This is a genomic window from Pantoea sp. (assembly GCF_032114055.1).
Taxonomy (GTDB): Bacteria; Pseudomonadota; Gammaproteobacteria; order Enterobacterales; family Enterobacteriaceae; genus Pantoea.
The window spans coordinates 1-57427 of record NZ_DAMCTB010000011.1 but is presented as its reverse complement, the minus strand read 5'-3'; the positions used below and the strand labels follow the sequence as shown (position 1 = coordinate 57427).

Here is a 57427-nt window from a genome sequence, read left to right as displayed (position 1 = left end):
CCTGTTTCGACGCCAACGGCGGTCTGTTTGAAACGCTGCTGGATGCGCAGGATGCCGTGATCTCTGATGCGCTGAATCATGCCTCTATCATCGACGGTGTCCGGTTGTGCAAAGCGCAGCGTTACCGCTACGCCAATAACGATATGACCGGGCTGCGCACGGCGCTGCAGACGGCGCGTGACAATGGCGCGCGCCATATTCTGATTGCTACCGATGGCGTCTTCTCCATGGATGGCGTGATCGCTAATCTGCCCGCAATCTGCGATCTGGCTGATGAGTTCTCTGCGCTGGTCATGGTCGATGACTCTCATGCGGTGGGCTTTGTCGGGAATGGCGGACGCGGCACCCATGAATATTGCGACGTAATGGGCCGGGTCGACATCATCACCGGCACGCTGGGTAAGGCGCTGGGCGGCGCATCCGGCGGCTATACGGCCGGGAAAGCCGACGTGGTGGAGTGGCTGCGCCAGCGCTCCCGTCCCTATCTGTTCTCCAATTCGCTGGCACCCGCCATTGTTGCCGCCTCGCTGCGGGTGCTGGATCTGCTCAGCGACGGCGACGGGCTGCGTCAGCGCCTGTGGGACAACGCGCGCTTCTTTCGCGAGCAGATGACGGCAGCAGGCTTTACCCTGGCCGGGGCCGATCACGCGATTATCCCGGTGATGCTGGGAGAGGCCCGTGTCGCCCAGGAGTTTGCCCGCCTGCTGCAACAGGAGGGTATCTACGTGACCGGGTTCTTCTATCCGGTGGTGCCGAAGGGTCAGGCACGCATTCGCACCCAAATCTCTGCGGCGCACACTCAGCAGCAGCTGGAGCGTGCGGTAGCGGCCTTTACCCGCATCGGCAAACAACTGGGCGTCATCGCCTGAGGAGTCGGTTATGAAAGCACTCGCCAAACTGAAGAAGGAAGCGGGCATCTGGATGGTGAACGATGCGCCGGTGCCTGAGCCAGGGCACAACGATCTGCTGATTAAGATCCGTAAGACCGCCATCTGCGGAACCGATGTACATATCTACAACTGGGATGACTGGTCGCGTAAAACCATTCCGGTGCCGATGATCGTCGGTCATGAATATGTGGGTGAGGTGGTCGCTATCGGGCAGGAGGTAAAGGGCTTCACTGTTGGCGATCGGGTGTCGGGCGAGGGGCACATCACCTGCGGACATTGCCGCAACTGCCGTGCCGGACGCACGCATCTCTGCCGGAACAGCGTCGGAGTCGGCGTAAATCGCCAGGGCTGCTTTGCGGAATATCTGGTTATCCCGGCGTTTAACGCATTTAAAATTCCTGACAACATTTCCGACGAGCTGGCGGCCATTTTCGATCCGTTCGGCAACGCGGTACATACGGCGCTCTCCTTCGACCTGGTCGGTGAGGATGTGCTGATATCCGGTGCGGGCCCGATTGGGATCATGGCTGCCGCCATCTGTCGCCACGTTGGCGCACGCAACGTGGTGATCACGGATATCAACGAATACCGTCTGGAGCTGGCGCGAAAGATGGGGGTCACCCGCGCGGTCAATGTGGCGCATGAAGATCTGCGTGATGTGATGCACGCGCTGGGCATGACCGAAGGCTTTGATGTCGGGCTGGAGATGTCTGGCGCGCCGCCTGCTTTCCGTGCACTGCTGGCGGTGATGAATCACGGTGGACGGATTGCCCTGCTCGGCATCCCACCGGGTGAAATGGCGATCGACTGGAATCAGGTGATCTTCAAGGGGCTCTTTATCAAAGGGATTTATGGCCGGGAAATGTTTGAAACCTGGTACAAAATGGCGGCGCTAATCCAGTCCGGTCTCGATTTAACGCCAGTCATTACCCATCGTTACGGAATTGACGATTTCCAGCAGGGCTTTGATGAGATGCGTTCAGGGCGCTCAGGAAAAGTGATACTGAACTGGGACTAACGCAGCGGCCACCGGGGCGGCCGCCTGCTCAGCGCTGCTTCTTCTCTTCGTCGGTCAGGTAACGCACTTTGCGCGTGTAATCCTGACCTTTGAAGTGCAGCGGCTGTTGCGGATCAGCAAGGTATTTCTGCCACTCTGACAGCGGGAAGCCGCCATGCGCGCCCACCACGTCGGGCGGGATGACCGCCGACTGGCCGCCAATTTTTTTCGAAACCGGCCAGTTAGCCCACTCGCCCAGGTTGACGGTTTTGATATCCAGCATGTCCAGCAATACCGCAAGCGGCAGCTGGTCGGTTGGCGGCTGGCTATCGTTCATCAGATTCCAGGTGTCATTAAACAGCGTCAGCCACAGCGGTGAAATGCGCTGCCAGACTTCGCGGGTGGCCGCCAGGTAAGCGCCGTTAACATGATCGACCAGATAAGGCCGGACGCTGTGCGGGTAGTAAGCCGGGATCGCCTCTGCCGGTGCTTCAGCCAGCTTGGCAATCATTTTTCCCTGCCGGAAGCTGGAGTAGAGATGACCCGGCTTCATCATGATCTCTGGCATCTTAAGCAGATTAAGGTCGGAATCGATCATCAGAATGCCGTCGCCTACTGCCTGCAGAGGAGCCTGCAGCTTAATTAACCGGCTGCGGTAGATCTGTTTGTAGCGATAGGAGGCTTCCCGGTGCGGAACATCCAGCGTCACCACACGGGTTTTCGCCGGCAGGCTGCCAAAGGCGTGGGCGGGCTGATCGCTGACAATCACAATCTCGTTTGCCTGTGTGGCAAAGCGCGCTGCAAAATCGGCGCTGAGCAGCGCCTCTTCGATATAGTCCGCGCCGGTACAGGGAATGACGACAGAGGTGACCGGCACCGTCCCCTGTACTTCCTGATTCGGGTAGGGCAGGTTATGGCGCGCTCTGATGTGGCGATAACGGGGATTTAAAAAGTTAAGCATGAGGTTTCTTTCTGGAGACGCTCTGTAAGATATTCTCGACACCGCTGATATAGGTTTCAATGGCGTACTGTTCACGGACGCGTTTCGCTGCCGCATTGATCAGGCGTTGACGCAAATCCGCATCCTGCCACAGCGCGGTAAGCTGCTGAGTCAGCTGCACCACGTTGCCATAATCAAACAGCAACCCGGTTTCGTCATGACTGATCAATTCGGCAGTGCCAACGACGCGTGAGCCGACGACGGCGGTGTTCACCAGCATCGCTTCCAGCACCACCCGGGGTAAGCCTTCGCTGCGAGAGGCAAGAATAAAGGTATCAAAGGCGGTGAGGTAATCCAGCGCATTGTTCTGGAAGCCCGTAAAGACCACGTGATGCTGAATATTCTCGGCAGTCGCCAGTTGCAGCAGGTGCTGCAGTTCCGGACCTGCGCCAACAATCACCATTTTCCAGTCGGCCTGAGGATTGGCGCGTTTAAAACGGCCCAGCGCCTGCAGAATGTGGTGGTTAGATTTGCGCAGTATCAGGGAGCCGATGGAGCCAAAGACAAACGTTGACGGTGACAGTTTTAAGCGCTGGCGTACCTCAGGACGGTCAGGTAGCGGCTGGTGGATATCGATAGCGTTACTGACGGTAAAACAGCGTTCTGCATCAATACCGTGGCTGCGCAGTGTCTTACTGACGCCCTGAGAAACGGCGATCACCGCCTGACAACGCTGATTCACCAGGCTGACCAGTCGCGGCTCCAGTACCGGATCGATGCGGCAGTGCTGCACCACCGCGACATCCAGACTGCGCGCCGCCAGATAACCCTCGATATTGGTACTGGGCTGATTATTCATGTAGAGCGTGTCAAACTTTCCCAGCTGCAGCAATGAATGAATTTTGCTGGCATTGGGGATAATCCGCCAGCGCGTGTCGATCTCATCAATAGCGCGCTTTTTGACTTTTTTATTGAAAAACAGCAGGGCGCGCGCGGCTTCTTTAACAAATTTTGCCCAGCGGGGCTGTCTGATTTGCGGAATGAAAAAGACCGGAATAGCCAGGGCATTGAGAGCAGACTCAATGGTTTCATCGTTGCCACGGCTGTAGTTATGATAAAAACAGCAGGTGATATCAAACTTCTGACGATCGATACGTTTCAGCAGCTCCAGCATACTGTTGGTGCCGCCGCCCCACTCTCTGCCGTTATCCAGCAGCAGGATTTTTTGTTTATTAATCGTCATCCCTATCACTGTTCCCGCACAGCCCGTTATCACCCGACCCGGGATTATAGTAATTTCTGCGCATAAATGAATGCTAAGCCTGGGACTTAGCATTCATAGTACATTCAGAACAGATTTTTCAGCGTCCTGAAGAGCGGGCTGTTGTTCACGCTCTCGCCAATCACCGTTAAGGCACGGGTCGCCGGAACCGGGGCCAGCGGCTGCCCTGGCTTACACAGCCCCGCAGGCCGGAAGCGTGGCGTCGTGGGTCTGGCCGGCGCCAGCGGCCTCCGGGACCCGGCGTGGAGGGATTCATTCAGCAGCTGGCTGGGGCGAACCAGCGTGATGTCGGCGGGCAGGGTGGGCAGCATCTGCTGCAGGACCCGCACAGTGGCGGGGTGGGGATGACCAATGGCAATGGCATATCCGTCGCGCTGCGCCAGCTTCACCGCCCGGCTGAACTGCTGACGGATAGCGTTGCTGTCCTGGCTGTCATCAAGAAACACCCGGCGTTTTAATACTCTGACCTGCGTTCCCTGCGCAGCCGGTATGGCCTGACTGTTGGCAATGGTCATGCTGTCGAGAAAGTAGAGATTGTAGTGGTTCAGCGCCTGCATCACCTTCTGCATACCTGGCAGGCTTGACGTCATTCTGCTGCCCATGTGGTTGTTCAGACCAACCGCATAGGGCACGTTGTTCACCGCGTTACGCATGATACGCGCCACCTCGTCGCTGCTCATCTCTGGCGTCAGCGTATCTTTTTCCAGCGGCTGTTTACTCAGCGGCGCCATCGGCAGGTGGATCAGGACCTCATGCCCGCCCTGATGCGCGCGGGTGGCCATCTCGTGGGCATGCGGTGCATTGGGTAACACCGCCACCGAAATGGCCTGCGGCATCTGCAGAACTTTGTTTTCTTCGGCAGGACGATAGCCAAAATCATCAATGACAATGGCCAGTTTACCCGCCTGCGCAACGCAGCTGAACAGCAGCACACTTAACAGAACGGAGAGTTTTCGACGTTGCAGCAAAACCTATTTTCCTAACCACGGTAGTGGATTGACGGCCTGTCCCTGACGTCGGATTTCAAAATAGAGCGACGGAGTACCACGGCCACCACTGGTGCCGACCAGGGCAATAGGCTGTCCTGCCTTCACCTGCGTACCCACGCTCACCAGTGCACTCTGGTTGTAACCATACAGACTCATATCGCCTTTACCGTGCTCCAGCACCACGACCAGGCCATAGCCCTGCAGCCAGTCAGCCATCAGCACACGACCGTCGGCGATCGCTTTGACTTCGGTGCCTTCGCGTGCATCGATCACCAGACCTTTCCAGCGTAATTCACCCTGCAGCTGTTCACCAAAGCGATGTTCGATACGTCCACGCACTGGCCACATCGCCTGTCCGCCAGCACGACCCAGACCACCGGTGCGGGCCACCAGTTCGCGTTCGCTCTGGGTCGGCTGATAGCGGGAGCCTTTAGCTTTCGCCTGCGCCTGACGCTGACGCACTTTTTCCGCCTCACGCGCTTCACGGGCTGCGCGTTCGCGAGCCTCGCGTTCCGCCCGGGCGATCTTATCCTGCAGGCGGCTTTCGTTCTGCCGCATCTCGACCAGGTCGGCCTGATCTTTCTCCAGCGCGCTTTCCAGCGCCGTCAGGGTTTTTTTACGGGCGTCGCTCGCCTGCTGCAGCTTCTGCTGCTGACCCTGCTGCTGCGCGAGTAAGGTTTTCTGCTGCTGTTGCTTCTGCTCCAGCGCCACGCGTTGCTGATCCAGGTCCTGCCGCGTCTTTTGCAGCGATTCGATACTTTTCTGCCGGGCAGTGTTGAGATAGCCGAAATAAGCCAGAATACGTTCGCTGCGCTGACTCTCTTCGCCACCCAGTAAAAGCTGAACGCCGCTATGCTGACCCTGACGGAATGCTGCATCAAGCTGTTCTGAAAGCAGCGTTTCCTGCTGGTTTTGCTGCTTCTCAAGGCGGGCGATAGAGGCAGTAAGCTGCTTTATCTCGGTATTGAGTGCGGAGAGGCTATTGCGGGTGTCACGCAACTGGCGGCTCGCCTGTGCAATGATTTTTTCCTGGCTCTGAAGCTGATCCAGCAATTTGCTGCGCTGCACCTTCTGCGCTTTAACGCTTTTCTCTTTCTCAGCAATGTTTTGCTGGATAGATTGCAGCTGAGATTTGCTGTCTTCCGCACTCCTGGCCACGGCAGGCAATAACAGTGCGCCCGCACAAAGCAGACCAAGGGAGAGGCTGGACAGCTGGTTGAACAACGGCAGGTTCTCGCCGCTGGAACGGGTCCTTGTGTGTGAAACGGTTGTTTTTCCCTTCATAGGCCAGTGATTATTCCACGATGAACTGCCGCTTACCAGTGCTCCCCACTGGCATTTGCTTTTCCGGTTATGTCCGCTTTCACAATGACATGGATTAAGCCTTATGCCATTTTTGCTATTCAGCCACTTTTTTTGGAAAATGGAGCACAAATCGATACTCTGGCCGCATAGCATCTGTACATGCGAAGTGGCGCAGGTATACTCAGAACCCTTGTTTTAGCTTATTAGCCCGGTCTGGAGTCGTTACCCCTCATGCAAGAAATTATGCAGTTTGCAAGCAATCACCCCATCCTGAGTCTCGCATGGGTCGTTTTACTCGTTATGGTGATTGTGACTACCGTTAAAGGAATGTTCTCTAAGGTAAAAACGATTAGCCGGGGTGAAGCCACCCGCCTGATTAACAAAGAGGACGCGGTAGTAGTAGACGTGCGTTCGCGCGACGACTTCCGCAGAGGGCATATTTCAGGTGCGCAGAATATTGCTGCCGCTGAGATTAAAAAAGGCAACCTGGGCGAACTGGAAAAGCATAAAGCACAGCCCATAATTGTAGTGTGTGCAACCGGACAGAGCGCGGCCGATCCTGCTGCCCACCTGAGCGCGGCAGGCTTCACGCAGGTTTCAGTGCTGAAAGATGGTATCAGCGGCTGGAGCGGCGAGAACCTGCCACTGGTTCGCGGTAAATAATCTTACAGAGGCACTGAGCATGGCAAATGTAGAAATGTATACCAAGGCCACCTGTCCTTACTGCCATCGGGCAAAGGCGCTGCTGACGCAAAAAGGCGTCGCATTCCAGGAGATCGCTATCGATGGTGACATGGCGAAACGCGAAGAGATGATCAAGCGTAGCGGTCGCACCACCGTGCCTCAGATTTTTATTGATGCGCAGCACATTGGTGGCTGCGATGACTTATTCGCACTCGATAATCGCGAAGGTTTAGATCCCTTACTACAGGCGTAATTTTACGCCGGACACTCTCATACATAGGATTTGGTCACATGTCAGAACATAACACGAACGAAATGCAATTCCAGATTCAGCGTGTCTTCACCAAAGATATCTCTTTTGAAGCGCCTAATGCCCCGCAGGTTTTCCAGAAAGAGTGGGAACCGGACGTTAAACTGGATCTGGACACTGCATCTTCTCAGCTGGCTGACGAAGTGTACGAAGTCGTCCTTCGTGTGACTGTAACCGCGAACGTAGGCGAAGAGACCGCTTTCCTGTGTGAAGTACAGCAGGCAGGTATTTTCACCATCAGTGGTATCGAAGGAACGCAGATGGCGCATTGCCTGGGTGCTTACTGCCCGAATATCCTGTTCCCTTATGCCCGCGAATGCATTACCAGCCTGGTATCACGTGGTACCTTCCCACAGCTGAACCTGGCACCGGTTAACTTTGATGCGCTGTTCATGAACTACCTGCAGCAGCAGCAAGGTGAAGAAGGTGCTGAACACCATCAGGATGCCTGATGACCATACACGCTTCGATTAGCGTCATCGGTGCCGGATCTTACGGCACCGCTTTGGCGATTACCCTGGCCCGTAACGGCAATCCGGTGCTGTTGTGGGGACATAATCCGGCGCATCTTGCGCAACTTCAGACCGACCGTTGCAACACAGCTTTTTTGCCCGACGTCCCGTTTCCCGACTATCTCTCTCCTGAACCCGATCTGACCCGTGCCATTGCCGCCAGCCGCGATCTGTTGATCGTGGTGCCGAGCCACGTGTTTGGTGATGTACTGCAACAGATTAAGCCACATCTGCGGCCAGACTCCCGTATCGTCTGGGCGACCAAAGGACTGGAAAAAGAGACCGGCCGTCTGCTACAGGATGTGGCGCGCGAAATTGTGGGCGATGCCATTCCGCTGGCCGTGATCTCCGGCCCTACGTTTGCTAAAGAGCTGGCTGCAGGCTTGCCGACGGCGATTGCGCTGGCAGCAACCGATGCGCAGTTTGCTGACGACCTGCAACAGAAGCTGCACTGCGGGAAGAGTTTCCGCGTCTACAATAATCCTGACTTCATCGGCGTGCAGCTGGGTGGTGCGGTAAAAAATGTCATTGCCATCGGCGCCGGCATGTCTGACGGGATAGGTTTTGGCGCAAATGCGCGCACCGCCCTGATTACCCGTGGGCTGGCTGAAATGAGCCGTCTGGGTGCCGCGTTAGGTGCGGATCCCACAACCTTTATGGGTATGGCAGGGCTGGGCGATCTGGTGTTGACCTGCACCGATAATCAGTCGCGCAACCGCCGTTTTGGCATGATGCTGGGCCAGGGCGAGGATGTCGATAGCGCGCAACGCATTATCGGACAAGTTGTAGAAGGCTACAGAAACACCAAAGAAGTCAAAGCGTTGGCTGCAAGGCTGGGTGTAGAGATGCCGATTACCGAGCAGATTTATCAGGTGCTGTATTGCGAAAAACCGGCGAGAGATGCAGCATTGAGCTTGCTGGGACGAACAAGGAAAGACGAAAACAGCATAAGCTAACGCAGGACGCGTAGCATCATCACCTGCAGCGCCATTCAGGCGCTTTTTTTATCGGGAGAATACAGCAATGTCGTCTGATGAGTTAGAACTGGTCTGGAACAATATCAAAGCAGAAGCACGCGCCCTGGCTGATTGTGAGCCGATGCTGGCCAGCTTCTTTCACGCGACATTGCTTAAGCATGAAAATCTCGGCAGTGCACTGAGTTATATGCTGGCCAATAAGCTGGCAAATCCGATTATGCCCGCTATCGCCATCCGTGAGATTGTTGAAGAGGCCTATCGTGAAGATCCGTCGATGATACTGTCAGCGGCATACGATATTCAGGCCGTACGTCAGCGCGATCCGGCAGTCGATAAATACTCTACGCCGCTGCTCTATCTTAAAGGCTTTCATGCCCTGCAGGCCTTCCGCATTGGCCACTGGTTATGGAATGAGGGCCGCCGCGCCCTGGCGGTTTATCTGCAGAATGAAATCTCCGTCTCTTTTGCTGTCGATATCCACCCTGCAGCCAGCATTGGTCACGGTATCATGCTCGACCATGCTACCGGTATCGTGATCGGCGAAACGGCCGTAGTAGAAAACGACGTTTCAATTCTGCAATCGGTGACGCTCGGCGGAACCGGCAAAACCAGTGGCGACCGTCATCCTAAGATCCGCGAAGGCGTGATGATTGGGGCCGGTGCAAAGGTCCTGGGGAATATCGAAGTGGGCAAGGGCGCAAAAATCGGTGCCGGTTCGGTGGTGTTACAGCCTGTACCACCGCACACCACGGCAGCAGGCGTGCCCGCACGTATCGTCGGCAAGCCAGGCAGCGACAAGCCGTCGATGGATATGGATCAGCACTTTAACGGCAGCCTGGCGGGTTTCCAGTTTGGCGACGGCATCTAGTCTTTAATCAGCGCCCCCGCATAATCCAGCTGGCGCCACGCTTCATAAACCACCACCGAAACGGCGTTCGACAGATTCATACTGCGACTTTCGGCTCTCATCGGGATGCGGATTTTCTGCTCTGCCGGTAATGCCGCCAGGATTTCCGCCGGAAGCCCGCGGCTTTCCGGCCCAAACAGCAGATAATCGCCCGCCTGATAAGCCACCGCGCTGTGTGCGGGTGTTCCTTTGGTCGTCAGCGCAAACAGGCGTTGCGGTGATTCAGAGGCGATAAAGGCCGGGTAGTCTGCGTGAAATTTAATGGCGGTAAATTCGTGGTAATCCAGCCCCGCCCGGCGCAGGCGTTTGTCATCCCAGGTGAAGCCAAGCGGCTGGATCAGATGAAGCTGGAAGCCCGTATTGGCGCAAAGGCGAATGATGTTGCCGGTATTTGGCGGAATTTCTGGTTCAAACAAGACGATGTTAAGCATAAGGCCCCCGATGACAGGGGCCGAAGCATAGCAAATTATTGACGGCCAGAGGAGTAGAGCGGCAGCCAGAGGGTCAGTCGCAGCCCGCCCAGCGGGCTGTCATCGGCTTTTACCCAGCCCCGATGCTGCTGTACTGCCGTGTCGACAATCGCCAGACCGAGTCCGGTGCCGCCCGACTCACGGTCGCGTGCTTCATCTGTCCGGTAGAAAGGACGGAAAATCTGTTCACGATCCTCCGGGCTGACGCCAGGACCGTCATCATCCACATGCACCGTGATGCCGGAAATATCGACCGAGAAGCTGACGCTGATGTGCGAGTGGGAATAACGCAGCGCGTTGCGTACGATATTCTCCAGCGCACTCTCCAGCGCATGCGGGTTGCCATAAAGCGGCCATGGACCCGGCGGATAGGGGATATCCATCTTTTTACCCATCTGTTCAGCTTCAAATCGGGCATCTTCCAGTACCCCATTCCACAACTGATTCGCCTTCATCGCTTCGCTGACCAGTGCGTTTTTATGCTGGGTGCGCGACAGCACCAGCAGATCGTTGATCATGCCATCGAGACGCTGCGCTTCCATTTCGATGCGGCCCAGCTCTTTACTTTCGCCCTGACGCCGACGCAGCAGCGCGGTAGCCAGTTGCAGGCGGGTGAGCGGGGTACGAAGTTCGTGGCTGATGTCAGATAATAACCGTTGCTGGCCGGTCATCATCCGTTCCAGTGCGCTGACCATCTGATTAAAGCTTGATCCTGCAGCCAGAAACTCCTGAGGACCCGATTCCAGTTCAGGGTGCTGGCGCAGATTCCCGCTTGCCACCTCATCGGCCGCATACTTTAACTTACGTGCCGGACGCGCCAGGCTCCAGGCCAGCCACAGCAGCAGCGGCGAGCTGATCAGCATGGTAACGATCAGCAGCAGCAGGGGACGGTCAAACAGCAGATTGACGAAGTCGAGCTGGGAGCTGTTGGCGGGTCGGATCATGTAAAGCTGATAGTTGTCTTCGCCATCCCGGACAGCGAACGGCCCCACCAGCTCAACACGGCCATATTTCTTTTTTTGCGGATGGTCGGCGTTATCAGACTGGCCAATAAAATTGCGGATAACCTGCATTTCATTATGCTGCGCGCCAATCACCCGACCTTCGCTGGTCACTAACAGCAGCCGCTGGCCCGGCGGTGCCCACTTTTCAACAGCCCGAAACAGACGACGCCACCACATCAGATCGTTGGGAGGATCCTGCGACAGCTCAGCTTCGACGTGTTGCTCGATCATGATGCCCTGCCGCTGTTCGCTCTCCAGCAGCGAGGTCATCTGGCGGGAATCGAGTTTGGGCACCATGAGCACCAGCATCAGCACCAGCGCCAGGGTCAACCAGAAGATGGCGAAGATACGGGTGGTCAGACTTCCAATCATGACGCTGAAACCATCAGATAGCCGCGGCCCCGTAAAGTTTTAAACCAGGGATGACCGTCGTGGCGCTCAGGCAGCTTGCGACGCAGATTAGAGATGTGCATATCAATGGCGCGGTCAAAAGGGGTCAGGCGCTTACCCAGCACTTCCTGACTCAGATGCTCCCGCGATACGACCTGGCCCAGATGCTGCGCCAGCAGATAGAGCAGGGTGAACTCTGTACCGGTAAGATCCAGGGTGACATCATTAAAGCTCGCCTCCTGGCGACCCGGATTGAGACGCAGGCAGTCAACTTCCAGCGTAGGAGAGCTGTTATCGTGCTGCTGCTGCTGTTCACTCCAGTTTGAGCGGCGCAGAATAGCGCGAATACGCGCCACCAGCTCGCGATCGTTAAAGGGTTTAGGCAGATAGTCATCTGCGCCCAGTTCGAGGCCCAGTACGCGGTCCAGCTCGCTGCCGCGCGCGGTTAGCATGATGACGGGGGTCTGATGTTGCTGACGCAGTTCTTTCAGGGTGTCGATACCGTTTTTCTTCGGCATCATGACATCCAGTAAAAGCAGATCAATAGAGTTATCGAGCAGATTCAGTGCCTGTTCACCATCGCTGGCGACCACCACTTCAAACCCTTCCATTTCTAACAATTCTTTTAAAAGCGAAGTTAATTCGCGGTCGTCATCTACCAACAGGATTTTATTCATTTTTGTAGCCCTCCGCAGGCAAAATACCGTTTTCCTGGCGCACCTCGCCATCGCTTTACGTAGTTTTACACCCCCTGACGGATGTTTGCAGCTGTCGCCGTACACTGGCTCTCGTTGAATTGCAAAACGGAACGAACTGGAGTACAGGATGCGCAAATTGACCGCCGTCGTCCTTGCCTCAGCGGTGACCCTGAGTGGTACCACCGCAGGTGCCCGGGAGGCGACGACGATTGACGAAATGCATCATGGCGGATTGCCGACAGGCAGTATGACGCAAAATCCGCAAAGCCACATGTTCGATGGCATCGAGTTGACTGAAGAGCAGCGTCAACAGATGCGTGACCTGATGCAACAGGCCCGGCATCAGCGCCCGATGGTTCACATTGATGATATCGCAGCACTGCACGAGTTAGTGACTGCCGATCAGTTTAACGAAGCGGCCATTCGTGAAAAGGCAGAAGTTATTGCCCGGGTTCAGGTTGAACAGCAGGTTGAACTGGCCCGCGTGCAGAATCAAATGTTTCAGCTGCTGACGCCAGCCCAGCAGGCCAGGGTACAGCAGAATTATCAGCAGCGGCTAAGCGAGCTGCGACATATTTCGAAATTGCAGCCAGCTTCATCGCTGCAGGCAGTGAGTCGTACCAGCAGTAACCAGTAACATAGTATCCCTGTTTTCCTTGCCATAGACACATCCCTGTCTTCCCCCGCCATGATGGTGGGGGTTTTTTTTATCTTTTCTTCACCTTTTTTTACTCTGCCAGCAATCATCGCTGTGTAACGAAAGCCGGTTTTTATTGATGCCTGTCTAACGTTTGTTAGCCGGAATTGTCGATTTATGGCTTTTCCGGCCCGTCTCTCATGTTAACGCTACCGCTATGCTATTCAGGCAGATAAAACAGATTAACCTGCTGAAATTAAATGAGTTACGGTTATGTTTTATAATATTTTTAATGATATTCAATGAGTTGTGTATTTCGCGCTGCGCTTGCCGATTCAGGCACACCCTCTACACTTAGTTCTGTCACTGCAGGGAAATGCAGTGGCTTTGCGAAGTCTCAGGGAGCAGCAACCACATTATGTAGTCCTGAATGAATCTATTAACGGAGTAAGTTATGGCAGAGCATCGTGGTGGTTCAGGTAATTTCGCAGATAATCCGCAAAAAGCATCTGAAGCCGGTAAAAAAGGCGGCCAGAACAGCGGCGGCGGAAATTTCAAAAACGATCGTGAAAAAGCATCAGAAGCCGGGAAAAAAGGCGGCAAAAAATAATCGCCTTGTTTCATAGCGCAGGCCCGCATCTGAGTATCGCCTGACACTGATGTATCACACTTTGCCCCGTCCTCTTTGAGGCCGGGGCTTGTTTTTGTGCGTCTCCGGCTTTGTCATAAGAGGCTGAGAGGCAAGACGGCCCGATGGGCACATTCTGTTCCCGATGTTAAACTGCAGCCATTCTTTCATCTGAGTGCGCATCGTCACTGATGCTGTACAGGAAAACTGGTATGCAACCCTCTTATGGCCGACTGGTAAAGCGTGCTGCGCTTGCTGCTACCATTCTTGCTTCTGTGCTGCTACTCGTGAAAATCTTTGCCTGGTGGTACACCGGGTCAGTGAGTCTGCTGGCCTCTCTGGTGGACTCACTGGTCGATATCGCCGCCTCGCTCACCAATCTGCTGGTCGTGCGCTATGCCCTGCAGCCGGCTGATGAAAACCACACATTCGGGCATGGCAAAGCGGAGTCACTGGCTGCCCTGGCTCAGAGTATGTTTATTTCCGGCTCCGCTCTCTTCCTCTTTCTGACCGGCCTGCAGCATCTGGCATCGCCCAATGTGCTGCGCGCTCCGGACGTCGGGATTGCGGTGACGGTAGTCGCACTGAGCTCGACGCTGATCCTGGTCGCCTTTCAGCGCTGGGTCGTGCGCAAAACCCGCAGTCAGGCGATTCGGGCCGATATGCTGCACTACCAGTCAGACGTCATCATGAACGGTGCCATTCTGATTGCGCTGGTGCTGAGCAGCTACGGTTTTGCGCGCGCAGACGCCCTGTTCGCGCTGGGGATTGGTCTTTTTATTCTCTACAGCGCACTGCGTATGGGCTACGAGGCCGTTCAGTCACTGCTGGATCGCGCGCTGCCGGAGGCGGAGCGACAGCAGATCCTGACCCTCGCCACCAGCTGGCCGCAGGTACAGGGCGTGCACGATTTGCGCACCCGCCAGTCGGGGCCGACCAAATTTATTCAGCTTCATCTGGAGCTGGAAGATCAGCTGCCGCTGGTGCAGGCGCATCGAATTGCCGATCAGGTTGAGAAGGCGTTACGTAAAGAATTCCCCGGATCGGACGTAATTATCCATCAGGATCCCTGTTCTGTGGTACCGTTCGAGAAACAGGATTCCATTGGTTTTTAACCTAAACGAATCAATTTGATACGTAAGGTATGACCTGGCGTTAACATTGCTGCAAAAATTAGTGAAAAGTTGTCTGACCTGAATCAATTCAGCAGCAAGCCTTTGATATACTATCTGCCATCACGTGTCGCGCGAGTCATAACTGGCCGTCTGCCGCGATCGACAGGCAGGATTAACCCTTAGTTTTGAACAATCCAGAGGTTGTCATGATCAAGAAAATTGGTGTATTAACCAGCGGCGGTGACGCCCCAGGCATGAACGCAGCTATTCGCGGAGTGGTTCGTTCCGCGCTGAGTGAAGGACTGGAAGTTTTTGGGATCTATGACGGCTATCTGGGACTGTATGAAGATCGCATGATCAACCTTGATCGCTACAGCGTCTCCGACATGATCAATCGCGGCGGCACTTTCCTTGGCTCTGCACGTTTTCCGGAGTTCCGTAACGAAGATATTCGTCAGGTTGCCATTGAGAATATGAAAAAGCGCGGTATTGATGCGCTGGTGGTGATTGGCGGTGATGGTTCCTACATGGGCGCCAAACGTCTGACTGAGATGGGTTTCCCCTGCATCGGTCTGCCTGGCACCATCGATAATGACGTCGCCGGCACGGATTACACCATCGGTTATTTCACGGCACTGGAAACGGTGGTTGAAGCGATTGACCGCCTGCGTGACACCTCTTCTTCACACCAGCGAATCTCCATCGTTGAAGTGATGGGCCGCTACTGTGGCGATCTGACACTGGCGGCGGCGATAGCGGGTGGCTGTGAGTTCATCGTACTGCCTGAGTTTCCCTATACCCGCGAAGAGCTGGTAGCGGAAATTAAAGCAGGCATTGCCAAAGGTAAAAAACATGCCATCGTGGCGATTACCGAGCATATCTGCGATATCGACGATCTGGCGCGTTACATTGAAACAGAAACCAAGCGTGAAACCCGTTCGACCGTACTGGGTCACATCCAGCGTGGTGGCGCGCCCTGCGCCTATGACCGCATCCTGGCGTCACGGATGGGTGCCTACTCCATTGAGCTGCTGATGCAGGGTTATGGCGGCCGCTGCGTCGGTATCCAGAATGAGAAGATGGTCCATCACGATATCATCGACGCAATCGAAAACATGAAGCGTCCATTCAAGCGTGACTGGCTCGACACCGCGAAAAAACTTTACTGATACCACGGCGGAGCGTGCTGCACAGCGCGCTCCGGCAGCCCGTCTCTATATTCCTCAGCGTTATAACCGCTCATTTTTAATTCTTTAATCTCCGAATTAGTTTATGTCACGCTTAACCCATAACGACATTGGGAGAGTGCGTAATGAACAAGTGGAGTATTGGCGTTACCCTGTTGCTGGCCTCGACCAGCGTGCTGGCGAAAGACATTCAGCTGCTAAACGTTTCCTACGACCCAACGCGTGAGCTGTATGAACAGTACAACAAGGCATTCAGTGCGCACTACAAACAGGAAACCGGCGATAATGTGGTAGTGCGTCAGTCACACGGCGGCTCCGGTAAGCAGGCGACCTCCGTCATCAACGGCATCCGTGCGGATGTGGTCACGCTGGCCTTACAGTCGGATATCGATGCCATCGCCGGGCGAGGACGCATTGATAAAAACTGGCAGCAGCGTTTGCCGGACAACTCTGCGCCTTACACCTCGACCATTGTCTTCCTGGTGCGAAAAGGGAATCCGAAAGGGATCCATGACTGGAGCGACCTGACAAAACCGGGCGTCTCTGTGATTACCCCGAACCCGAAAACCTCCGGCGGCGCACGCTGGAACTACCTGGCGGCCTGGGGCTGGGCGCTGGACCATAACAATGGCGATCAGGCGAAAGCCCTGGCGTACGTCAGAGCGCTGTTTAAACACGTTGAGGTGCAGGATTCCGGGGCACGCGGCGCAACCAATACCTTCGTTGAGCGCGGAATTGGTGATGTGCTGATTGCCTGGGAAAACGAAGCCTACCTGGCGGTGAATAAGCTGGGTAAAGATAAGTTTGAGATTGTCACGCCGAGCGAATCCATTCTGGCGGAACCGACGGTGTCGGTGGTCGATAAAGTGGTGGATGAAAAGGAGACACGCAAAGTGGCCGAGGCCTATCTGAAGTACCTCTACTCACCGGAAGGTCAGACGATCGCGGCACAGAATTACTATCGTCCGCGTGATGCTGAAATCGCGAAGAAATTCTCCAGCACCTTTGCGCCGGTGAAGCTGTTTACCGTTCAGGATAAGTTTGGCGGCTGGGCTCAGGCACAGAAAGCCCACTTTGCCGATGGCGGCAGCTATGACCAGGTTATGAAACCCTAATCTCTGGCGGTTAGCGCCGATCGGCGCTGACCGCGGCTCTCTGTCACCCCTCTGATTTCTTCCAGTCTGACAATCGAAGCGTCTGCCCCGAATTCCCCGTGACATTCTTTTCCCGCCAGGCGAGGATGCAGGCTGCTTAGCCATTCAGGAAGCGTTATGATGCTGACAAGACGCCGTGTAGCCCCTCTGGCTGCCGTTCTGCTGGTGCTGATCATCGCAGGTCTGCTGGCGGCTGCCCTGCATTTCAAAAAGAACAGTGACGCACTGTGGCAGATTGTCAGCGAGCACTGTCTGCCGGGTCAGCAACATGGCGGCAATCCTGCGCCCTGTCAGCGCGTCGATCTCAACCAGCGTTATGCGATGCTGAAAGACCGCAACGGGCCGTTGCAATATCTGCTGATCCCCACCGACAGGATCAGCGGCATCGAAAGCCCGCAATTACTTCATCCTGACACGCCCAATTATTTCGCCCTTGCCTGGCATGAACGCATTCTGCTGGCGCAGCGGCACGGTTCGCCTGTCGATGACCGGGTGCTCTCACTGGCGATCAATGCTCAGTACGGACGCACGCAGAATCAGCTGCATATTCATCTCTCCTGTCTGCGACCCGATGTGCGCCAGCAGCTCGACCGGCTGACGCCGCCGCGCAGCGGGCAGTGGCAGCGCGTCACGCTGCGCAGTCACCGCTACTGGGTGCGCACCCTGACGCCGGCGGCGCTGGCGCAGCAGAGTGTGTTTATCCGGCTGGCAGACGAACGGCCTGAAGCACGGGCAGAGAGGGGAAAATATGGACTGGCTCTGGCGGAATTACGGGATGGGCGACTGGTGCTGATGGCTATCGAGCAGAACTGGCTGCTGCTGAACAGGGGATCGGCGGAGGAGTTACAGGACCATAGCTGTCAGCTGATTACGCCGACAAAAAAGGCGGCCTGAGCCGCCTCTGATTCAGCGAGTCAGACTCAGGCGTTTTTGGCCGCCGCTGCCGCTTTTACGATGACCGCGAAAGCGTCCGCTTTCAGTGACGCACCGCCAACCAGCGCGCCATCAATGTCAGGCTGGGTGAAAAGTTCAGCCGCATTTTTGTCATTTACTGAGCCGCCATACTGAATGATGACCTGCTCTGCGATGGCCGCATCTTTCTTCGCGATATGGTCACGAATGAATTTGTGGACAGCCTGTGCCTGTGCCGGGGTGGCAGATTTGCCGGTGCCGATGGCCCAGACCGGCTCATACGCGATGACCGCATCTTTAAAGGCTTCTGCGCCCTGGGATTCCAGCACGGCATCCAGCTGACGCGCGCAGACTTCTTCGGTTTTACCCGCTTCGTTTTCCGCTTCGGTTTCGCCGATGCACAGCACCGGAGTCAGACCCGCAGACTTCAGTACGGCAAATTTCTTCGCGATGAACGCGTCGCTCTCTTTGTGGTAGGTGCGGCGTTCTGAGTGACCGATGATGATATATTGCGCACCGACATCTTTCAGCATCTCTGCGGAGACTTCACCGGTGAAGGCGCCAGCCAGGTTAACATCCACATTCTGCGCACCCAGGGCGATGTGGCTGCCGGAGATAGCGTGTTTTGCCTGCTCAAGATAGAGGGCGGGTGGTGCAATCGCGACGCCACAACCTTCAACGCCAGAGAGTTCATTGCGCAGACCGGCGATCAGTTCAGCTGTCATCTGCTTGCTGCCATTCAACTTCCAGTTACCCATAACCAGTGGATGTCGCATTCTATCCTCCGCATAACGCGATACATGAAAAATCGCTGCCAGCCGGCAGCGTTGTCTGCCAGACAGTATAGAGATCAAATGTTGCGATGGCTTTGCTTTTCGTCATTTTCAGCCACTTCCTCAGGGGCTGGCGAGCGCCAGTTTGACCGGCTCCACGGCGAAGGTCAGCCCTTTGTCGCCGTGGTCCGCTACGACAAAACGGAGCGCGCCTTCGACCTGGGCAAAGTAGGGAAGATCTTTCCCCTCCTTCAGGAGCGCCTCCAGCTTTTTGCGGCCTTCGTCGGCACTTAATCCCGGCACAAAGAAGCGCAGCATCGCGGTCATGTAGGCCAGCGCCTTTTGCTGCGAGGCGTTCTGGTCCGGACCTGGCAGGGGCAGCCAGGTAATCTGCAGCGTCTTGATTTTGCCGGTGCCCGGCTCCAGTGCCGTCGAGGCGTACAGGGTTTCATTGATTTTGCTGGCGGCGCGCGTCAGGTTGCTTTTGTCCCCGCGATTATCGATGGCACGATATTCCGGCAGTATCAGTGTCCCATTGGCCAGATTATATTTTTCGCGAAACTGGCCGATAGTCATATCAAAGGTAGGCGCACCCGCCAGCAGATAAGGCGCCGCTGGCAGCGCACTGGCCTGTTCCTGCGGTGGCGGGTCGGCGGCAAATACCGGAACCGTCAGCGCAAACGATAACAGCAGTGCGCCAGGCAAATTCTTCATTTTGTCGATCCTAACCCGTAAACTCAGGCGCAAATTAAAACGGTTTTTATCCGCAAGGTCAAAAGCGCGGCGGTTCTCTTTTCAGGATAATAATGCATGACGTTACAACAAGGCTGTTTTTCCTGGCGTGGCCGGCTGGGCCGCCGGGATTTCTGGATCGGGCAGGCGGTCTGGTTGCTGATGACCACGCTTCTGTTTGTCTTCGCCGCTAACGACTGGCTTGATACCCAGATGGCGGCCTTCGGCGTGGTCTGCCTGCTGTGGCCAGCCAGCGCAATCATGGTCAAACGACTACACGACCGTAACCGTCGCGGCTACTGGGGTTTGCTGGTGATTGTGGCGTGGCTGCTGGTCGCGGGGAACTGGAGCATGCTGCCCGGTGTTCTGCCCTGGCTGCTGGGCCGCGCTATTCCGTTTATCTTACTGGCGGGTCTGCTGCTCGATCTCGGAATCTTTCGCGGCACCCCCGGCGCTAACCGGTTTGGTGCCGCAACCCAGCCGGTGCGATACTGGCCAGCGCCTCACCAGTAATGTTCGCTGGTGATATGACCCGGCTTGCGCTTCAGATGTTTGCGCATCCCGCGCGTCTCTTTCAGTAACTGCTGAGTATCACGCACCATCTGCGGATTGCCGCACAGCATCACATGGCTGCTGTCAGCATCCAGTTTTAATCCGGTTGCCCGCTCCAGCTCACCGTTTTCAATCAACGCCGGAACCCGGCCCGTCAGCGAGCCGGGGACGGCTTCGCGGCTCACCACCGTCTGAATATGCAGCCGGCCGGGATAACGCTGCTGCAGTTGCTGCATCAGCGGCAAAAAGCTCAGGTCAGCGGCGTAGCGCGTGGCATGAACCAGCACGATGTTTTCAAAGCGATCCACGCCTTCGCCCTGCTGCAGCATCGACAGGTAGGGGCCAATCGCGGTGCCGGTTGCCAGCATCCACAAGGTTTTGCAGTCCGGCACTTCATCCAGCACGAAGAAGCCCGCCGCGTCTTTAGTGACCATCACCTGGTCGCCCGGCTGGAGCGCCTGCAGATGCGGGCTCAGCTTGCCTTCCGGCACGGTGACCAGATAGAACTCCAGCAGATCATCGCTGGGGGCGTTGACGTAGGAATAGGCGCGCTGAACCCGCTCACCGTCGATTTCCAGGGCGAGCTTGGCAAACTGCCCGGCGACAAAGGGATCGATGGGCGCGTTGACCCGGAGACTGAACAGCGCATCCGTCCAGTTTTTCACTTCCTTTACTTCCGCATTGACCCATTCAGCCATAATCACTCCCGGGTTGTTGATTATTCAGGCAGGTCACTATTTTCGCGACTGCCCACTGAGAATGCCAGTCTGCAGACCGGTAAAGGCTCTAATCGTCAAACTGTTCCCCTCTCTTTACAGGCTGGCGCATAAACTTGACAGCTGCAAGCCTGGCCCTTTTTGCCCGCCTCTCGCTTTGTCACGCAATCCTGATATTTTGCCCGCCATAATCTGGTGTTCAGCGGGTGAACCGCTGCTTTAACCTCCTTTCACAGAAAGATATTTTGCAGAATCATGATTAGTAAACTGGAAAATCGCCCGCTGCTGGTGATGCTCATTGTGCTGGTGGCGGTCGGGCAGATGGCTCAGACAATCTACGTCCCGGCGATGTCGGTGATGGCGGATGCCCTGAATGTGCGGGATGGCGCGCTGCAGCGTGTAATGGCCGCCTATCTGATGACTTATGGTGGATCTCAGCTGATCTACGGTCCGCTGTCGGACAGCGTCGGGCGGCGCCCGGTGATCCTGACGGGCATGACGGTCTTTATGATCGGCGCACTTACCGCGCTGATGGCGACCTCGCTCGATATGCTGGTGTTCGGCAGCGCGATACAGGGGCTGGGAACCGGCGTCGCGGGCGTGATGGCGCGCACGATGCCACGCGATCTCTATGAGGGCCATGCGCTGCGCCGCGCCAACAGCCTGCTGAATATGGGCATTCTGGTCAGCCCGCTGCTGGCACCGGTTATTGGCGTGTTGCTGACCCAGCTCTTTGGCTGGCATGCCTGTTTTGCTTTCCTGCTGCTGCTCTGTCTGACCGTCACCGGCGCGATGGCGCGCTGGCTGCCGGAAACCCGGCCACAGAGCGGGGAAGTCACGCCTTTCTTCAGGCGCTACGCTCGCCTGCTCAGCGATATAAATTTCGTCCGCTATATTGTGCTGCTGATTGGTGCACTGGCCGGGATTGCCGTCTTCGAGTCGAGTTGTGGCGTACTGCTGGGCGGCGTACTCGGCCTGCCCAGCCTGACCGTCAGCATCCTGTTTATTCTGCCGATTCCGGCGGCGTTCTTTGGTGCCTGGTTCGTCGGGCGTGAGCAGGGGTCGTGGCACAGCCTGATGTGGTGGGGCGTGAACAGCTGCCTGCTGGCGGGCATCCTGATGTGGATCCCGGCGTGGTTCGGCATCATGAATATCTGGACGCTGCTGGTGCCTGCGGCGCTATTCTTCTTTGGCGCCGGGATGCTGTTCCCGCTGGCGACCTCCGGTGCGATGGAACCTTATGCCTGGCTGGCGGGAAGTGCAGGCGCGCTGATTGGCGGAATGCAGAATCTGGGATCGGGCCTTGTGGCCTGGCTCTCTGCCCTGATGCCGCAGCGCGATCAGTTCAGCCTGGGTATGCTGATGTTCTTTACCGCGCTGGTGATGCTGCTCTGCTGGTTGCCGCTCTCCCGTCAGCCGGCGCGCGGCAACCAGCCGGTTACAGGATAAACGGATGGAGCGCCGGATCTTTACGGTCGAGATAATGAATCGACTGGATGCGGCGGATGGTACGTGATTTACCGCGGATCAGCAGGGTTTCGCTGGTGGCGATATTGCCCTGACGCGTGATGCCTTTCAGCAGCTCGCCACTGGTAATGCCGGTGGCGGCAAACACCACATTGTCATTGCGCGCCATTTCACTCAGCGTCAGTTTTTTACCCGCTTCGATGCCCATCTCTGCACAGCGCTGCAGCTCCTGCTCACCGAGCAGGCGGTTTTCGGCGCTGTCGCCCTTCACATGATGTCGCGCCAGCAACCGGCCCTGCATATCTCCGTCCAGCGCGCGGATCACCGCCGCAGAGACCACACCTTCCGGCGCACCGCCGATGCCATACATCACATCCACTTCGCTGTCCGGCATGCAGGTCAGAATCGAGGCGGCGACATCACCATCCGGGAAGGTAAACACGCGCACGCCGAGCTGTTGCAGCTGGCCGATCACCGCGTCATGGCGGGGCTTCGCCAGAATCGAGACGGTGAGCTGCGACAGCGGCTTGTTCATCGCGATCGCAATATTGCGCAGGTTGGTTTCCAGAGGCTGGTCGAGGTCAATCGCGCCGCGTGCCGCCGGGCCCACAATCAGTTTTTCCATGTACATATCGGGGGCGTGCAGGAAGCTGCCCCTGTCGCCCACGGCCATTACGGCCAGCGCATTCGCCTGACCCAGTGCCGTCATGCGGGTGCCTTCGATTGGATCGACTGCGATATCGACCGCGTCGCCGCGACCCGTACCGACTTTTTCACCGATATAGAGCATCGGCGCCTCGTCGATCTCGCCTTCACCGATCACAATCTGACCGTCGATTTCAATGGAGTTCAGGACATGACGCATGGCATGGACAGCCGCGCCATCGGCCGCATTTTTGTCGCCGCGTCCTAACCAGTGATAACCTGCCAGGGCGGCAGCTTCGGTTACGCGGGAAAATTCAATGGCAAGTTCTCGTTTCATGGCATCTACCTGACAAAAAACAGGCAGGCAGTGTAACACAGCGGGGCGGTGGGGCGGGGAAAGGCCCGCGACGAACGTCGCCGCGGGCCCTGATATTACTCCTGCTCTTCCCAGGCCTGAGCGCGGGCAACCGCTTTTTTCCAGCCGGCATAGCGGAAGTTACGCTCGGTGGTTTCCAGGCTTGGACGGAACTCGCGCTCGATAACGGCTTTCGCGCGCACTTCATCCAGATCCTGCCAGAAGCCCACGGCCAGACCGGCCAGATAAGCAGAACCCAGCGCGGTGACTTCACGGACTTCCGGGCGTTCAACGCGGGTGCCAAGGATGTCAGCCTGGAACTGCATCAGGAAGTTGTTGGAGACCGCACCGCCATCCACACGCAGCGCCTGCAGGCGGGTGTTGGCATCGTTCTGCATCGCTTCCAGTACGTCACGCGTCTGATAGGCGATGGACTCCAGCGTCGCACGGATAATGTGGTTAGAGTTAGCACCACGGGTCAGGCCGAAGATTGCGCCACGGGCATAGGGGTCCCAGTAGGGCGCGCCCAGACCGGTAAACGCCGGTACCATATAGACGCCGTTGGTATCTTTAACCTTCATCGCGAAGTATTCAGAGTCAGCGGCTTCGCTGATCAGCTTCATCTCATCGCGCAGCCACTGAATAGAGGCACCGCCGATAAACACCGCGCCTTCCAGCGCATAGTTCACTTCACCGCGCGGGCCACAGGCGATGGTGGTCAGCAGGCCATGTGTGGAGGTTACCGCTTCAGTCCCGGTGTTCATCAGCATAAAGCAGCCGGTGCCGTAGGTGTTTTTCGCCATGCCAGGCTGGACGCAGAGCTGGCCATACAGTGCGGCCTGCTGGTCACCGGCGATACCGGCGATAGGAATACGGGTACCGCCTTTACCACCGATGTTGGTCTGACCGTAAACTTCCGAAGAGGACTTCACTTCCGGCAGCATTTCACGCGGGATATCCAGGATTTCCAGCATACGCTGATCCCACTCCAGCTTGTGAATGTTGAACATCATGGTACGTGAGGCGTTGGTATAGTCGGTGATATGTACACGGCCCTGCGTCATTTTCCAGACCAGCCAGGTATCGACGGTGCCGAACAGCAGCTCGCCACGTTTTGCACGCTCACGCGCACCCTCAACGTGATCCAGAATCCACTTCACTTTGGTGCCGGAGAAGTAGGGGTTAATCACCAGGCCGGTGGTGTGCTGGATATACTCTTCCAGCCCCTCTTTCTTCAGTTTGTTGCAGTAGTCTGCGGTACGCGGATCCTGCCAGACGATAGCGTTATAGATTGGCTTACCGGTCTCTTTTTCCCAGACAATCGCGGTTTCACGCTGGTTGGTGATACCGATGGCGGCAATCTCATCAGAGCGGATGTCGGCATGTGCCAGCACTTCTACCAGCGTCGAACTTTGTGACGCCCAGATATCCATCGGGTCATGCTCAACCCAGCCCGCTTTCGGGTAGATCTGGGTAAATTCGCGCTGCGATACCGCGACGATATTGGAGTCATGATCGAGGATCACGGCGCGTGAACTGGTCGTACCCTGATCGAGCGCGACAATATACTTTTTATCTGTTGTGGTAGTCATAAATTCAGTCCTGATGATAAAAGGTGAAACTTACGCTTTACGCTGCTGAGCACGTGCAACGGGTTTTTCTGCCGGGGCGTTTGCAGGTGCCGCAACACCTGGCAGGTAGCGACCAATCAGCGTGCGATATCCCACAGCTCCCAGGCAGGCTCCGACCAGCGGGCCAAAAACAGGGACCAGGAAGTAAGGAATATCTTTACCACCGGTGAACGCCACGTTACCCCAGCCTGCGATAAAGGCGAACAGCTTTGGTCCGAAATCACGCGCCGGGTTCAGGGCGAAGCCGGTCAGCGGACCCATTGAGCCACCGATAACAGCAACCAGCAGGCCAATCAGCAGCGGCGCCATCGGGCCACGCGGAACGCCGTTGCCATCGTCGGTCAGCGCCATAATCACCGCCATCAGTACAGCGGTGATGACCATTTCGACCAGGAATGCCTGACCGACGCTGATGTGTGGGTTAGGGTAGGTAGAGAAGATGCCCGCCAGGTCCAGACTCTGAACGGTGCCGCGCACCATCTGATGACTCTGCTCGTAATCGAAAAAGAGGCTGTAGTAAAGACCATAAACCAGCGCGGCCGCGCAGAATGCACCCGCGACCTGCGCCAGAATATAGGGCAGGACTTTACGGCCGTCGAAGCTGGCGAACAGGCAGAGCGCGACGGTTACGGCAGGGTTCAGGTGCGCGCCCGACACGCCTGCAGTAAGATACACAGCCATTGAGACGGCTAAGCCCCAGATAATGCAGATTTCCCACTGACCGAAAGCGGCACCGGCGAGTTTCAGAGCAGCCACACAGCCTGCGCCAAAGAAGATTATCAAGCCGGTCCCCAGAAATTCGGCAATACACTGACCTTTGAGCGTGTTAGTTGTCTGACTCATAATAGTGGTTCCTGAAGCGAGGTTAAATTTTATCAGTTTTTGTTCTCAGTCCATGAGTCACCCAGCTTTGATGTAGGGCTGATGTGAATTTATCGTTAACGAACATAAACGAGAAATAGCGAAATCATTTTTTGTGTACTGTGTCATAAAAATGCGCGATTTCGCGTATTCTGGCTTTCTTTAACCACAATTCGCGCCCTGGCGCGGCAGGATCGGGCCGCTGCCAGCAGGCCACCATCACGAGCAACGCCCGGATTCAGGGATTGACTGAAAAGTGTTACAGACTGCGCTCGCGGTGGCCACGTTGCTGGACTTGCGGGGTGAGGCTACATACAATCGGGACAACGTTGCTGGCTTAAGCTGGCATCATCAACGCCTTGCAGGAATTTAGGAGAGGTCAGAACGATGTCATTTGAAGTGTTTGAGAAACTGGAAGCGAAAGTACAGCAGGCGATTGATACCATCACCCTGTTGCAGATGGAAATCGAAGAGCTGAAAGAGCAGAACAACTCACTGCGTAACGATGCGCAACAGGTCGCGGGCAACCACGATGCGCTGATGCGTGAAAATCAGCACCTGAAAGAAGAACAGCATGTGTGGCAGGAACGTCTGCGTGCCCTGCTGGGAAAAATGGAAGAGGTTTGAAGCCTCAGCTGACGTGAAAAACGGGTGCTCTGGCACCCGTTTTCATTTCTGCACTATTCAATATCCAGCGCATCTTCTGACAGAATGATACCGGTATTGTCAGCATAAAGATGGTCGCCGGAGAAGAAGGTGACGCCGCCGAAATTGACGCGCACATCGCTTTCGCCAATTCCTTCACCCGCTGCGCCAGCCGGGATCGCCGCAATGGCCTGAATGCCAATTTCCAGCTCTTCCAGCTCATCAACCTGGCGGACTGAACCGTACACGACCAGGCCTTCCCACGCGTTGGCCACCGCCAGACGCGCCAGCTGCGCATCCACCAGCGCCCGACGAACGGAGCCGCCGCCATCGATGACCAGCACCCGACCCCGGCCGTTTTCTTCCAGCAGGTCATAAAGTAAGCCGTTGTCTTCAAAGCATTTCACTGTGGTAATCTGACCACCGAATGAAGTGCGCCCACCGAAGTTTGAAAAAAGCGGTTCAACAACATTCACTTCTTCATGGTAGATATCGCAGAGTTCAGATGTATCGTATTTCATAAGGGTTTCGTCTGTTTGCCACAGGAAAGGTAAGTATATCGCTATATGCAGATTGTTGGCAAAATCATCAGTGTGAAAAAAGCATCGTTCGATCAAGAACATGCATAAAAAAGCCCAGCCGGGTGGGCTGGGCTTCTGAAAGGCACGAATCGGTGAATCAGAGAATAAAGCGGCTCAGGTCTTCGTCGGCGACCAGGACATCCAGATGCTTGCCGACATATTCCGCATCGATGGTCACAGACTCGCCGGAACGATCGCTGGCGTCATAAGAAATATCTTCCATCAGACGCTCCAGCACAGTATGCAGACGACGCGCACCGATATTTTCGGTGGTTTCGTTGACCTGCCAGGCGGCTTCCGCGATACGACGAATCCCCTCTTCGGTAAACTCAATGTTCACGCCTTCAGTGTTCATCAGCGCCTTGTACTGCACGGTAATCGACGCATTTGGTTCGGTCAGAATACGCTGGAAATCGTTAACGGTCAGCGCCTGCAGCTCAACGCGAATCGGCAGACGACCCTGCAGTTCCGGGATCAGATCGGAAGGGCTGGCCACCTGGAACGCACCAGAGGCGATAAACAGGATGTGGTCCGTTTTCACCATGCCGTGCTTGGTAGAAACGGTGCAGCCTTCAACCAGCGGCAGCAGGTCGCGCTGCACACCCTCGCGTGAAACATCCGGACCGCCTGAATTCTGGCCGCCGCGCTTACAGATTTTGTCGATCTCATCGATAAACACGATACCGTGCTGCTCGACAGCCTCAATGGCGTCCTGTTTAAGCTCATCCGGATTAACCAGTTTTGCCGCTTCTTCTTCAATCAGCAGCTTCATCGCTTCTTTGATCTTCAGCTTGCGGGCTTTCTGCTTCTGACCACCCAGATTCTGGAACATTGACTGCAGCTGACTGGTCATCTCTTCCATGCCCGGAGGGGCCATAATTTCGACACCCGGCCCGCTGGCTGCCAGATCAATCTCAATCTCTTTGTCATCCAGCTGGCCTTCGCGCAGCTTCTTACGGAATGACTGACGCGCCGCAGAGGGCTCTGCGCTCTGTTCTGACTGGCCCCAGTTGTTTTTAGCCGGCGGAATCAGCACATCCAGAATACGCTCTTCGGCCATCTCTTCAGCGCGGTATTTGTTCTTCTCAATCGCCTGACTGCGTACCATCTTAATGGCCGAATCGGTCAGATCACGAATGATGGAGTCCACTTCCTTACCGACATAACCTACTTCGGTAAACTTGGTCGCCTCAACCTTGATGAATGGCGCATTGGCCAGCTTCGCCAGACGACGGGCGATTTCGGTTTTACCGACACCGGTCGGGCCGATCATCAGGATATTTTTAGGGGTCACTTCGTGGCGCAGCTCTTCGTCGAGCTGCATGCGGCGCCAGCGGTTACGCAGTGCGATAGCCACGGCGCGCTTGGCGCTGTCCTGGCCGATGATAAAACGGTTCAGTTCGCTGACGATTTCGCGTGGAGTCATCTCAGACATATTTATACCCTTACGCCTTGGACGTTAATTCTTCGAAATTAACGTTGTGGTTTGTGTAGATGCAGATATCACCCGCGATGTTCAGCGACTTCTCAACGATGTCGCGTGCGCCCAGTTCGGTATTCTCCAGCAGCGCGCGTGCCGCTGACTGAGCGAAAGGTCCACCGGAGCCGATGGCGATCAGATCGTTTTCAGGCTGGATGACGTCACCGTTGCCGCTGATGATCAGTGACGCTGACTCATCCGCGACGGCCAGCAAGGCCTCAAGGCGACGCAGCATACGGTCGGTACGCCAGTCTTTGGCCAGTTCCACCGCCGCTTTGACCAGATGGCCCTGATGCATTTCCAGCTTACGCTCAAACAGTTCAAACAGGGTGAAGGCGTCTGCGGTGCCGCCAGCAAAACCGGCAATCACCTTATCGTTGTATAAACGACGCACTTTTTTGACGTTGCCTTTCATCACGGTATTGCCGAGCGTAGCCTGGCCATCACCGCCAATCACTACCTGGCCGTTGCGTCGTACACTTACTATTGTTGTCACGGGCAGACCCCTTGTTGCAGTCGGAAAAGGACTCCGCGCACCGGGCGCGGAGTATCATGCAACAGATATGGGGCGGGTTTGACGGGTTTCAACCCCCGATGGAGAGTGGAATGCAGCCGTTGTGTCCGGAACTGCGCAGGCGCTTCAGGGTGCTGTCGGCCGAGGCGCGATCTTTATAAGGACCGATAACGACGCGGTTCCAGCCGCCACCGGTGGTAATCCGGCTTTCAAAGCCTTCAAAGGCTAAGCCGGCACGGACCGATTCAGCCTGATCGGTGCCTTTAAACGAACCACACTGCACCATCCAGCGCTGCGAAGAGGCTTTTTCAGCCGGTTTCGCTTTTGCGGTTTCCTGCGGTTTTGACTGCACCTCCGGTTCACGCGTAATCGGTGCGGCCTGCTGCGTCTGGCGCTGTACGTTTTGCTGCTGCTGTTGCTGCTGGCGTTGCTGTATCTGCTGCTGTTGCTGGCGCAGTTGTTGTTGCTGCAACTGCTGCTGACGCTGCTGCTGTTGCAGGGCCTGCTGCTGGCGTTGCTGTTGCTGCTGAGCCTGCTGCTGCTGGCGTTGCTGTTGCTGCTGAACCTGTTGCTGCTGACGTTGCAGTTGCTGCAGCTGCTGCTGATGCTGCAGCGTCTGCTGGCGTTGCGCTGGCGTCTGTTCGTTCCACGGCACTTCGTTAAGCTGGGTCGGCTGCTGACGCATATCAGCCTGCATCTGCTCCAGCAGCTGGCGCTGCTCATCGGTCAGCTGCGTCTGCGACTTCACTTCGCCACCCGAAGAGGGCTCGATCGGGGTCGGCACGGTAATCTGACGATTTTCCAGCTCTTTAATATATTTCCAGCGCTCTTCTGGCTTCGGCGGTAAGCCATTGCCGTTGGCTTTATGATCCGTAATGACCGGCACGTCCTCTTTCTTATGGTGTGCCAGGAACCATAAACCACCGGCAAAGGTCACCAGCACTGCGACCGCCAGTACAATCATCAGCTTAGAGATGCCTGAACCGCCTTTACTCTTCTTGCCACGGCTGGGGCTTTTTTTGCGACGCGTCCCTGTTGAACGCCCGCGGCCTACATAATCTTTTTGTGCCACTCTCGTTCTTATACCCTTCAAAAATAGTGCCTGATGGGCGAAATAGTGATGCTTACGCGCCCGGCAAGGAGTCCGTCATGTTACTTAAGGGTCAGAACTTTGACCAGCAGTGTTCGCCTTAAGAATCTACTGAAAAAATCAGACAAATACGCTTATTTTTCACGCTTTTTTGCACGCGCCGTACTGCCCCGAATGGTTAAACCGGCATCCAGCAGCCTTGAGCCGCCCGTTACCCGTTTGCCATTCAGCTCATCCAGCAGCAGAAGCATCGCTTCCCGGCCAATCTGGTAGCGCGGCTGCGTCACCGTCGTGAGCGGCGGCTCGCAGTAACGGGAGAGCTCAATATCGTCGAATCCGACCACGGAGAGATCCTCCGGTATCCTCAGCCCGCAACGTCTGGCCTGAGTCATCGCCCCAAGCGCCATAATATCGCTATGGCAGAACAGCGCGCGCGGAGGTTGTGGCAGCGTCATCAGCTGATTCATGGCGGCCACTCCCGCTTCAAACGTAAAATCGCCGCGAACAATACAGGTAGGATCGACCGTCAGCCCGCTGCGGCGCATCGCCTGCACGTACCCCTGTAAACGATACTGGCAGAGCGGCATCTCCTGCGGCCCGGCGATACAGGCGATCTGCGTGTGGCCCAACTGTAGCAGATGATTCACTGCTTCGAAGGCGGCGGTCAGGTTATCGATGTGAACCGTAGGCAGAGACATCTCTGGTGCGAACTCGTTCGCCATCACCATCGGCGGCAGATTGCGCTGCTCATCAATGCTGGCGTCAAAGGGCAGCTGTGAACCGAGCAGCACCATGCCATCGATCTGACGCGTAACCATCAGATTGAGAAAGGTTCTCTCCTGTTGATTCTGATGAGCGCAGTCGCCAATCAGTACCAGATAACCCTCTTCGGCTGCGGCAACTTCCACGCCACGGATAATTTCGCTGAAAAAAGGATCACAGATGTCCGGGACGATGACCAGAATAGTTCGCGTTTCGTTACGCCGTGCGTTGCGCGCCGGGCCGGGCGCCGAATAGCCGACGGCAGCAACGGCCTGTTCGACCTTCTGGCGGGTGGCCGCAGAGACTTTCTCCGGATTCATCAGCGCACGCGATACGGTGGCGGTTGAGACACCTGCATGTTCCGCGACATCCTTCATCGTGGCGGCGGGCGGTTGTTGATTCTGCTCCAACACATGCTCCTGACGCGTTATGGCGCGTTCGATTCTGTTTTTGCCTGACATAAAAGCAAACCGGGCAACATTGTTAACGATTGCCCGGCCGGTTGTTACTTAATTTGCATAAAAATTGTGACTTAAGCGACAATTTTCGATCCCGCTCGCAGCGTAAGAAAAAATCAGCTTTCCGTTGGGTCGATATCCAGCGTCCATTTCACCTTACGGGCGGCGGGCAGCGTGGAAACCAGCGGCAACGAACTGCTCAGTAACTGCTGCAGACGCTGGCGGGAGGGGTGCTGTAAGAGGAGCTGCCAGCGCCAGCGCCCGCTACGTTTGGGCTGCAGCGCCGGCAGAGGGCCCATAAACCACATCGCCTTATCATTCAGCGGGCTGGCCTCAAGCAGGTTACGAAGCTGCTGCAGAAACTCTGCTGCCTGCTGATTATCCATATCTTCGGCGCGGAACAGCGCATGGCGGCTCCAGGGCGGCAGATGAACCGCCTGCCGCTCCCGTAACGCCTGCTGCGCAAACGCCGGATAGCCCTGATGCAGCAGCGTCTGCAGTAGCGGATGCTCAGGATGGTGTGTCTGCAGCAGCACTTCCCCCTGTTTGCCTGCCCGGCCCGCCCGGCCGGCAACCTGCGTATAGAGCTGGGCAAAGCGTTCTGCCGCCCGAAAGTCGGCGGAGAACAGCGCACCGTCGACATCCAGCAGCGACACCAGCGTGACATCGGGGAAGTGGTGGCCCTTGGCCAGCATCTGGGTGCCGACCAGGATGCGTGCGCCTCCCCGGTGGACGTCGGCCAGATGCTGCTCAAGTGCGCCTTTGCGGCTGGTGGTATCGCGATCGATCCGCGATACCGGCACGCCGGGAAAGAGCGTGCCAAGCTGCTGCTCCAGCTGCTCCGTACCCACGCCAACCGGCAGTAAATGGGTCGAACCGCACTGCGGGCATTGATTGGGCAGCGGACGCTGGCTGTCACAATGATGGCAGCGCAGCTGGCGGTGATGCTGATGCAGCGTGTAGTAGCGGTCACAGCGGGTACACTCGGCAATCCAGCCGCAGTCATGGCAGAGCAGGGCGGGCGAAAAGCCCCGGCGGTTGAGAAACAGCAGCACCTGGTTGTCGGCCTGCAGGTGCTGACGCATTTTAGCGATCAGGCCGGGTGCCAGGCCGCCGATCAGCTGTACGCCCTTTAAATCGATAAGCTGTTGCAGCGCCGGTCGGGCGTTGCCGGCACGTTTGGTCAGGTCGAGCTGGCGATATTTGCCGCTGCGAACGTTGTGCAGCGTCTCCAGCGCCGGCGTCGCGGAGCCCATGACGATTGGGATATTCTCTTCATGTGCGCGGAAGACGGCTAAATCGCGCGCCTGATAGCGCCAGCCCTCCTGCTGTTTGTAAGAGCTGTCATGCTCTTCATCAATAATAATGACGCCGGGACGCGCCAGCGGGGTAAACAGTGCCGAGCGGGTGCCAATGACAATCGCCGTTTCGCCACGTCGCGCACGCAACCAGACGGCCAGCCGTTCGCTGTCATTCAGGGCGGAGTGCAGCACATCAATGGGGGCATCGAAACGTTCGCGAAAGCGGGCGATAGTCTGCGGGGTCAGGCCAATCTCAGGCACCAGCACCAGCGCCTGTTTACCGCGCGCCAGCACATTCTCCAGTACGCTGAGGTAAACCTCGGTTTTGCCGGAACCGGTAATGCCCGCCAGTAGCCAGGCCGCATAGTTTTCATCATCGGCCCGAATGGCGCCAACGGCCATCGCCTGATCGGTGTTCAGGCGCAGGCGTTCGCCTTTCACCGCATAGGTCGACCGCCAGTCGTGCAGTTCCGGCTGATGCTCATGCAGCTCGCATAACCCTTTTGCGCGCAATGCCTGCAGGGTCGCATCAGTCAGATCGTGATCGCTGATCTGATGACGATAGAGCGGTTGCTGACGCAGTGCCGCCAGTGCCTGTTGCTGTTTGGGCGCCCGCTTCAGGCTCTCTGGCGCAGTCGCCCGGCCCAACTCGGTGATTTCCCAGCGCCATAACGGCGTGTCCTGCGCCGCTTTTCCCTGACGCAGCAGCACCGGAATCGCGTGGCTCAGGACTTCGCCCTGCGGCGAGTGATAGTAGCTGGCAGCCCAGTTCAGGATGCGCCATAGCGAGGGTGGAAAGAGCGACTCGCTATCCAGCACCTCAATAACCCGCTTAAGCTGCGCGTCCGGCAGATCGCTGCTGTCGCGAAAGGCGACCACAATGCCGATCATTTTGCGATTGCCAAAGGGCACACTCACGCGGCCGCCAATGACCGGCTGCGCGCCCTGCGGCGGCAGATAATCAAACAGGCGGGGCAAGGGGACGGGCAGGGCAACCTGAACGACGGGCATAACTCTCTCTTTCCGGCTCAATCATCGGGGAAGCTAGTGTACACGCTGTACCCTGCTGGCGGGTATCTCAGCATAGATTTGCAGCAATCAAAACTTATCTGTATAATATGCGGCCTTCGGTGAGAAAGTTCTGGCCGGAGCATACACTTTTACGTTCAACCGCGTGTGGTGCTGTGCAGGTTAACGCCTGGCACGGAGAGCGACACGGCCTTTTATGAGGTTTCCCATGAAACAAGGTATTCACCCGAAATACGAAGCAGTGACTATCAAATGTACCTGCGGTAACGAGATCCACACCCGTTCTACTCTGAATCACGAACTGAACCTGGACGTTTGTGGCAAATGCCACCCGTTCTATACCGGTAAGCAGCGTGAAGTGGCAACTGGTGGCCGTGTTGACCGCTTTAACAAGCGTTTCAGCGTGCCAGGCGCTAAAAAATAAGATTAAAAGGCACCTGAACCTGCGGGTTCGGCGGCAAGAAAAACCCAGCTTCGGCTGGGTTTTTTTATGTCTGTATAATGGCGATAGCCCCATTCCGGCAGCCACGATGGACTGAGCATCACCAGACCAGCGGTCAGTCTGCCTTTCTGACTCTTTTTTTAACGTTTAAGCAGAGCGAACCAGGCGGCAGAGCGGCGATGAGCAGAACAGGAAAGCGGCCCCCTGAGCGGAGCCGGCTTCTCTGAAAGGGGTGGCGCGAAAAGAGCCCGACGAATTAATACTCCCAGGTATCCGGGTCGACGCCCATCTGGCGCATGATCGCTTTTGCCTCTTCCGGAATTTCGTCGCTGCGCTCTTTACGCAGGTCGACATCATCAGGCAGCGGCTGACCCGTGAAAGCATGTAAAAAAGCTTCGCAAAGCAGTTCGCTGTTGGTCGCGTGACGCAGATTGTTCACCTGACGACGGGTACGCTCATCCGTTAAAATCTTCAGCACGCTCAAGGGGATAGAGACCGTTATCTTCTTGACCTGCTCGCTTTTCTTACCGTGCTCAGCGTACGGGCTGATATATTCGCCGTTCCATTCAGCCATGGGTTACCTTAATTAATAAACGTTAAATGTGAGGAAATCAGCGGATTATGCCTGATTTTTTTCTGCCTGACCCCTGATATGGCGGGTTTTCTTCGCTCACAACCTCCGCTGCACAGAGAGGAGTGCCAGGCGATGACGCATAATTTTAGCGGTTATTGCTATTTTGCTCAATCTATACGCAAAGACATTTAGATGTCCAGATGTATTGACGTCTAATTAGGGGGTGATATCCTGTACGCTACATTTTCTTCACTCTTCAGGAACAATTCACTCATGACGCGTAAACCGGCAACCATCGCAGTACGCAGCGGTCTGAATGATGACGAGCAGTATGGCTGCGTTGTCCCGCCCATCCACCTCTCGACCACCTATAACTTCCTGGACTTCAATGAGCCGCGCGCGCATGACTACTCCCGTCGCGGTAACCCGACGCGTGATGTTGTTCAGCGCACGCTGGCGGAACTGGAAGGGGGAGCGGGTGCGGTATTAACCAATACCGGGATGTCAGCGATTCATCTGGTGAGTACTGTGTTCCTGAAGCCTGGCGATCTGCTGGTGGCACCACACGACTGCTACGGTGGCAGCTATCGGCTGTTTGACAGCCTGAGCAAACGCGGCGCCTATCGGGTGAAATTTGTCGATCAGGGTGACCCGGTGGCACTGCAGGCGGCACTGGATGAAAAACCCGCGCTGGTGCTGATTGAAAGCCCCAGCAACCCGCTGCTGCGCGTGGTCGATATCAGCGGAATCTGCGCAGCGGCACGCGCGGCGGGCGCCATCAGCGTCGTGGACAATACGTTTATGAGCCCGGCCCTGCAGAACCCGCTGGCGCTGGGTGCTGACCTGGTCATTCACTCCTGCACCAAATACCTGAATGGTCACTCTGATGTGGTCGCCGGTGCGGTGATTGCCCGCGATCCTCAGCACGCGACCGATCTGGCCTGGTGGGCAAACAATATCGGCGTGACCGGTGCGGCATTTGACAGTTATCTGCTGCTGCGCGGGATTCGTACACTCGCACCACGCATTGCGGCGGCGCAACGAAATGCCCTCGCGATTGTGGCATACCTGCAGCAGCAGAAGCTGGTGAAAAAGTTATATCATCCTTCGCTGCCGGAAAACGCCGGACACGAATATGCCGTCCGTCAGCAGCGCGGCTTTGGCGCCATGCTGAGTTTTGAGGTCGAGGGCGATGAGGCGCTGCTGCGCCGCTTCCTGAAAGCGCTGCGGCTGTTTACACTGGCCGAATCGCTGGGTGGCGTAGAGAGCCTGATCTCCCATACCGCCACCATGACGCACGCAGGCATGTCAGCAGAAGCACGCGCAGCAGCAGGGATTTCCGATACGCTGCTGCGGGTTTCTGTCGGCATCGAAGATCACGAAGATTTAATAGCCGATCTGGATAATGCATTCCGGATCGCAGCCGAGGGTTAAGCATGATGATTTCAGCAGGCGCGGGAACGCCAGATAGCCGGCAGTTGCATAAGTTTGGCGGTAGCAGCCTGGCAGATGCACGCTGCTATCAGCGCGTTGCCAGCATTATGGCGGACTACAGCCAGCCGGGCGACCTGATGGTGGTTTCCGCAGCCGGCTCGACCACCAACCAGCTGATTAGCTGGCTGAAGCTGAGTCAGAGCGACAGGCTCTCTGCGCACCAGGTGCAACAGGCATTACGGCGTTACCAGAGCGAACTGATTAGTGCGCTTCTGCCTGCTGACGTTGCAGAACCGTTGATCGGCGCGTTTGTTCGCGATCTGGAAAAGCTGGCCGCCCTGCTGGATGCGCCGATCACCGATGCGGTGTATGCCGAAGTGGTCGGGCATGGTGAAATCTGGTCAGCGCGCCTGATGTCTGCGGTGCTGAGTCAGCGCGATCTGCAGGCCTGCTGGCTGGATGCGCGCGAGTTTCTGCGGGCTGAACGTGCTGCGCAGCCGCAGGTAGATGAGGGAAAATCCTGGCCACTGCTGCAGACGTTGCTGGCGCAGCATCCGCACAAGCGCATTGTGGTCACCGGGTTTATCAGTCGCAACGACGCCGGTGAAACGGTGCTGCTGGGCCGCAACGGTTCCGACTATTCCGCCACGCAGATTGGTGCGCTGGCAGGTGTCGGCCGTGTCACGATCTGGAGCGACGTGGCAGGCGTCTACAGCGCCGACCCCCGCAAAGTGTCGGATGCCTGCCTGCTGCCACTGTTAAGGCTGGATGAAGCCAGTGAGCTGGCGCGTCTGGCCGCTCCGGTGCTGCACACCCGCACGCTGCAGCCGGTATCCGGCAGCGATATTGACCTCCAGCTGCGCTGCAGTTATCAGCCGGAGCAGGGTTCTACCCGCATCGAACGCGTACTGGCCTCCGGGACGGGGGCGCGGATCGTGACCAGCCATGATGATGTCTGTCTGATCGAGATTCAGCTCCCGGAGCAGCATGATTTCGCCATTCTGCATAAAGAGATCGACCTGCTGCTGAAGCGCGCGCAGCTGCGTCCGCTGGCGTTTGGCGTACATCCGGATCGTCAGCTTCTGCAACTCTGCTACACCTCCGAAGTGGTCAACAGCGCCTTTACGCTGCTGCAGGACGCGGGTTTACCCGGGCATCTGCAGCTGCGCGACGGCCTGGCGCTGGTGGCGCTGGTTGGTGCAGGCGTTACCCGCAATCCGCTGCATACCCATCGCTTCTGGCAGCAGTTAAAAGATCAGCCGATTGAGTTCATCTGGCAGTCAGAAGAGCACATCAGCGTAGTGGCGGTGCTGCGCGTCGGGCCGACCCAGCATCTGATCCAGGGACTGCATCAGTCGCTGTTCCGTGCTGAAAAGCGCATCGGCCTGATGCTGTTTGGCAAAGGCAACATCGGTTCGCGCTGGCTGGAGCTGTTTGCCCGCGAGCAGGAGACACTGTCAGCGCGTACCGGCTTTGAGTTTCTGCTGGCGGGGGTGGCGGATAGCCGTCGTAGCCTGCTGAGTTATGACGGGCTGGATGCCAGCCGGGCGCTCGCCTTCTTTGATGATGAGGCGGTGGAGCGCGATGAGGAGTCGTTGTTCCTCTGGATGCGCGCCCATCCGTTTGATGACCTGGTCGTGCTGGATGTCACCGCCAGCACCCCGCTGGCGCAGCAATATCTCGACTTCGCCAGTCACGGCTTCCATGTGATCAGTGCCAACAAGGTCGCGGGTGCCGCGGACAGTCAGACATGGCGACAGATCCGTGATGCCTTTACCAAAACCGGGCGGCACTGGCTCTACAACGCGACAGTGGGCGCGGGTCTGCCGATCAACTACACCGTGCGCGATCTGCGGGACAGCGGCGATACCATTCTGGCGATCAGCGGGATCTTCTCCGGAACGCTCTCCTGGCTGTTCCTGCAGTTCGACGGCACCGTACCCTTTACCGAGCTGGTGGACCAGGCGTGGCAGCAGGGATTAACCGAGCCCGATCCGCGCGCCGACCTTTCGGGTCAGGATGTGATGCGCAAACTGGTGATCCTGGCGCGTGAGGCGGGCTACAACATTGAGCCGGATCAGGTGCGGGTAGAGTCGCTGGTGCCGGACAACTGTCAGCAGGGATCGGTTGACCACTTCTTCGAAAACGGCGAAGAGCTGAACGAACAGATGCTGCAGCGACTGGAAGCCGCACAGGAGATGGATCTGGTGCTGCGTTACGTCGCCCGCTTTGACGCCAACGGCAAGGCGCGGGTGGGTATCGAAGCGGTTCGTCCGGAGCATCCACTGGCGTCACTGCTGCCGTGCGATAACGTCTTCGCCATCGAGAGCCGCTGGTATCGGGATAACCCACTGGTGATCCGCGGGCCGGGCGCAGGCCGGGATGTTACCGCTGGCGCTATCCAGTCAGATATTAATCGCCTCGCCCAACTGCTGTAATTCCTCCTCACAGGCGCTTCGGCGCCTGTTTTCAATACGTTACCTCTGCCCTCATCGGCCGCCTCTATGCTGGCTGAAAATTACTCACGTCTGTTGATTATTTTTAAGTTGACGGCATCCCGGGATTGCGTCATTTTGAACTTCCAGACGTCTGAACGTTTAGATGTTTGAAGGTCGCTTATTAATCGATGAGGGTGCAGGATGAGTTTCTTTCATGCGAATCAGCGCGAAGCGCTAAACCAGAGCCTGGCAGAGCTGAACGGGCAAATTAATGTCTCTTTCGAGTTCTTCCCGCCGCGTACCCACGAAATGGAAGAGACTCTGTGGAACTCCATCGATCGCCTGAGCAGCCTGAAGCCGAAATTCGTTTCGGTGACCTACGGTGCGAATTCCGGGGAGCGCGACCGCACCCACAGCATTATCAAAGGCATTAAAGATCGAACCGGTCTGGAGGCGGCGCCTCATCTGACCTGTGTCGATGCCACGCGTAAGGAGCTGTGCGCCATCGCTCAGGATTACTGGAACAACGGCATCCGTCATATTGTGGCGCTGCGCGGCGACCTGCCGCCCGGCAGCGGCAAACCAGCAATGTATGGCAGCGATCTGGTGTCGCTGCTGAAAGAGGTCGGTGAGTTTGATATCTCCGTCGCCGCCTATCCGGAAGTGCATCCCGAAGCAAAAAGCGCCCAGGCGGACCTGATCAACCTGAAGCGTAAAATTGAGGCGGGCGCCAGCCGGGCGATCACCCAGTTTTTCTTCGACGTGGAAAGCTACTTACGTTTTCGCGACCGCTGTGTGGCGACCGGGATTGATGCGGAAATCGTGCCGGGCATCCTGCCGGTCTCTAATTTCCGGCAGCTGCAACGTTTTGCCACGCTGACCAATGTACGTGTGCCAGGCTGGATGCATGCGATGTTTGCCGGGCTGGATAACGATCCGGAAACGCGCAAAATGGTGGGGGCTAATATCGCCATGGATATGGTGAAAATTCTGTCGCGCGAAGGGGTGAAAGATTTCCACTTCTATACGCTGAACCGGGCCGAGATGAGTTACGCCATCTGTCATACGCTGGGCGTCCGGCCTGCCGCGGCCGCGGCTTAATCGCGCCATGCACAGACAATAAAAAAGTCGGGCATGGCCCGACTTTTTTTATCACACCTCGCCGACTCTCGTCAGCGCCGGGTTAACCGGTGTTACGCATCCCGGCAGCTACACCGGCGATGGTGACCATCAGCGCCTGCTCCACGCGGGCATCCGGCTCTTCGCCCCGCGCTTCCTGGGCGCGTGAACGATGCAGCAGTTCCGCCTGCAGGACGTTAAGCGGGTCGGTATAGACGTTACGCAGCGCGATCGACTCGGCAATCCACGGCTGGTCAGCCATCAGATGTGAGTCGTTGGCGATGGTCAGCACCGCTTTGATATCCGCATCAAGCTGGTCGCGCAGCTGTTTGCCCAGCGGCCAGAGTGATTTATCCACCAGGCGCTGATCATAGTATTCCGCCAGCCACAGGTCCGCTTTCGAGAAGACCATCTCCAGCATTCCCAGACGGGTAGAGAAGAAGGGCCAGTCGCGGCACATCGCTTCCAGCTGATCCTGATGGCCTGCCGCCATCGCCTGCTGCAGGGCCGCACCGGCGCCCAGCCACGCGGGCAGCATCAGACGGTTCTGCGTCCAGGCGAAGATCCATGGGATGGCACGCAGCGACTCCACGCCGCCGGTTGGACGGCGCTTGGCCGGACGCGAGCCCAGCGGCAGTTTGCCCAGCTCCTGCTCAGGCGTGGCCGAACGGAAATAGGGCACGAAGTCAGCATTTTCACGCACGTAACCGCGATACATCGCACAGGAGTCAGCCGAGAGCTGATTCATGATGTCGCGCCATTCGCGTTTTGGCTCTGGCGGTGGCATCAGGTTCGCTTCCAGAATCGCACCCGTGTAGAGCGACAGGCTGGCGATGGTCACTTCAGGTAAACCGTACTTAAAGCGGATCATCTCGCCCTGTTCGGTCACACGCAGACCGCCACGCAGGCTGCCCGGCGGTTGCGACAGCAGTGCCGCATGCGCAGGCGCACCGCCACGGCCAATGCTGCCTCCGCGTCCGTGGAACAGCGTCAGGGAGATCCCGGCCTTCTCGCAGGTTTTGATCAGGGCGTCCTGCGCCTGATACTGCGCCCAGCTGGCGGCCATCACACCAGCATCTTTCGCCGAGTCAGAGTAGCCAATCATCACCATCTGTTTGCCCTGAATAAAGCCGCGATACCAGTCGATGCTCAGAAGCTGGCTCATGACATCGTTAGCATTGTTCAGGTCATCCAGCGTTTCGAAAAGCGGCGCTACCGGCATCGCATAGCCGATACCGGCTTCTTTCAGCAGCAGATGAACGGCCAGCACGTCAGACGGCGTTTTCGCCATCGAAATCACGTAGGCGGCGATAGAGCCCTGTGGCGCTTCAGCCGCGACGCGACAGGTTTCCAGCACTTCGCGCGTCTCATCGCTGGGTTCCCAGTTGCGGGGCAGCAGCGGCCGTTTGGAGTTCAGTTCACGGATCAGGAAAGCCTGTTTGTCCGCTTCGGACCAGCTCTCATAGTCGCCCAGGCCCAGATAGCGGGTCGCTTCCGCAATCGCTTCAGTGTGGCGGGTGCTCTCCTGGCGGAGATCGATACGTACCAGTGGCACGCCAAAACATTTCACACGACGCAGCGTATCGAGCAGCTGGCCGTTGGCGATGATGCCCATGCCGCACTTCTGCAGGGACTGGTAGATAGCGAACAGCGGGTCCCACAACTGGTCATTGGAGACCAGCAGATCGGCCGGACGCGGGAGCCGTTCCCCTTTCAGGCGATGCTCCAGGAACGACTGCGTGCTCATTAGCTGGCTGCGCATGCGCTTCAGGATCACACGATAAGGTTCCAGCGCCTCGGGATCGCCGCTGAGTTCGCGGATCTCTTCGCTGCACTCCGACATCGACAGCTCAGAGATCAGCACGCCGATGTCGCGCAGGAACAGATCAGTGGCTTTCCAGCGGCTCAGTTGCATGACGTGACGGGTAATTGACGCTGTGACATTCGGGTTGCCGTCGCGGTCGCCGCCCATCCAGGAGGTGAACTGAACCGGCACGAAATCGACCGGCAGCTTAATACCGAACGCCTCTTCGACCTGCTCGTTGAGCTCACGCAGGAAAGCAGGAACGCCTTCCCACAGGCTGTTTTCCACCACGGCGAAACCCCATTTCGCTTCGTCGATCGGGGTAGGGCGATATTTCCGGATCTCATCGGTGTGCCACGCCTGAGCAACCAGCTGGCGCAGACGGCGCATAATCTGATTACGTTCATAGTCTGAGACGTCGCTGTGGTCGAGCTGTTTCAGGCAGCTGTTGACCTCAACCAGTTTGTGGATCAGCGTGCGGCGGGTGATTTCGGTCGGGTGGGCAGTCAGCACCAGCTCCAGTGACAGCGACTCAATCGCCGCCAGGATGTCGCTTTCGCGAATATCTTTCTGCTGCTTCAGGGTATCAAACGTCTTTTTCAGCAGTTCAGGATGGTTCTCACCCTCGCCACTCTGCGAGATAGTCTGATACTGCTCTGCCACGTTGGTCAGATTAAGAAACTGGCTGAACGCGCGAGCCACTGGCAGAAGCTCTTCGTTGGAGAGGTTCTGCAGCGTATTGAGCAGTTCTTTACGATGAGTGTCATTGCCTGCGCGGGATGACTTGGAGAGCTTACGGATGGTTTCCACCTGGTCGAGGATGTTCTCGCCCAGTGCATCCTTAATCGTATCCCCGAGCAGTTTGCCGAGCATACTGACATTACTTCGCATTGCGGAATATTGTTCGTTCATTGGACCCTGACACCCTTATCGTCTTGAAAAACTTCTACACCCGACCTTTCAGGCAGCCGAAAATCAGCAACGTGGTTTTCCCGGTACGCTGAGAGGAACCGGCGCCGTTGCCGCCTGCCCGCTTTCTGAAATGTTCTGGATAATCACCCGGTGGGCATAACATCGTCTTTTATCTAGCCACGTAATGTTGCATTCGTCAAATGAGATAAAGTGCGGCGAAGTAGCGGCTAAATAACGGGAATTATTAGTATTTATTGGGAGTAAAGCGGGATAAGTTATTCTTATTGTTAAATCCCGCAGAATGAGGGGGCATTTTGCTGTTATTGCAGTGAAATGCCCCATCTGATGTTAATCAGTGACAAAAATGCTGCACAACCTGACTGATAAGCGCCCGCGTCGGCTTAATAAATGCCGTATCGATAAACTCGTCAGGCTGATGCGCCTGGTTGATCGAACCCGGCCCCAGTACCAGCGTCGGACAGAGTTGCTGAATAAACGGCGCTTCGGTGCAGTAGTTGACGATTTCGGTAGGTGTGCCCAGCAGTTTCTCGACCACAGTGACCAGCTCATGATTTGCCGGACACTCATAGCCCGGAATCGGCGGATGCAGCTCAGCCACGGTGACACGACCTGGCCAGCGGGCGCTGACCGGGGCCAGCGCCTCATTCAGTAATCCGTCGAGATCGCTCAGCGACAGGCCTGGCAGCGGACGGATATCCATGTGCAGCTCACAGCAGGCGCAGATACGGTTTGCCGCATCCCCGCCATGAATATGACCGAAATTCATGGTGGGGTAGGGAATGGCAAAGCCATCGTGGTGATAGCGTTCCTGCAGCGTTGTGCGGAGCTGCATCAGATGGGTGATCGACTCATGCATCAGCTCGATGGCATTAACGCCACGTGCCGGATCGCTGGAGTGGCCCGATTTGCCTTCGATACGGATCACGTTCGACAGATGGCCTTTGTGCGCGCGAACCGGTTTAAGCGAGGTCGGCTCGCCGATGATCGCGCAGTCGGGACGCAGCTGCGTCGATTCAGAAAAATATTTGGCCCCGGCCATGGTGGTCTCTTCATCCGCCGTGGCGAGAATATAGAGCGGCTTACTCAGGGTGCTGACATCCACATCGCGCAGCGTATCGAGAATAAAGGCGAAGAACCCTTTCATGTCTGCCGTGCCCAGACCGTAGAGCTTGTTGTCATGTTCGGTCAGGGTAAAGGGATCGCGTGTCCAGCGGCCATCATCAAAAGGCACGGTGTCGGTATGACCGGCCAGCAGCAGGCCGCCCGCGCCGCTGCCCGTGCGCGCCAGCATGTTAAATTTATTGCGCGTTCCCGGCACCGGCTGCACTTCAACGCTGAAGCCGAGGTCGCGGAACCAGCCTGCCAGCAAATTGATTAAAGTTTCATTACTCTGATCCAGTGCGGCATCGGTTGCGCTGATTGACGGTGTGGCGATTAACTGGCTGTACAGTTCAATAAAAGGCGGTAATTTTGTCTTCACTGTTGGCGGTCCTTGGGTTAGGATGTATCCATATTCATGCAGTAATAGTGAATAAAAATACATTAACGTCCTCTGCAGGGGAACCTTAAATCGCTGCAGGTGACAGGGTGGGTAACGGGGCAAGGCCGCGACCCGGAACGTGCGACTGTAAAAAGGGTTACAGCCTGATGTTGAATACGCTGATCGTTGGTGCCAGTGGTTACGCTGGTGTTGAGCTTGCCACCTTCCTGAATCGTCATCCACATATCAACATAACCGCTTTGGCGGTTTCCGCGCAAAGCCCTGATGCCGGTAAGCGCCTGTCCGACCTTCATCCGCAGCTGAAAGGCGTGGTGGATCTCCCGCTGCAGCCGCTCGGCAGCGCGGCGGAGTGGGCTGACAAAGTGGATGTGGTATTCCTGGCGACTGCCCATGAAGTCAGCCACGACCTGGCCCCGGAATTTCTGAAAGCCGGTTGTGTGGTCTTTGACCTGTCGGGCGCGTTCCGTGTCAACGACGCCGATTTCTACACCCGCTTCTATGGCTTCACCCACCAGCATGGCGAGTGGCTGGATAAGGCTGTTTACGGTCTGGCGGAATATCAGCACGCGAAGATTCAGCAGGCGCAGCTGGTAGCCGTGCCTGGCTGCTACCCGACCGCCGCTCAGCTGGCACTGAAACCACTGGTGGAGGCCGGGCTGTTAAACGATGCGCAGTGGCCGGTTATCAACGCGACCAGTGGCGTAAGCGGCGCCGGACGTAAAGCCAATGTCGGCACCAGCTTCTGCGAAGTCAGCCTGCAGCCTTACGGCCTGTTCAATCATCGTCATCATCCGGAAATTGTCGCACACCTCGGCACACCCGTGATCTTCACGCCGCATCTGGGGAGCTTCCCGCGCGGTATTCTGGCGACCATTACCTGCCGTCTGAAAGCGGGCGTCAGCCGTGAGGATGTCGCCGCTGTATTCCAGCGCGCCTATGATGATAAACCGCTGGTGCGGCTCTATGAGCAGGGCGTCCCGGCGCTGAAAGCCGTGGTGGGCCAGCCCTACTGCGATATCGGTTTTGAGATGCAGGACGAGCATCTGATTGTGGTAGCCGCCGAAGATAATCTGCTGAAAGGCGCGGCATCGCAGGCGGTACAGTGCCTGAACATCCGGTTCGGCTTCCCTGAAACGCAGTCACTGATTTAACGGATAACTAAACCATGACTAATCCATTGATTATCAAGCTGGGCGGTGTGCTGTTAGACAGCGAAGAAGCGCTGGCCCGCCTGTTTGACGCGCTGCTGACCTGGCGCAGCGCCCATCAGCGTCCGCTGATCATTGTCCACGGTGGCGGTTGCCTGGTGGACGAGCTGATGAAAAAGCTGGCGCTGCCGGTGATGAAGAAAAACGGCCTGCGCGTGACCCCTGCTGACCAGATCGACATTATTACCGGTGCCCTGGCGGGAACCGCCAACAAAACGCTGCTGGCCTGGGCCAAAAAATCGGGTATCCGCGCGGTCGGCCTTTGCCTGGGTGATGCGGGCATCGTCAATGTTACCCCGTTTGACGAAGAGCTTGGTCATGTCGGCCATGCGATGCCGGGCGATCCGGCCCTGCTGAACACCCTGCTGGCGGCCGGTTATCTGCCGGTAGTCAGCTCAATCGGTATTACAGACAGCGGTGAACTGATGAACGTCAACGCGGACCAGGCGGCGACCGCACTCGCCTCGACGCTGGGCGCGGATTTGGTTCTGCTGTCTGACGTCAGTGGTATTCTCGACGGTAAAGGCCAGCGCATCGAAGAGATGACGGCCGATAAAGCTGAACAGCTGATTACCCAGGGCATCATCACCGATGGCATGATTGTGAAGGTACACGCTGCGCTGGATGCGGCACGTACCCTGGGCCGTCCGGTGGATATTGCCAGCTGGCGTCACGCTGAGCGGCTGCCTGACCTGTTTAACGGCGTGTCGATTGGCACCCGGATTCTCGCTTAACGACTCTGATTCAAGGATTACGAAATGCAAACGCAAAACATCAAAAAAATCGTTCTGGCTTACTCCGGCGGTCTGGATACGTCAGCCATCATTCCTTGGCTGAAAGAGAACTACGGCGGCTGTGAAGTGGTCGCTTTTGTCGCGGATATTGGTCAGGAGCGCAGCGATCTGGAAGGTGTGGAGAAGAAAGCCCTGCAGTCTGGCGCCTCTGAGTGCCACGTGGTTGACCTGCGTGAAGAGTTCATCAGCGACTATGTCTATCCGGTGCTGCAGACCGGTGCCCTGTACGAAGGCACCTACCTGCTGGGTACCTCAATGGCGCGTCCTATCATCGCGAAAGCGCAGGTTGAGCTGGCGCTGAAAGTGGGTGCCGATGCGCTGTGCCATGGCGCAACCGGTAAAGGGAATGACCAGGTGCGTTTCGAAACCACCTACACCGCGCTGGCTCCGCAGCTGAAAGTGGTGGCACCGTGGCGTGAGTGGAACCTGCGTTCACGCGAAGCCCTGCTGGACTACCTGAAAGAGCGCAACATCCCGACCACCGCGTCACTGGAAAAAATCTACAGCCGTGACGAAAACGCGTGGCATATCTCCACCGAAGGCGGCGTGCTGGAAAGCCCGGCCAATGCCCCGAATAAAGATTGCTGGGTCTGGACGGTCGATCCGCTGGACGCGCCCGATCAGCCTGAAGAGGTGACCGTGACCGTGGAGAAAGGCCGGGTTGTCGCCGTTAACGGCGAAAAAATGAGTCCGTTCCAGTGTCTGGAAAAACTCAACGCGCTCGGCGCGAAGCATGGCGTGGGCCGTATCGATATCGTGGAAAACCGTCTGGTCGGCATCAAATCGCGCGGCTGCTATGAAACGCCTGGCGGCACCATCATGGTCAACGCCCTGCGTGCGGTAGAGCAGCTGGTTCTGGATCGCGACAGCTTCAAATGGCGTGAGCAGCTGGGCCACGAAATGTCTTACGTCGTCTATGACGGCCGCTGGTTCGCGCCGCTGCGTAAGTCGATTCAGGCAGCTGCCGAATCGCTGGCGGAAGAGGTGAACGGTGAAGTGGTGCTGCAGCTCTTCAAAGGCCACGCCACCGCCACCCAGAAGCGTTCTGCGAACAGCCTCTATTCAGAAGAGTTCGCGACCTTTGGCGAAGATGAAGTTTACGATCACCGTCATGCGGGTGGCTTCATCCGTCTGTTCTCACTCTCGTCGCGCATCCGTGCCCTGAACGAGCAGAAGAAGTAATTTTCGGGCGGGGTACGCCCCGCCTCACAGTTTCACTTCAGGGGCGGCATTTATGCCGCCTCTTGTTTAACGATTCAGAGGAGTTTTCACATGGCACTTTGGGGTGGACGGTTTACTCAGGCAGCGGATCAACGTTTCAAACAGTTCAACGACTCGCTGCGCTTCGATTACCGCCTGGCAGAGCAGGACATTATTGGCTCTGTTGCCTGGTCCAAAGCGCTGGTGACGGTGAATGTCCTGACTCAGGATGAGCAGCAGCAGCTGGAAGCAGCCCTGAATACGTTACTGCAGGATGTGCGTGAAAATCCTGAACAGATTCTGCAGAGCGATGCCGAAGATATTCACAGCTGGGTGGAAGGGCAGCTGATCGATAAAGTCGGCGCGCTGGGCAAAAAACTGCACACCGGCCGTAGCCGTAACGATCAGGTCGCAACCGATCTGAAGCTCTGGTGCAAGATGCAGATTGAGGCGCTGCTGGGCGCAACACGCGATCTGCAGCAGGCGCTGGTGGTGACTGCGGAAGCCAACCAGGATGCAGTGATGCCGGGCTATACCCACCTGCAGCGTGCTCAGCCGGTGACGTTTGCGCACTGGTGTCTCGCCTATGTTGAAATGCTGGCACGTGATGAGAGCCGTCTGCAGGATACGCTGAAGCGGCTGGATGTCAGCCCGCTGGGCTGCGGGGCACTGGCCGGTACTGCTTACGAGATCGACCGTCAGCAGCTGGCAGGCTGGCTGGGCTTTGCGTCCGCCACACGCAACAGTCTGGACACCGTCTCAGACCGCGATCACGTGCTGGAGCTGCTCTCCGATGCCGCGATCGGCATGGTGCATCTGTCGCGCTTTGCCGAAGATATGATTTTCTTCAATACCGGTGAAGCGGGCTTTATTGAGCTGTCAGATAAAGTGACCTCCGGCTCCTCACTGATGCCGCAGAAGAAAAACCCGGATGCGCTGGAACTGATTCGCGGCAAGTGTGGCCGTGTGCAGGGCGCCCTGACCGGCATGATGATGACGCTGAAGGGTCTGCCGCTGGCGTATAACAAAGATATGCAGGAAGACAAAGAGGGGCTGTTCGACGCGCTCGACACCTGGCTCGACTGTCTTCACATGTCGGTGCTGGTGCTGGATGGCCTGCAGGTTAAACGTCCGCGCTGCCAGGAAGCCGCCGAACAGGGCTACGCAAACTCTACGGAGCTGGCGGACTATCTGGTTGCCAAAGGCGTACCGTTCCGTGAAGCACACCATATCGTCGGCGAAGTGGTTGTGGCCGCCATTGGTGAGGGTGTGGCGCTGGAAGCACTGCCGCTGGCGACGCTGCAGCACTACAGCACGGTAATTGGTGAGGATGTCTATCCGATTCTGGCGCTGCAATCCTGTCTGGATAAACGTAATGCTCAGGGCGGTGTCTCTCCGCAGCAGGTTGCCCGTGCCATCAATGACGCAAAACAGCGTCTGGCGTAATCCGCAGATAAAAAAAAGCGGGCATGTCAGATGCCCGCCAACCTCTAGCTTCAGAACTACTATTTTTTATAGGCACATCATCAGAGCGCCAGCTCTCCCGGCTGACCCTCAGATTTTTTACGCTGACAGCAAGTAGTGCTGCAGATCGTCACTTCCGCCAATGTGACGCCCACCGATAAAGATTTGCGGCACCGTGGCGCGGCCGGTTACGGCACGCAGACTGACCGTTGTCGCATCCTGGCCCAGTACAATCTCTTCGTACTGAATCCCCTGATCGACCAGCATCTGTTTTGCCTGAATGCAGAAGGTGCAGCCAGGTTTGGTAAAGATAGCGACGGACTCCTGGGCCTTACAGGCCGGATCCAGATAGCGCAGCATCGTGTCCGCATCAGACACTTCAAACGGATCGCCAGGCTGATTCGGTTCCACAAACATTTTCTCTACCACGCCGTTACGCACCAGCATGGAGTAACGCCATGAACGGGGACCAAAGCCGAGGTCTGCTTTCTCCACCAGCATCTCCATTCCGCGGGTAAACTCGCCGTTGCCGTCAGGGATGAAGGTGATGTTGTCGGCGCGCTGCTCCGCTTTCCAGGCGTTCATCACAAAGGTGTCATTTACCGAGACGCACAGGATGCTGTCCACGCCCAGGCGGGTAAACTGTCCCGCTAATTCGTTGTAACGCGGCAGATGCGTGGAGGAGCAGGTGGGTGTAAACGCCCCCGGCAGTGAAAACACGATAACCGTTTTATCTTTAAACAGCGCGTCGGTGGTAACATCGACCCAGCGGTCGCCCTGGCGTGTGTGAAAAGTCACTAATGGGACAGCTTTTCCTTCCTGACCTGCAAACATCTATTGCTCCTGATCAACTGCGTTCCGTTTGATGCGCGCATTATTCCCAACCACCCTTGATAGGGCCAATCGTTCATTGCTATTCTATCTATCGCCACGGGCTATCGTGGTCTGGAGGGTAATAATGAATATCCGTGATCTTGAATATCTGGTTTCGCTTGCTGAACACCGCCACTTTCGTCGTGCTGCGGATGCCTGTCATGTCAGTCAGCCCACATTAAGCGGGCAGATCCGTAAGCTGGAAGATGAGCTGGGCGTAATGCTGCTGGAGCGCACCAGTCGTAAAGTGCTATTCACCCAGGCGGGTCTGCTGCTGGTGGATCAGGCACGGACGGTGCTGCGGGAAGTGAAGGTGCTGAAAGAGATGGCCAGTCAGCAAGGGGAGGCGATGTCCGGGCCGCTGCATATCGGTCTGATCCCGACGACCGCGCCCTACCTGCTGCCACAGATTATCCCTACGCTGCACCAGACGTTCCCGAAACTGGAGATGTATCTGCACGAAGCGCAGACGCTGCAGCTGCTGGCGCAACTCGACAGCGGCAAGCTGGACTGCGCCATTGTCGCGCTGGTCAAAGAGAGCGAGGCTTTTATTGAAGTGCCGCTGTTTGACGAGCCGATGAAGCTGGCCGTCTATGCCGATCACCCGTGGTGTGATCGCGACCGGGTGCCGATGTCCGATCTGGCCGGTGAAAAACTGCTGATGCTGGAGGATGGCCACTGTCTGCGCGATCAGGCGATGGGCTTCTGCTTCGAGGCGGGAGCGGATGAAGATACCCATTTCCGCGCAACCAGTCTTGAGACACTGCGCAATATGGTGGCGGCGGGCAGTGGCATCACGCTGTTACCGGCGCTGGCCGTTCCGCCGGAGCGCATCCGGGATGGCGTCTGCTATCTTCCCTGCTACAAGCCGGTGCCTAAGCGGACGATCGCGCTGGTTTACCGTCCGGGTTCCCCTCTGCGCAGCCGTTATGAACAGCTGGCAGAGGCGATCAAAACCCACATGGAGCACTATTTCGACGCGACCTTAAAACAGGCGGTTTAAGCCGTTTAACGCGGCGACGCGATAGGCTTCGGCCATAGTCGGATAGTTAAAGGTGGTATTCACGAAATACTCAATCGTGTTGCCACCATTTTTCTGCTCCATGATCGCCTGACCAATGTGAATAATCTCAGCGGCACGTTCGCCAAAGCAGTGGATCCCCAGAATCTCTTTGGTTTCACGATGGAAAAGAATCTTCAGGCTGCCGACGTTCATCCCCACGATCTGCGCGCGCGCCAGATGCTTAAACTGCGCGCGGCCCACTTCATAAGGCACCTTCATCGCCGTCAGCTGCTGCTCGGTTTTCCCCACAGAGCTGATTTCCGGAATGGTATAAATCCCGGTCGGGATATCTTCGATCAGGTGCGCTGATGCTTCTCCTTTGATGATCGCCTGCGCGGCAATGCGTCCCTGGTCGTAGGCGGCAGACGCCAGGCTCGGGTAGCCAATTACGTCACCCACGGCGTAAATGTGCGGCTGCGCGGTCTGATACATGCTGTTCACTTTCAGCAGGCCACGGCCATCGGCTTCCAGACCGACATTTTCCAGCGACAGTGAGTCTGTGTTACCGGTACGGCCATTGGCGTACAGCAGGCAGTCCGCCTTCACCTTTTTGCCCGACTTCAGGTGCATGATTACGCCATCTTCCACCCCTTCGATCTTCTCGAACTCTTCGTTGTGACGAATCACCACACCGCTGTTCCAGAAGTGGTAGGAGAGCGAGTCAGACATCTCCTGATCCAGGAACGCCAGCAGGCGGTCACGGGTATTGATTAGATCAACTTTGACGTTCAGGCCACGGAAAATCGACGCATACTCACAGCCAATCACGCCCGCGCCATAAATAATGACGTGGCCGGGTTCGTGGTGCAGATTAAGAATTGAGTCAGAGTCGTAAACGCGCGGATGGGTGAAGTCGACATCATCAGGATGATAGGGACGTGAGCCACAGGCGATAACAAACTTCTCTGCCGTCAGCGTTTCGCGGGTGCCATCCGGCTGCTCAATCTCGATGGTATTGGCATCCACGAAATGCGCATCGCCCTGATAAAGCTCGCAGCGGTTGCGTTCATAAAAGCCCTGGCGCATCGCTGTCTGCTGGCTGATCACGTTTTCCGTATGGTTAAGGATGTCGGCAAAGGAGGAGCGAAGCAGACGGGTGTGGTCGCTGTAGAGCGGGTTCTGGTTGAATTCGATAATGCGGCTGACGGCGTGGCGAAGGGCTTTGGAGGGGATGGTGCCCCAGTGCGTACAACCACCACCGATGTTGTGGTAGCGTTCGATGACGGCGATGCGCGCTCCCTGTTTTACCAGCCCCATCGCCGCACCTTCACCGCCGGGCCCTGAGCCAATCACAATGGCATCGTAATCGTAAGACTTTTGCATACCGATACGTCCTATTATTTATACATTTTTACAACGAGATTCTAACATCTCATCGCGCACTTCTGAATTCTATCAGCGATTTTCATCACAGTTTGGCAAAGAGTGAGGTTCACAGGCGGTCACAAAGATTGCCACTCTGTACGCTGAAAATTTTGATATAGTGACCCCCTAACACCGCTAAAGGCAGAGAGAATGGGCGTCAGAGCGCAACAGAAAGAACGTACACGACGTACACTGATTGAAGCCGCTTTCAGTCAGCTCAGCGCCGAACGCAGTTTTGCCAGTCTGAGTCTGCGGGAGGTTGCCCGCGAAGCCGGCATCGCACCGACCTCGTTCTACCGTCACTTCAAGGATGTTGACGAACTCGGCCTGACGATGGTGGATGAAAGCGGGCTGATGCTGCGCCAGCTGATGCGCCAGGCGCGCCAGCGTATCGCCAAAGGCGGCAGCATCATCAAAACGTCGGTAGCGACCTTTATGGAGTTTATCGGCAACAACCCCAACGCTTTCCGTCTGTTGCTGCGCGAACGTTCCGGCACCTCTGCCGCGTTTCGTGCCGCGGTGGCGCGTGAAATTCAGCATTTTATCGCTGAACTGGCGGATTATCTTGAGGTCGAAAATCGCATGCCGCGCAGTTTCACCGAAGCGCAGGCTGAAGCGATGGTGACGATAGTTTTCAGCGCCGGTGCAGAAGCACTCGACGTTGATACGGAGCAGCGACGTAAGCTTGAGGATCGGCTGGTGCTACAGCTGCGCATGATCGCCAAAGGCGCCTATTACTGGTACCGCCGTGAGCAGGAGCGGCTGGCGGTTACCCTGGAAAAACCCGAAGAACAATGAGTAAGGATCCGTCCATGACCCACCCAGGCATTCGCGATAAAAGCACGCTGGCACTGGCTTTTATTACCGGCTTAGCGATTAACGGCTCGTTTTCGGTGCTGTTCAGCGCCTTTGTTCCCTTTTCGATTTTTCCGCTGATTTCACTGGGCCTGGCGGCATGGTGTCTGCATCAGCGTTATCTCAACACCAATATGCCGGACGGTATGCCAGGCCTGGCAGCCGCTTTTTTCCTGCTGGGCATTCTGGTCTATAGCGCGCTGGTGCGGGCAGAGTATCCGGATATCGGATCGAACTTCGTGCCGACCGTGCTGATGGTGGCGCTGGTGTTCTGGATTGCGGCGCGGTTTAAACGCAAGCGTCACTAAGCGTGATAACAAAAACGGGAACCGCAGGGTTCCCGTTTTTATTTATGCTTTTCGCGTCAGCAACACGCCGCATTCCATGTGGTGGGTGTAGGGGAACTGATCGAACAGCGCCAGCCGTGCCACGTCGTGTGTGTCTGCCAGCGTCTGCAGATTGTCGCTCAGGGTCTGTGGGTTGCAGGAGATATAAAGGATGCGCGGGTACGCCTGCACCATCTTCACCGTCTCTTCGTCCAGTCCGCTGCGCGGCGGGTCAACGAAAATCGTTTCGCAGTCGTAGCTGCTCAGGTCAACGCCTTCCAGACGATTGAAGCTGCGCACGCCATTCATCGCCTGCGTAAACTCTTCCGCCGCCATACGAATGATCTGCACGTTATCGATCTGGTTAACCGCAATATTGTACTGGGCTGACGCGACGGACGGCTTCGCAATCTCTGTAGCCAGTACGCGGCGGAAATTGCGTGCCAGCGCCAGCGAGAAGTTGCCATTGCCACAGTAGAGTTCCAGCAGGTCGCCCTGTGAATCCCGCGTCACATCCAGCGCCCACTCCAGCATCTGAATATTCATCGCCGCGTTGGGCTGGGTAAAACTGTTTTCGACCTGACGATAGATGATCTCGCGGCCCGCCACCGGCAGACACTCATCCACGTAGTCGCGATCCAGACAGATTTTAGTTTTGGTCGCACGACCAATCAGCTGGACATCCAGCCCTTCCGCGCGTAACCCATCACGCAGCGCCGCGGCGGCCTGCTGCCACTCATCATCCAGCTTGCGGTGATAGAGCAGCGAAATCACAATCTGATTGCTCAGGGTGGAAAGATAGTCGATCTGAAACAGTTTATGACGCAGGATGCGGTTATCGCGGATCGCGGCGATCATCTTCGGCATCAGCTGATTAATCAGCTGGCTGGCCGCCGGGAACTGATCAACACGGATCCGCTCGCGCGTCTGCTGATCAAAGATGATGTGATAGATGTCATCGCCGTCATGCCACAGGCGAAATTCGGCGCGCATCCGATAGTGGCTGACCGGTGAACGGAACACCTCCACGTCGGGCGCCGCAAATGGCGTCATCATCGTCTCTAAACGACTGACTTTTTCCGCCAGCTGGGCGTCATACTCTTCAATGGGGAGATGTTCGGGTGTCATGAGCAGTCCTGATTAATAGCTTACCAGCGGGCGATTGTAGGCATTCACTTGCTGATGTCCAGTCCTGCAGCGAGAAGATATCGGGCTATCTGGACTTCCCTGTTCCCACTCCGTAGACTGCTGAAGCCGGCCTCATGCCCGAGTTAATAGGGAATCCAGTGTAAATCTGGAGCTGACGCGCAGCGGTAAGGAATGTCGTGATGTGTGCAAGTGCAGACACTGTCCTGCGGGATGGGAAGTCATCATCACTTATGGTTCCCAGCCCGAAGACCTGCCGGTGTAACGTCGCTACTCGTACAATCATCGCGTGCTATCGATTGTCGGCCTGCGGCATCCTGCAAAGTCTTATGGATGCTTTCATAAATGATAAAAAAAATGCTTTCGCTGTGCGCTCTGAGCGCTACGGCGATTTCTCTCTGGGCGCAAAACGGTTATGCGCAGGCGAATGACGAAACGCAAATCGTCACCGCTAACCGCTTTGCTGAACCTGTTTCGGGCGTGCTGGCGCCTGCAACCATCGTTACGCGTGATGAGATCGATCGCTGGCAGGCTAAAAGCCTGACCGATGTCATGCGCCGCCTGCCGGGTGTCGATGTGGCGCAGAATGGTGGCCTGGGTCAGCAGAGTTCTCTGTTCATCCGCGGCACCGAATCCCGGCATGTGCTGATCCTGATTGATGGCATCCGGCTTAATCAGGCGGGCATCAGTGGTTCGTCTGACCTCAGCCAGATTCCCCTGTCACTGGTTCAGCGCATCGAATATGTCCGCGGCGCACGTTCGGCGGTTTACGGTTCTGATGCGATTGGCGGCGTCGTCAATATCATCACCGGTCGCGCGCAGCCGGGCACTACGCTAACGGCGGGCGCAGGCTCCCGGGGTTATCAATCTTACGATGGATCTACTCAGCAGACGCTGGGCGATGCGACCACGCTGACGCTGGCAGGCAACTACACCTATACCCGAGGGTATGATGTGGTGGCAGGATACCCGAACAGCTATGGCCCGGCCCAGCACGATCGCGACGGCTTCATGAGCAAAACGCTCTATGGCAACCTGGCGCATCAGTTCAGCGATGAGCTGAGCGGTTTTGTGCGCAGCTATGGGTTTGATAACCGCACCGCCTACGATGGTTCTTACCGTTACGATGAAAGCTTTACGAATATCATCGGGCTGGCAGATACCCGTCAGCTCTATAGCCAGACCTGGGACACCGGGTTACGCTTCAACCGTGACTTTTACTCAACCCAGCTTATCGCCAGTTATGGCCATACCAAAGACATCAACTACGACCCGCGAAATGGTCGCTACGGCGCGGCATCCACGTTTGATGATGTGACCCAGTACAACCTGCAGTGGGGTAACACCGTGCAGGTGGGGCAGGGGGCGATCAGCGCCGGTGTCGACTGGCAGAAAGAGACGACCGAGCCGGGCACTAACTATCTGTCCAGCGGTTATGCGCAGCGCAACACCGGTCTCTACCTGACCGGCCAGCAGCAGGTGGGCAGCGTCACGCTGGAAGGGGCTGTTCGCAGTGACGACAACAACCAGTTCGGCTGGCATAACACCTGGCAGACGGCGGCGTCATGGGAATTTATTTCCAGCTACCGCCTCTTTGCGTCTTATGGCACGGCATTCAAAGCACCCAACCTGTCGCAGGTTTACAGCCCGCTTTATGGCAATCGTGACCTCGAGCCGGAAAAAAGTAAGCAGTGGGAAGGTGGGGTTGAAGGGCTGAGCGGGCCGGTGAACTGGCGCGTATCAGGCTATCGCAATGACATCGATAACCTGATTGATAGCGATCCGCAGACCTTCCGCTACTACAACACTAAGCAGGCGCGTATTAAGGGTGTTGAAGCGACCGCCGGATTCGACACCGGTCCGCTGACGCATCAGCTTTCGTACGATTATGTTGATGCGCGGGATGGCACCACCGACCAGCCGCTCCTTCGCCGGGCTAAACAGCAGGTGAAGTATCAGCTCGATTGGACGCTGTATACGTTTGACTGGTCCGTGACGTATCACTATCTGGGCGACCGTTATGACACTGACTTCAACAGCACGCCCAGCCGTCGCGTGAAATCAGGCGGCGTCAGCCTTTGGGATCTTGCGGTCTCATATCCTGTCACTTCACAACTCACGGTTCGTGGTAGAATTGCCAACCTGTTCGATAAAGATTACGAGACAGCGTATGGCTATCAGACTCCAGGACGAGAGTATTACCTCAGCGGCAGCTACACCTTCTGATTTACGCCCCACGGTGCTGGTGTTTGACTCCGGCGTCGGCGGGCTTTCTGTCTATGATGAGGTCCGGCAGCTCCTGCCGAACCTTCATTATCTTTACGCTTTCGACAACGCTGGCTTCCCTTATGGGGAGAAAAGCGAAACCTTTATTGTCGAGCGGGTAGTGGCCATCGTTGAGGCGATTACTCAGCGCTGTCCGCTCTCGCTCGTCATTATCGCCTGTAATACGGCCAGCACGGTTTCACTGCCCGCGCTGCGGGAACGCTTTGCATTTCCTGTGGTGGGCGTGGTGCCCGCGATTAAACCGGCTGCGCGGCTGACGCGAAATGGCGTGGTGGGTTTACTGGCCACACGGGCGACAGTGCGTCGTCCTTATACCCATGAGCTGGTGGCGCAGTTTGCCGGTTCCTGTCACATCGAGATGCTGGGATCGGCAGAGCTGGTGGAGCTGGCCGAAGCTAAGCTCCACGGCGCGCAGGTTGCACTGGAAGAAGTACGCCGCATTGTTCAGCCGTGGCTGCGAATGGCTGAGCCACCGGATACGGTCGTTTTAGGCTGTACGCACTTTCCTTTATTGCGTGAAGAGCTGCAGCAGGTGCTACCGGAAGGCACGCGTCTGATCGATTCCGGTGCGGCGATAGCACGACGCACGGCCTGGTTGCTGGAGCATGAAGCGCCTGAGGTGCACTCATCACAGCAGAACGTCGCTTTTTGTACGGCGCTGGATGGCGAAGCCGTACAATTATCACCCGTTTTGCAGCGTTATGGCTTCCCGTTGCTGGAAAAACTGGCGCTTTAGCGGCTTTTCGCTGAAAAAAACAGCACTCAGAATTTTATTTGAAATTAGCGCTTGTCAGCCTCCGAGAACTCCCTATAATGCGCCTCCACTGACACGGCACAACGGCTTACGAAGCGCCGGGTTGAGTAGGTTCGAAATCATACGAACCAGTGAGTTAAGCGAAAAATAAATGCTTGACTGACAATGCGGAAAGCGTAATATACGCAGCCCGCGCCGCAGTAAATCGCGGCATGCTCTTTAACAATTTATCAGACAATCTGTGTGGGCACTCGCAGGATTGATATCC

Annotated in this window: 54 protein-coding genes and 1 riboswitch (1 of these 55 cut by a window edge); of the genes, 29 read left to right on the top strand and 25 right to left on the bottom strand. The window is 56.8% G+C overall.

What is annotated here, in order from left to right:
- Both RT657_RS16625 and tdh read left to right on the top strand, forming a co-directional pair.
- Positions 1–869, top strand: partial view of a glycine C-acetyltransferase gene (locus tag RT657_RS16625; RefSeq protein ID WP_313655790.1) — the 3' portion only. Its footprint begins 328 nt before the window's first position; only the last 869 of its 1197 coding nucleotides appear in the window; the start codon falls outside the window, past its left edge; the stop codon is at positions 867–869.
- 10 nt (positions 870–879) lie between these two features.
- Positions 880–1908 (top strand): L-threonine 3-dehydrogenase, encoded by a 1029-nt coding sequence (gene tdh, locus RT657_RS16620; RefSeq protein ID WP_313655788.1) that lies wholly within the window; start codon positions 880–882, stop codon positions 1906–1908.
- Between the two features lie 28 nt (positions 1909–1936).
- On the opposite strand, the gene RT657_RS16615 is transcribed toward tdh, so the two are convergent.
- The 4 genes from RT657_RS16615 to envC all read right to left on the bottom strand — a co-directional run bounded on the left by RT657_RS16615 (position 1937) and on the right by envC (position 6382).
- Positions 1937–2848, bottom strand: coding sequence for a hypothetical protein (locus RT657_RS16615; protein WP_313655787.1), 912 nt, complete (start codon positions 2846–2848; stop codon positions 1937–1939).
- Positions 2841–4070: a glycosyltransferase gene (locus tag RT657_RS16610; RefSeq protein ID WP_313655785.1), complete on the bottom strand. Its 1230-nt coding sequence runs from the start codon at positions 4068–4070 to the stop codon at positions 2841–2843. The genes RT657_RS16615 and RT657_RS16610 overlap by 8 nt, the downstream gene beginning before the upstream one ends.
- Positions 4071–4174: 104 nt before the next feature.
- Positions 4175–5077 carry a divergent polysaccharide deacetylase family protein gene (locus tag RT657_RS16605; protein ID WP_313655784.1) on the bottom strand — a complete coding sequence of 301 codons (903 nt, stop codon included), beginning with the start codon at positions 5075–5077 and terminating at the stop codon, positions 4175–4177.
- A 3-nt stretch (positions 5078–5080) separates the two neighbouring features.
- Positions 5081–6382: a murein hydrolase activator EnvC gene (gene envC, locus RT657_RS16600; RefSeq protein WP_313655783.1), complete on the bottom strand. Its 1302-nt coding sequence runs from the start codon at positions 6380–6382 to the stop codon at positions 5081–5083.
- A gap of 252 nt (positions 6383–6634) precedes the next feature.
- On the opposite strand from envC, the gene RT657_RS16595 reads away from it, so the two are divergent.
- From RT657_RS16595 to cysE, 5 genes are all read left to right on the top strand, one after another.
- Complete coding sequence (locus tag RT657_RS16595; protein ID WP_111140716.1) at positions 6635–7066, top strand: rhodanese-like domain-containing protein; 432 nt, start codon at positions 6635–6637, stop codon at positions 7064–7066.
- Between the two features lie 19 nt (positions 7067–7085).
- Positions 7086–7340, top strand: a complete 255-nt coding sequence (grxC, locus tag RT657_RS16590; protein ID WP_313655782.1) for a glutaredoxin 3 — start codon at positions 7086–7088, stop codon at positions 7338–7340.
- 38 nt (positions 7341–7378) lie between these two features.
- Complete coding sequence (secB, locus tag RT657_RS16585; protein ID WP_111140714.1) at positions 7379–7849, top strand: protein-export chaperone SecB; 471 nt, start codon at positions 7379–7381, stop codon at positions 7847–7849.
- On the top strand, positions 7849–8865 hold the full coding sequence (gpsA, locus tag RT657_RS16580; protein WP_313655780.1) for an NAD(P)H-dependent glycerol-3-phosphate dehydrogenase: 1017 nt from the start codon (positions 7849–7851) through the stop codon (positions 8863–8865). Before secB ends, gpsA begins: the two co-directional genes overlap by 1 nt.
- 67 nt (positions 8866–8932) lie before the next feature.
- Positions 8933–9754 (top strand): serine O-acetyltransferase, encoded by an 822-nt coding sequence (gene cysE / locus RT657_RS16575; RefSeq protein WP_313655778.1) that lies wholly within the window; start codon positions 8933–8935, stop codon positions 9752–9754.
- Here cysE and trmL read toward each other — a convergent pair.
- From trmL to cpxR, 3 genes are read right to left on the bottom strand one after another with little or no spacing between them, the layout of a single operon-like run.
- Positions 9751–10224 (bottom strand): tRNA (uridine(34)/cytosine(34)/5-carboxymethylaminomethyluridine(34)-2'-O)-methyltransferase TrmL, encoded by a 474-nt coding sequence (trmL, locus tag RT657_RS16570; RefSeq protein ID WP_313655777.1) that lies wholly within the window; start codon positions 10222–10224, stop codon positions 9751–9753. The two genes, cysE and trmL, sit on opposite strands and share 4 nt — an antisense overlap.
- 35 nt (positions 10225–10259) lie before the next feature.
- Complete coding sequence (cpxA, locus tag RT657_RS16565; RefSeq protein WP_111140710.1) at positions 10260–11639, bottom strand: envelope stress sensor histidine kinase CpxA; 1380 nt, start codon at positions 11637–11639, stop codon at positions 10260–10262.
- A complete protein-coding gene (gene cpxR / locus RT657_RS16560) occupies positions 11636–12334 on the bottom strand; it encodes an envelope stress response regulator transcription factor CpxR (RefSeq protein WP_128084476.1) in 699 nt (232 codons plus the stop codon). The genes cpxA and cpxR overlap by 4 nt, the downstream gene beginning before the upstream one ends.
- A gap of 148 nt (positions 12335–12482) precedes the next feature.
- On the opposite strand from cpxR, the gene cpxP reads away from it, so the two are divergent.
- The 6 genes from cpxP (at position 12483) to RT657_RS16530 (ending at position 17970) form a co-directional block, all read left to right on the top strand.
- A complete protein-coding gene (gene cpxP, locus RT657_RS16555) occupies positions 12483–12992 on the top strand; it encodes a cell-envelope stress modulator CpxP (RefSeq protein ID WP_313655775.1) in 510 nt (169 codons plus the stop codon).
- Between the two features lie 454 nt (positions 12993–13446).
- A complete protein-coding gene (locus RT657_RS16550; RefSeq protein WP_003851267.1) occupies positions 13447–13602 on the top strand; it encodes a general stress protein in 156 nt (51 codons plus the stop codon).
- A 230-nt stretch (positions 13603–13832) separates the two neighbouring features.
- On the top strand, positions 13833–14735 hold the full coding sequence (gene fieF / locus RT657_RS16545) for a CDF family cation-efflux transporter FieF (RefSeq protein WP_313655774.1): 903 nt from the start codon (positions 13833–13835) through the stop codon (positions 14733–14735).
- Between the two features lie 206 nt (positions 14736–14941).
- The gene (pfkA, locus tag RT657_RS16540) at positions 14942–15904 is read left to right on the top strand and encodes a 6-phosphofructokinase (protein ID WP_111140706.1); all 963 of its coding nucleotides are present in this window, start codon (positions 14942–14944) and stop codon (positions 15902–15904) included.
- Positions 15905–16047: 143 nt separating this feature from the next.
- The gene (locus RT657_RS16535; protein ID WP_313655771.1) at positions 16048–17037 is read left to right on the top strand and encodes a sulfate ABC transporter substrate-binding protein; all 990 of its coding nucleotides are present in this window, start codon (positions 16048–16050) and stop codon (positions 17035–17037) included.
- A 159-nt stretch (positions 17038–17196) separates the two neighbouring features.
- The gene (locus tag RT657_RS16530) at positions 17197–17970 is read left to right on the top strand and encodes a CDP-diacylglycerol diphosphatase (protein WP_313655852.1); all 774 of its coding nucleotides are present in this window, start codon (positions 17197–17199) and stop codon (positions 17968–17970) included.
- A gap of 26 nt (positions 17971–17996) precedes the next feature.
- Here RT657_RS16530 and tpiA read toward each other — a convergent pair whose 3' ends face one another.
- Together tpiA and RT657_RS16520 are read right to left on the bottom strand one after the other, a co-directional pair.
- Positions 17997–18764: a triose-phosphate isomerase gene (gene tpiA / locus RT657_RS16525; protein ID WP_313655770.1), complete on the bottom strand. Its 768-nt coding sequence runs from the start codon at positions 18762–18764 to the stop codon at positions 17997–17999.
- Between the two features lie 120 nt (positions 18765–18884).
- Entirely contained in the window at positions 18885–19475 is a 591-nt protein-coding gene (locus RT657_RS16520) for a DUF1454 family protein (RefSeq protein ID WP_313655768.1), read from the bottom strand.
- Between the two features lie 96 nt (positions 19476–19571).
- On the opposite strand from RT657_RS16520, the gene RT657_RS16515 reads away from it, so the two are divergent.
- Positions 19572–20006 (top strand): DUF805 domain-containing protein, encoded by a 435-nt coding sequence (locus RT657_RS16515; RefSeq protein WP_313655765.1) that lies wholly within the window; start codon positions 19572–19574, stop codon positions 20004–20006.
- Here RT657_RS16515 and fpr read toward each other — a convergent pair.
- A complete protein-coding gene (gene fpr / locus RT657_RS16510; RefSeq protein ID WP_313655764.1) occupies positions 19997–20743 on the bottom strand; it encodes a ferredoxin--NADP(+) reductase in 747 nt (248 codons plus the stop codon). The two genes, RT657_RS16515 and fpr, sit on opposite strands and share 10 nt — an antisense overlap.
- A gap of 273 nt (positions 20744–21016) precedes the next feature.
- On the opposite strand from fpr, the gene emrD reads away from it, so the two are divergent.
- Positions 21017–22210: a multidrug efflux MFS transporter EmrD gene (gene emrD / locus RT657_RS16505; RefSeq protein ID WP_313655763.1), complete on the top strand. Its 1194-nt coding sequence runs from the start codon at positions 21017–21019 to the stop codon at positions 22208–22210.
- Here emrD and glpX read toward each other — a convergent pair.
- The 3 genes from glpX to RT657_RS16490 all read right to left on the bottom strand — a co-directional run bounded on the left by glpX (position 22200) and on the right by RT657_RS16490 (position 25702).
- Complete coding sequence (gene glpX / locus RT657_RS16500; protein ID WP_313655762.1) at positions 22200–23210, bottom strand: class II fructose-bisphosphatase; 1011 nt, start codon at positions 23208–23210, stop codon at positions 22200–22202. The genes emrD and glpX overlap by 11 nt on opposite strands.
- Before the next feature lie 95 nt (positions 23211–23305).
- Positions 23306–24820, bottom strand: coding sequence for a glycerol kinase GlpK (gene glpK, locus RT657_RS16495; protein WP_313655761.1), 1515 nt, complete (start codon positions 24818–24820; stop codon positions 23306–23308).
- 30 nt (positions 24821–24850) lie between these two features.
- Positions 24851–25702, bottom strand: coding sequence for an MIP/aquaporin family protein (locus tag RT657_RS16490; protein WP_313655759.1), 852 nt, complete (start codon positions 25700–25702; stop codon positions 24851–24853).
- 405 nt (positions 25703–26107) lie between these two features.
- Between RT657_RS16490 and zapB the strand changes: the two genes are divergently transcribed.
- Positions 26108–26347 carry a cell division protein ZapB gene (gene zapB, locus RT657_RS16485; protein ID WP_003851242.1) on the top strand — a complete coding sequence of 80 codons (240 nt, stop codon included), beginning with the start codon at positions 26108–26110 and terminating at the stop codon, positions 26345–26347.
- Positions 26348–26400: 53 nt separating this feature from the next.
- On the opposite strand, the gene rraA is transcribed toward zapB, so the two are convergent.
- The 6 genes from rraA to priA all read right to left on the bottom strand — a co-directional run bounded on the left by rraA (position 26401) and on the right by priA (position 33562).
- Complete coding sequence (gene rraA / locus RT657_RS16480) at positions 26401–26886, bottom strand: ribonuclease E activity regulator RraA (RefSeq protein WP_313655757.1); 486 nt, start codon at positions 26884–26886, stop codon at positions 26401–26403.
- 157 nt (positions 26887–27043) lie between these two features.
- A complete protein-coding gene (gene hslU, locus RT657_RS16475) occupies positions 27044–28381 on the bottom strand; it encodes an HslU--HslV peptidase ATPase subunit (RefSeq protein WP_313655754.1) in 1338 nt (445 codons plus the stop codon).
- A gap of 10 nt (positions 28382–28391) precedes the next feature.
- Complete coding sequence (gene hslV, locus RT657_RS16470; protein WP_313655753.1) at positions 28392–28922, bottom strand: ATP-dependent protease subunit HslV; 531 nt, start codon at positions 28920–28922, stop codon at positions 28392–28394.
- A gap of 88 nt (positions 28923–29010) precedes the next feature.
- Entirely contained in the window at positions 29011–30012 is a 1002-nt protein-coding gene (gene ftsN / locus RT657_RS16465; RefSeq protein ID WP_313655751.1) for a cell division protein FtsN, read from the bottom strand.
- Between the two features lie 152 nt (positions 30013–30164).
- Positions 30165–31202, bottom strand: coding sequence for a DNA-binding transcriptional regulator CytR (gene cytR / locus RT657_RS16460; RefSeq protein WP_313655748.1), 1038 nt, complete (start codon positions 31200–31202; stop codon positions 30165–30167).
- Positions 31203–31366: 164 nt separating this feature from the next.
- Positions 31367–33562: a primosomal protein N' gene (gene priA, locus RT657_RS16455; protein WP_313655745.1), complete on the bottom strand. Its 2196-nt coding sequence runs from the start codon at positions 33560–33562 to the stop codon at positions 31367–31369.
- Positions 33563–33788: 226 nt separating this feature from the next.
- Here priA and rpmE point away from each other — a divergent pair, with 226 nt between their 5' ends.
- Complete coding sequence (gene rpmE, locus RT657_RS16450) at positions 33789–34004, top strand: 50S ribosomal protein L31 (protein ID WP_313655743.1); 216 nt, start codon at positions 33789–33791, stop codon at positions 34002–34004.
- Positions 34005–34278: 274 nt separating this feature from the next.
- On the opposite strand, the gene metJ is transcribed toward rpmE, so the two are convergent.
- Positions 34279–34596: a met regulon transcriptional regulator MetJ gene (metJ, locus tag RT657_RS16445; protein ID WP_009088019.1), complete on the bottom strand. Its 318-nt coding sequence runs from the start codon at positions 34594–34596 to the stop codon at positions 34279–34281.
- Positions 34597–34869: 273 nt separating this feature from the next.
- Between metJ and metB the strand changes: the two genes are divergently transcribed.
- The 3 genes from metB (at position 34870) to metF (ending at position 39569) form a co-directional block, all read left to right on the top strand.
- Positions 34870–36030 carry a cystathionine gamma-synthase gene (metB, locus tag RT657_RS16440; RefSeq protein WP_313655741.1) on the top strand — a complete coding sequence of 387 codons (1161 nt, stop codon included), beginning with the start codon at positions 34870–34872 and terminating at the stop codon, positions 36028–36030.
- A gap of 2 nt (positions 36031–36032) precedes the next feature.
- Positions 36033–38468, top strand: coding sequence for a bifunctional aspartate kinase/homoserine dehydrogenase II (locus tag RT657_RS16435; RefSeq protein ID WP_313655738.1), 2436 nt, complete (start codon positions 36033–36035; stop codon positions 38466–38468).
- 201 nt (positions 38469–38669) lie between these two features.
- Positions 38670–39569, top strand: a complete 900-nt coding sequence (metF, locus tag RT657_RS16430) for a methylenetetrahydrofolate reductase (protein ID WP_313655736.1) — start codon at positions 38670–38672, stop codon at positions 39567–39569.
- A gap of 82 nt (positions 39570–39651) precedes the next feature.
- Here the strand turns inward: metF and ppc are convergent, their stop codons facing one another.
- Positions 39652–42303, bottom strand: a complete 2652-nt coding sequence (ppc, locus tag RT657_RS16425) for a phosphoenolpyruvate carboxylase (protein ID WP_313655734.1) — start codon at positions 42301–42303, stop codon at positions 39652–39654.
- A 352-nt stretch (positions 42304–42655) separates the two neighbouring features.
- The gene (gene argE / locus RT657_RS16420) at positions 42656–43804 is read right to left on the bottom strand and encodes an acetylornithine deacetylase (protein WP_313655733.1); all 1149 of its coding nucleotides are present in this window, start codon (positions 43802–43804) and stop codon (positions 42656–42658) included.
- 167 nt (positions 43805–43971) lie between these two features.
- Between argE and argC the strand changes: the two genes are divergently transcribed.
- The 4 genes from argC (at position 43972) to argH (ending at position 48473) form a co-directional block, all read left to right on the top strand.
- A complete protein-coding gene (gene argC, locus RT657_RS16415; RefSeq protein ID WP_313655732.1) occupies positions 43972–44976 on the top strand; it encodes an N-acetyl-gamma-glutamyl-phosphate reductase in 1005 nt (334 codons plus the stop codon).
- A gap of 14 nt (positions 44977–44990) precedes the next feature.
- On the top strand, positions 44991–45767 hold the full coding sequence (gene argB / locus RT657_RS16410; RefSeq protein ID WP_128086085.1) for an acetylglutamate kinase: 777 nt from the start codon (positions 44991–44993) through the stop codon (positions 45765–45767).
- Between the two features lie 24 nt (positions 45768–45791).
- Entirely contained in the window at positions 45792–47009 is a 1218-nt protein-coding gene (locus RT657_RS16405) for an argininosuccinate synthase (RefSeq protein ID WP_313655730.1), read from the top strand.
- A gap of 90 nt (positions 47010–47099) precedes the next feature.
- Positions 47100–48473 carry an argininosuccinate lyase gene (gene argH, locus RT657_RS16400; RefSeq protein ID WP_313655729.1) on the top strand — a complete coding sequence of 458 codons (1374 nt, stop codon included), beginning with the start codon at positions 47100–47102 and terminating at the stop codon, positions 48471–48473.
- Between the two features lie 117 nt (positions 48474–48590).
- Here argH and RT657_RS16395 read toward each other — a convergent pair whose 3' ends face one another.
- The gene (locus RT657_RS16395) at positions 48591–49325 is read right to left on the bottom strand and encodes a glutathione peroxidase (protein WP_313655728.1); all 735 of its coding nucleotides are present in this window, start codon (positions 49323–49325) and stop codon (positions 48591–48593) included.
- Positions 49326–49449: 124 nt separating this feature from the next.
- Between RT657_RS16395 and oxyR the strand changes: the two genes are divergently transcribed.
- Positions 49450–50367: a DNA-binding transcriptional regulator OxyR gene (gene oxyR / locus RT657_RS16390; RefSeq protein WP_128086089.1), complete on the top strand. Its 918-nt coding sequence runs from the start codon at positions 49450–49452 to the stop codon at positions 50365–50367.
- Here oxyR and sthA read toward each other — a convergent pair.
- The gene (gene sthA / locus RT657_RS16385) at positions 50350–51750 is read right to left on the bottom strand and encodes a Si-specific NAD(P)(+) transhydrogenase (RefSeq protein ID WP_013359450.1); all 1401 of its coding nucleotides are present in this window, start codon (positions 51748–51750) and stop codon (positions 50350–50352) included. The genes oxyR and sthA overlap by 18 nt on opposite strands.
- A gap of 192 nt (positions 51751–51942) precedes the next feature.
- On the opposite strand from sthA, the gene fabR reads away from it, so the two are divergent.
- Both fabR and RT657_RS16375 read left to right on the top strand, forming a co-directional pair.
- A complete protein-coding gene (gene fabR / locus RT657_RS16380) occupies positions 51943–52590 on the top strand; it encodes an HTH-type transcriptional repressor FabR (protein ID WP_111140431.1) in 648 nt (215 codons plus the stop codon).
- A gap of 14 nt (positions 52591–52604) precedes the next feature.
- Positions 52605–52955: a YijD family membrane protein gene (locus RT657_RS16375; RefSeq protein ID WP_313655727.1), complete on the top strand. Its 351-nt coding sequence runs from the start codon at positions 52605–52607 to the stop codon at positions 52953–52955.
- 42 nt (positions 52956–52997) lie between these two features.
- On the opposite strand, the gene trmA is transcribed toward RT657_RS16375, so the two are convergent.
- Positions 52998–54101: a tRNA (uridine(54)-C5)-methyltransferase TrmA gene (gene trmA, locus RT657_RS16370; RefSeq protein ID WP_313655725.1), complete on the bottom strand. Its 1104-nt coding sequence runs from the start codon at positions 54099–54101 to the stop codon at positions 52998–53000.
- A gap of 110 nt (positions 54102–54211) precedes the next feature.
- Positions 54212–54395, top strand: a riboswitch (cobalamin riboswitch).
- A gap of 69 nt (positions 54396–54464) precedes the next feature.
- Between trmA and btuB the strand changes: the two genes are divergently transcribed.
- Together btuB and murI are read left to right on the top strand one after the other, a co-directional pair.
- Complete coding sequence (gene btuB / locus RT657_RS16365) at positions 54465–56345, top strand: TonB-dependent vitamin B12 receptor BtuB (RefSeq protein WP_313655723.1); 1881 nt, start codon at positions 54465–54467, stop codon at positions 56343–56345.
- Positions 56290–57141 carry a glutamate racemase gene (murI, locus tag RT657_RS16360; RefSeq protein ID WP_313655720.1) on the top strand — a complete coding sequence of 284 codons (852 nt, stop codon included), beginning with the start codon at positions 56290–56292 and terminating at the stop codon, positions 57139–57141. Before btuB ends, murI begins: the two co-directional genes overlap by 56 nt.
- Positions 57142–57427: the final 286 nt, after the last annotated feature.

Excerpts from the sequence above, each read along its gene's own strand:
- tdh (WP_313655788.1), top strand. The coding sequence starts at position 880 with ATGAAAGCACTCGCCAAACTGAAGAAGGAAGCGGGCATCTGGATGGTG.
- RT657_RS16615 (WP_313655787.1), bottom strand. The coding sequence starts at position 2,848 with ATGCTTAACTTTTTAAATCCCCGTTATCGCCACATCAGAGCGCGCCAT.
- RT657_RS16610 (WP_313655785.1), bottom strand. The coding sequence starts at position 4,070 with ATGACGATTAATAAACAAAAAATCCTGCTGCTGGATAACGGCAGAGAG.
- envC (WP_313655783.1), bottom strand. The coding sequence starts at position 6,382 with ATGAAGGGAAAAACAACCGTTTCACACACAAGGACCCGTTCCAGCGGC.
- RT657_RS16595 (WP_111140716.1), top strand. The coding sequence starts at position 6,635 with ATGCAAGAAATTATGCAGTTTGCAAGCAATCACCCCATCCTGAGTCTC.
- grxC (WP_313655782.1), top strand. The coding sequence starts at position 7,086 with ATGGCAAATGTAGAAATGTATACCAAGGCCACCTGTCCTTACTGCCAT.
- secB (WP_111140714.1), top strand. The coding sequence starts at position 7,379 with ATGTCAGAACATAACACGAACGAAATGCAATTCCAGATTCAGCGTGTC.
- gpsA (WP_313655780.1), top strand. The coding sequence starts at position 7,849 with ATGACCATACACGCTTCGATTAGCGTCATCGGTGCCGGATCTTACGGC.
- cysE (WP_313655778.1), top strand. The coding sequence starts at position 8,933 with ATGTCGTCTGATGAGTTAGAACTGGTCTGGAACAATATCAAAGCAGAA.
- trmL (WP_313655777.1), bottom strand. The coding sequence starts at position 10,224 with ATGCTTAACATCGTCTTGTTTGAACCAGAAATTCCGCCAAATACCGGC.
- cpxA (WP_111140710.1), bottom strand. The coding sequence starts at position 11,639 with ATGATTGGAAGTCTGACCACCCGTATCTTCGCCATCTTCTGGTTGACC.
- cpxR (WP_128084476.1), bottom strand. The coding sequence starts at position 12,334 with ATGAATAAAATCCTGTTGGTAGATGACGACCGCGAATTAACTTCGCTT.
- cpxP (WP_313655775.1), top strand. The coding sequence starts at position 12,483 with ATGCGCAAATTGACCGCCGTCGTCCTTGCCTCAGCGGTGACCCTGAGT.
- RT657_RS16550 (WP_003851267.1), top strand. The coding sequence starts at position 13,447 with ATGGCAGAGCATCGTGGTGGTTCAGGTAATTTCGCAGATAATCCGCAA.
- fieF (WP_313655774.1), top strand. The coding sequence starts at position 13,833 with ATGCAACCCTCTTATGGCCGACTGGTAAAGCGTGCTGCGCTTGCTGCT.
- pfkA (WP_111140706.1), top strand. The coding sequence starts at position 14,942 with ATGATCAAGAAAATTGGTGTATTAACCAGCGGCGGTGACGCCCCAGGC.
- RT657_RS16535 (WP_313655771.1), top strand. The coding sequence starts at position 16,048 with ATGAACAAGTGGAGTATTGGCGTTACCCTGTTGCTGGCCTCGACCAGC.
- RT657_RS16530 (WP_313655852.1), top strand. The coding sequence starts at position 17,197 with ATGCTGACAAGACGCCGTGTAGCCCCTCTGGCTGCCGTTCTGCTGGTG.
- tpiA (WP_313655770.1), bottom strand. The coding sequence starts at position 18,764 with ATGCGACATCCACTGGTTATGGGTAACTGGAAGTTGAATGGCAGCAAG.
- RT657_RS16520 (WP_313655768.1), bottom strand. The coding sequence starts at position 19,475 with ATGAAGAATTTGCCTGGCGCACTGCTGTTATCGTTTGCGCTGACGGTT.
- RT657_RS16515 (WP_313655765.1), top strand. The coding sequence starts at position 19,572 with ATGACGTTACAACAAGGCTGTTTTTCCTGGCGTGGCCGGCTGGGCCGC.
- fpr (WP_313655764.1), bottom strand. The coding sequence starts at position 20,743 with ATGGCTGAATGGGTCAATGCGGAAGTAAAGGAAGTGAAAAACTGGACG.
- emrD (WP_313655763.1), top strand. The coding sequence starts at position 21,017 with ATGATTAGTAAACTGGAAAATCGCCCGCTGCTGGTGATGCTCATTGTG.
- glpX (WP_313655762.1), bottom strand. The coding sequence starts at position 23,210 with ATGAAACGAGAACTTGCCATTGAATTTTCCCGCGTAACCGAAGCTGCC.
- glpK (WP_313655761.1), bottom strand. The coding sequence starts at position 24,820 with ATGACTACCACAACAGATAAAAAGTATATTGTCGCGCTCGATCAGGGT.
- RT657_RS16490 (WP_313655759.1), bottom strand. The coding sequence starts at position 25,702 with ATGAGTCAGACAACTAACACGCTCAAAGGTCAGTGTATTGCCGAATTT.
- zapB (WP_003851242.1), top strand. The coding sequence starts at position 26,108 with ATGTCATTTGAAGTGTTTGAGAAACTGGAAGCGAAAGTACAGCAGGCG.
- rraA (WP_313655757.1), bottom strand. The coding sequence starts at position 26,886 with ATGAAATACGATACATCTGAACTCTGCGATATCTACCATGAAGAAGTG.
- hslU (WP_313655754.1), bottom strand. The coding sequence starts at position 28,381 with ATGTCTGAGATGACTCCACGCGAAATCGTCAGCGAACTGAACCGTTTT.
- priA (WP_313655745.1), bottom strand. The coding sequence starts at position 33,562 with ATGCCCGTCGTTCAGGTTGCCCTGCCCGTCCCCTTGCCCCGCCTGTTT.
- rpmE (WP_313655743.1), top strand. The coding sequence starts at position 33,789 with ATGAAACAAGGTATTCACCCGAAATACGAAGCAGTGACTATCAAATGT.
- metJ (WP_009088019.1), bottom strand. The coding sequence starts at position 34,596 with ATGGCTGAATGGAACGGCGAATATATCAGCCCGTACGCTGAGCACGGT.
- metB (WP_313655741.1), top strand. The coding sequence starts at position 34,870 with ATGACGCGTAAACCGGCAACCATCGCAGTACGCAGCGGTCTGAATGAT.
- RT657_RS16435 (WP_313655738.1), top strand. The coding sequence starts at position 36,033 with ATGATGATTTCAGCAGGCGCGGGAACGCCAGATAGCCGGCAGTTGCAT.
- metF (WP_313655736.1), top strand. The coding sequence starts at position 38,670 with ATGAGTTTCTTTCATGCGAATCAGCGCGAAGCGCTAAACCAGAGCCTG.
- ppc (WP_313655734.1), bottom strand. The coding sequence starts at position 42,303 with ATGAACGAACAATATTCCGCAATGCGAAGTAATGTCAGTATGCTCGGC.
- argC (WP_313655732.1), top strand. The coding sequence starts at position 43,972 with ATGTTGAATACGCTGATCGTTGGTGCCAGTGGTTACGCTGGTGTTGAG.
- argB (WP_128086085.1), top strand. The coding sequence starts at position 44,991 with ATGACTAATCCATTGATTATCAAGCTGGGCGGTGTGCTGTTAGACAGC.
- RT657_RS16405 (WP_313655730.1), top strand. The coding sequence starts at position 45,792 with ATGCAAACGCAAAACATCAAAAAAATCGTTCTGGCTTACTCCGGCGGT.
- argH (WP_313655729.1), top strand. The coding sequence starts at position 47,100 with ATGGCACTTTGGGGTGGACGGTTTACTCAGGCAGCGGATCAACGTTTC.
- RT657_RS16395 (WP_313655728.1), bottom strand. The coding sequence starts at position 49,325 with ATGTTTGCAGGTCAGGAAGGAAAAGCTGTCCCATTAGTGACTTTTCAC.
- oxyR (WP_128086089.1), top strand. The coding sequence starts at position 49,450 with ATGAATATCCGTGATCTTGAATATCTGGTTTCGCTTGCTGAACACCGC.
- sthA (WP_013359450.1), bottom strand. The coding sequence starts at position 51,750 with ATGCAAAAGTCTTACGATTACGATGCCATTGTGATTGGCTCAGGGCCC.
- fabR (WP_111140431.1), top strand. The coding sequence starts at position 51,943 with ATGGGCGTCAGAGCGCAACAGAAAGAACGTACACGACGTACACTGATT.
- RT657_RS16375 (WP_313655727.1), top strand. The coding sequence starts at position 52,605 with ATGACCCACCCAGGCATTCGCGATAAAAGCACGCTGGCACTGGCTTTT.
- trmA (WP_313655725.1), bottom strand. The coding sequence starts at position 54,101 with ATGACACCCGAACATCTCCCCATTGAAGAGTATGACGCCCAGCTGGCG.
- btuB (WP_313655723.1), top strand. The coding sequence starts at position 54,465 with ATGATAAAAAAAATGCTTTCGCTGTGCGCTCTGAGCGCTACGGCGATT.
- murI (WP_313655720.1), top strand. The coding sequence starts at position 56,290 with ATGGCTATCAGACTCCAGGACGAGAGTATTACCTCAGCGGCAGCTACA.